A 54920-nucleotide genomic window follows, 5' to 3' on the forward strand; every position below is an offset into this window, starting at 1 on the left:
AGGCGCGCGGCGGCACCGGTCCCGGCCCGGAGGACGACCTCGACGACCCGTGGGGCCTGGGTGACCGGTTCTTCGACCGGATCGCCGACGACATCGAACTGCCGCTGCGCAAGCTGGTCCGCCTGCTCACCGGTCGGTGAGCAGGCGTGGGCCGGCGCACCGGGCCGGCCCGGGCGGGCGGGTACGCTGGCGGCATTGTGCTGAGCAGTGAGGTGGCGGGCCGCAACACCGCACGTTCTTCCCGGCCGGGTGGCAGTCGACTGCCCCGGCTGCGTCATCTGCCGGTGCCGTTGCTGGCGATGGCGGGTCTGCTGATCGTCGGTGCGGTGGTCGCCGCGCCGCTGCGCGGCCCGGTCGGCGTGGCCGGAGTGGCGGCCGGCGTCGGGCTGGTGGCGGTCAGCTACGTGCTGTCCAGTCTGGCCATCGCGTGGGCCGACCGGGTCAACCCGAGGCTCGTCCTGCCGGTTGGCCTGACCGTGTATGTGGTGAAATTCCTGTTTCTCGGGATGTTCCTGCTCGGCCTGAGTGCAACGGGATGGTTAGGGCTTGCGCCGATGGGCCTTGCGATCGTCGCCGCTGCGCTAACGTGGTCCGCGGCTCAGGCCGCCTGGACGTGGCACGCCAAGATCCCATACGTGGAGCCGGCTTCCGACCCCTCGGTCACGCCGACCACCAACCGCTGAGTAACCCCTGGTCCCATCACCGGGGGTCGATGCGGTGCGCCGCTGACCGGCTGATACCGTCATCCACATCATGACCAGCAAGCAGCCTGCCACCAAGCCCGAAGGCGCAGCCGCGGGCATGGAGACCGGCTGGATGGCCACGGGTCACCTGCTCAGCGGCGTCGCCGTCTGGGCAGTGATCGGTGGCCTCGTCGACTGGTGGCTCGGGATTCCCTCCCATATCGGCCTCGTGGTCGGCATGCTGGTCGGCGCAGCCGCGGCGATCTACCTGATCGTCAAACGACTTGGCAGCAGTTAGCGAAGGGTGGTTCGGTGGCTGGAGAGCCGGCGATCCTGGCCAGTGATTTCCCACCTGGCGTCAAGGACTTCGACTTCGAGGGTCTCGTTCCAGGGCTCGGCCAAGCCGTCACGAAGGTGACGATCCTGGCTTGGTTGGCAGCGGCGCTCATCATCGTGTTCTTCCTCGTGGCATATCGCAAGCCCAAGCTCGTGCCTACTAAGACACAGTGGATGGCCGAGTCGATGTACGGGTTCGTGCGCGACGGGGTTGCGACCGAGGTGATCGGTGCGAAGAAAGGGCTGCGCTTCGCGCCCTACCTGACGACGCTGTTCCTCTTCATCATCGTGATGAACTTCTTCGGGATCATTCCGTTCCTGCAGATCTCGCCGAACTCGCACATCTCGTTCCCGATGTTCCTGACGGCCATCACCTACGTGATGTTCCTGTACCTGGGCATCCGCAAGCACGGCTTCTTCGGGTACATCAAGCACACCCTGATCCTGCCGGGCGTGCCGTGGCCGATGCACATTCTGCTGGTGCCGATCGAGTTCGTGCAGAACTTCCTGACCCGGCCGGTCACCCTGGCGGTCCGGTTGTTCGCCAACATGTTCGCCGGTCACCTGCTCCTGCTGGTGTTCACGCTCGGCGGCGTCGCCCTGCTGAACGCCCAGACCGTGCTGTTCCGGCCGCTGTCCGTCATCTCCTGGGCAATGGCGATCATCATGACGTTCTTCGAGTTGATCGTCGCCGCCCTGCAGGCATACGTGTTCGTGATCCTGACCGCGAGCTACGTCGAGAGCTCGCTCGCGGACGAGCACTGATTCGCATGTGAGCTCCGCAGCGCCGCACCGGCGCCTCGTTCCACCCTGTACCACCGACAGATCACATCAAGCCTCCGCGTGAAGGTCACGCGGGTAGACCAGGAGGAATCCCCAGATGGACCTCGCAGCTGTCACCGGTAGCCTCAGCTCCATCGGCTACGGCCTCGCCGCGATCGGCCCGGGTATCGGTGTTGGCATCGTGTTCGCCGCCTACATCACCTCGACCGCTCGGCAGCCGGAGTCGGCGGGTCTGACCCGTACCTACATGTTCCTCGGCTTCGCGATCGTCGAGGCGCTCGCTCTGTTCGGCCTGGTGCTCGGCTTCATCTGGGCGGGCTGACGTCCAGACCGTCCGACAATCCCATCGGGAGTAAGCCATGAAACACCTCGCAGCAGAGGGCGGCGCTCAGATCCTGATGCCGGTCTGGTCCGAGATCATCGTCGGGCTGATCGCGTTCGCCGCAGTCTGCTTCGTCCTCATGAAGTTCGTGTTCCCGCGGATGGAAGAGACCTTCCGGGCCCGCGTGGACGCGATCGAGGGCGGACTGAAGCGGGCCGAGCAGGCCCAGGCCGAGGCCAACCAGCTCCTCGAGCAGTACCGCGAGCAGCTGGCCGAGGCCCGCACCGAGGCCGCCGGGATCCGTGACGAGGCGCGTGCCGACGCCGCGGCGATCCGGGACGAGATGCTGGCCAAGGCGAACGAGGAGCGCGACCGCGTGATCGCGGTCGGCAAGGAGCAGCTCGCCGCCGAGCGGCAGACGCTGATCCGCGAGCTTCGCTCCGACATCGGCTCGCTCGCAGTCGATCTGGCCGGCCGGATCGTCGGCGAGTCGCTCGCCGACGAGGCACAGCGGCGCGGCACCGTCGATCGGTTCCTGACCGAGATCGAGGCGGACGGCCGGGCCAGCACCGGCGCCGCGGGGCGTCGCTGATGGAGGCGGCGAGCCGTGAGGCGTTCGGCGCGGCGGCCGACCGGCTGAACACGTACGCCAAGCGGGCCAAGGCGGAGACGCTGGCCACGGTCGCCGACGAGCTGCTCGCGATCGCGAAGCTGCTGGCCGGCGAGCCGCGGCTGCGCCGGGCGCTGTCCGACCCCGCCCGGCCGGGCGACGACCGCGCCGGGCTGGCGAACTCGCTGCTGGGCAAGCAGCTGTCGGAAGGCACCCGGACCCTGTTCGGGGTGCTCGTCGCCGGCCGCTGGTCGAGCGCGAGCGCGCTGCTTGACGGCACCGAGCTGCTCGGCGTCGAGGCGTTGCTCGCCTCGGCGGAGCGGGACGGTGCGCTGGCCGAGGTGGAGGACGAGTTGTTCCGGTTCGGCCAGATCGTGGCCGGCCAGGAGCGCCTCGCCGCCGTGCTCGGTGACGTCACCGCCGACCTGGCGCAGCGCACCGAGCTGGTGTCGTCGCTGTTGTCCGGCAAGGTCTCCGCGGTCACCTTGCGGCTGGCCGAGCTGGCCCTGACCGGTTTCGGTGGACGCGGGTTCGAGTCGGCCCTGACCCGGCTGGTCGAGCTGGCCGCGGCCCGGCGGGACCACGAGATCGGGTACGTGACGGTCGCGGCGGAGCTGACCGATGGCGATCTCGATCGGCTGGCTGCCGCCCTGCGGCGGATATACGGTCGAGAGATCGCGCTGAAGGTGTCCGTCGACCCGAGGATTCTCGGTGGGATGAGCGTGCAGGTCGGTTCCGACCTGTACGACGGGACGATCCTTCGGCGCATCAACGAGACACGCACCGCGTTGACCCGGCGCTGACCGGGCCGCGTGGTGCAGAACACCGGCGGCCGGGAGGCCGCCGGCCGACGACAAATCCGGTGGCCCCGGCCACCGGCATCGGTGGCCCCCGGGTCACCACGTTTGGCGATGTATCACCCGCACAGCCGACCGAGTCCGGTGCCGAGCTTCGGAGCCGCGGCCGGACCCATCGATAGACCAAGGGACGAGGACTGGCAAAGATGGCCGAGCTGACCATCTCCTCGGAGGAGATCCGTGGCGCGCTCGAGCGCTACGTCTCCTCCTATACACCGGAGATCTCCCGCGAGGAAGTCGGTGTCGTCACCACTGCCGGTGATGGCATCGCCCAGGTCGAGGGTCTGCCCTCGACCATGGCCAACGAGCTGCTCGAGTTCGAGGACGGCACGCTGGGTCTGGCGCTGAACCTGGAGACGCGCGAGATCGGCGTGGTCGTGCTCGGCGAGTACGCCGGGATCGAGGAGGGCCAGACGGTCCGGCGCACCGGCCGGGTGCTGTCGGTGCCGGTCGGCGACGCGTTCCTCGGTCGCGTGGTGGACCCGCTGGGTCGCCCCATGGACGGCCTCGGCGACGTCGAGAACGAGGGCTTCCGCGAGCTGGAGCTGCAGGCTCCGAACGTGATGTCGCGGCAGCCGGTCGAGGAGCCGCTGCAGACCGGCATCAAGGCGATCGACGGCATGATCCCGGTCGGCCGGGGCCAGCGTGAGCTGATCATCGGCGACCGGCAGACCGGCAAGACCACGGTCGCCATCGACACGATCATCAACCAGCGCGCCAACTGGAAGACCGGCGACCCGCAGCAGCAGGTGCGCTGCATCTACGTCGCGATCGGCCAGAAGGCGTCCACGATCGCCACGGTCAAGGGCAAGCTGGAAGAGGCCGGCGCGCTGGAGTACACCACGATCGTGGCGGCCCCCGCATCCGACCCGGCCGGCTTCAAGTACATCGCGCCCTACACCGGGTCGAGCATCGGCCAGCACTGGATGTACAACGGCAAGCACGTGCTGATCGTGTTCGACGACCTGACCAAGCAGGCCGAGGCGTACCGCGCGGTGTCGCTGCTGCTGCGCCGCCCGCCGGGCCGCGAGGCCTACCCGGGCGACGTGTTCTACCTGCACTCCCGGCTGCTGGAGCGGTGCGCGAAGCTGTCCGACGACCTGGGCGCGGGTTCGATGACCGGGCTGCCGATCATCGAGACGAAGGCCGGCGACGTCTCCGCGTACATCCCGACCAATGTCATTTCGATCACCGACGGCCAGATCTACCTCGAGGCCGACCTGTTCAACGCGGGCACCAAGCCGGCGATCAACGTCGGTACCTCGGTGTCCCGGGTCGGCACGGCCGCGCAGCGCAAGGCGATCAAGAAGGTGTCCGGCCGGCTCAAGCTCGACCTGGCGCAGTACCGCGACCTGGAGGCGTTCGCCGCCTTCGCGTCCGATCTGGACCGCACCTCGCGGGCGCAGCTGGACCGCGGTGCCCGGCTGACCGAGCTGCTCAAGCAGGACGAGTCGAACCCCTTCCCGTACGAGGAGGAGGTCGTCTCGATCTGGACCGGCACCACTGGCAAGCTGGACAGCGTCCCGGTCTCCGACGTGGGCCGGTTCGAGCGCGAGTTCCTCGGCTACCTGCGGCACAACCACAAGGTCGTGCTGGACGAGATCGCGAGCACCGGTGCGATGTCCGACGACGCGGTGAGCACGCTGGAGTCCGCGGTCGCCAAGTTCACCCAGAACTTCCTCGCCGGTAGCGACGAGCTGAAGGTGAACGAGGCGCCCGCCGAGGCGCTGGCCGAGGGCGCCGAGGGCCAGGAGACGGTGCAGAAGTACGTGCCGTCGGTGGAGAAGAAGTAACCCATGGCCGCTCAGCTACGGGTACTCCGCCGCCGGATCCGGTCGGTCAAGTCGACCGGCAAGATCACCAAGGCGCAGGAGCTCATCGCCACGAGCCGCATCGCGAAGGCGCAGGAGCGCGTCGCCGCGGCCCAGCCGTACGCGCACGCCATCACCGGCGTGCTCACGGCACTGGCGTCCGGTGCCAACATCGAGCACCCGCTGCTGACCCCGCGTGAGCGGGTGCGGCGCGCCGGTGTCCTGGTCGTGACCAGCGACCGGGGCATGTGCGGTGGCTACAACGCCAACGTGATCCGCACCGCCGAGCAGTTGATCGCCCGGCTGCGGTCGGACGGCATCGAGCCGGTGCTGTACGTGATCGGCCGCAAGGGCGTCACCTACTACCGGTTCCGCAACCGGGACATCGCCGAGAGCTGGACCGGCTTCTCCGAGCAGCCGGCGTTCGACGATGCCCGGGAGGCCGGCCAGACGCTGATCGACGCGTTCAACGCCGGTGCCGACGACACCGACGGCGGCTTCGGCCCCGACGGCCTGCCCGGCATCGACGAGCTGTACGCGGTGTACACGCACCTGGCGTCGATGGTGTCGCAGGTGCCGACGGTGACCCGGGTCGCCCCGATGGAGATCGAGGAGACCGACAAGCCGTCCACCGGCATCCCCCCGGCGTACGAGTTCGAGCCGGATGCCGCCTCGCTGTTGGACTCGCTGCTGCCGAAGTACATCAACACCCGCATCTACGCGGCGCTGTTGGACTCCGCGGCGAGCGAGTCGGCGGCTCGGCGGGCGGCCATGAAGGCCGCCTCCGACAACGCGAACGACATCGCCCGGACCCTTACCCGTGAGATGAACGCGGCCCGGCAGGCCGCGATCACCCAGGAGATCAGCGAGATCGTCGGCGGCGTGGACGCGCTGGCCGCGTCAGGAAGTGAAGAGTAATGGCTATGACTACTCAGGCCGCGACTGCTGAAGATCACGCGACTGCCGTCGGCCGCGTCGCCCGGGTGATCGGCGCCGTGGTCGACGTCGAGTTCCCGCGCGAGGCGATGCCCGGCATCTACAACGCGCTCAAGGTCGACGTCGAGCTGTCGGCCGGCAAGCAGGAGATCACCCTGGAGGTCGCGCAGCACCTGGGCGACAACATGGTGCGGGCGATCTCGCTGAAGCCGACCGACGGCATGGTCCGGGGCGCCGAGGTGCGCGACACCGGCGACCCGATCTCGGTGCCGGTCGGCGAGGCGACCAAGGGCCACGTGTTCGACGTGACCGGCAACGTGTTGAACCTCAAGGACGGCGAGAAGTTCGAGCCGGCCGACCGGTGGGGCATCCACCGCGAGCCGCCGGCGTTCGCCGACCTGGAGCCGAAGACCGAGATGTTGGAGACCGGCATCAAGGTCATCGACCTGCTCACGCCGTACGTGCGTGGCGGCAAGATCGGCCTGTTCGGCGGTGCCGGCGTGGGCAAGACGGTGCTCATCCAGGAGATGATCTACCGCGTCGCCCAGAACTTCGGTGGTACCTCGGTGTTCGCCGGCGTCGGCGAGCGCACCCGTGAGGGCAACGACCTGATCGGTGAGATGACCGAGATGAACGTCTTCGACAAGACGGCGCTCGTCTTCGGCCAGATGGACGAGCCGCCGGGCACCCGGCTCCGGGTGGCGCTGTCCGCCCTGACCATGGCGGAGTACTTCCGGGACGTGCAGAACCAGGAAGTGCTGCTGTTCATCGACAACATCTTCCGGTTCACCCAGGCCGGTTCGGAGGTGTCCACCCTGCTGGGCCGGATGCCGTCCGCGGTGGGTTACCAGCCGACGCTGGCCGACGAGATGGGCGTGCTGCAGGAGCGCATCACCTCGGTCCGCGGCCACGCGATCACCTCGATGCAGGCGATCTACGTGCCGGCCGACGACTACACCGACCCGGCGCCGGCGACCACGTTCGCCCACCTGGACGCGACCACCAACCTGGAGCGGTCGATCTCCGACAAGGGCATCTACCCGGCGGTGGACCCGCTGGCGTCGACGTCCCGGCTGCTCGCCCCCTCGTTCGTGGGCGCCGAGCACTACCAGGTGGCGGAGACCGTCAAGCAGATCCTGCAGAAGTACAAGGATCTGCAGGACATCATCGCCATCCTCGGTATGGACGAGCTGTCCGAAGAGGACAAGGTGACGGTGCAGCGGGCGCGCCGGATCGAGCGGTTCCTGTCCCAGAACACCTTCATGGCGGAGAAGTTCACCGGCCTGGCCGGTTCGTTCGTTCCGCTGAAGGAGACCATCGAGGCGTTCAAGAAGCTCGCCGAGGGGGAGTACGACCACTTCCCCGAGCAGGCCTTCTTCATGTGCGGTGGCCTGGAGGACCTGGAGCGCAACGCGCACGAGCTCGCCAAGAACGAGTAGGTCGCAGCCGTACCACCCGGTTCGGGCCGGTGTCCCTCGTGGACACCGGCCCGAACTGCGTCGGCACCGCGTTCTTCGCTGCCGGGTTCTCCGCTGCCGGCACCGGCGGCTGAACCGGGCGAGCACGACACCGTGGGTGGTGGTGGAAAGTGCGGTGCGTCACTGTTTCCGTGTCTGGGGTGCGCGCGGCGTGCCAGCCGTCACGCATTAGACTTCTTCTTCAAATCCCCGTTGCGCCTAGGAGAAGCCGGTGGCCGACCCACTGCACGTCGAGCTCGTCGCGGTCGAGCAGAAAGTCTGGACCGGCGAGGCGAAGATGCTCATCGCCCGCACCACCGAGGGCGAGCTGGGCGTTCTGCCCGGCCATGCACCGTTGCTCGGTGAGCTGGCCGACCCGGGTACGGTCCGGATCCAGCGCGACGGCGAGGAAGAGCTGGTCTACACGGTCAACGGCGGATTCCTCTCCGTCACCGGCCGCGGCGTCACGGTGCTCGCCGAGACGGTCGAGCTGGGCGAGCCGGCCGAGGCCGGCGCGCACTAGCGAGAGCCGGGCACCGATGCGAGTCTTCGAGGCGATCGGCGTCGGTGTCCTGCTCGTGCTCGTCGCGCTCGGCCTGCTGTTCGTGCGCCGGGCACTGATCGCGCGCCGCGGCGGCACGATCGAGGTCAGCGTCCGGGTGACCGCGCGGATCCCGGGCCGCGGTTGGGCGCCGGGCTTCGGCCGGTTCGCCGGCGACCAGCTGCTGTGGTACCGGATGTTCAGCCTGGCGATGCGGCCGCGTGAGGTGCTCTCCCGGCGGACGCTGGCGATCCGGTCCCGCCGCCCACCGGGCGGCCCGGAACTGCTCGTCCTGCCGCCCGACGCGCTCGTGCTGTGTTGCGCGAACGACCGGGACGTCGTCGAGGTCGCGATGACCGAAGGCGCGCTGACCGGCTTCCTGTCCTGGCTCGAGGCCGCCCCGCCCGGGGCGGCCTCGCGTCGTTTCGGCCTCCCCGCCGACGACCAGGCCATCTGACGGCCGGGGTCGGCTGAGGACCAGGCCCGCTGACGGCCGGGCTCGGTGGGGACCGGGTGGAGTGAGGACCGAACCGGCGGGCCGCATCGGGCCTGTCTGCCCGTGCGACCCGCCGACGATGCGGAGCACCGCGACGAGCCAGGTCGTGGCTCAGTCGGCGACCAGCTCGACCTCGTAGCCGTCCTGGTCGGCCATCCAGGAGCGCCCCGCCGGCCACTGCTGGTACGGCGCGTAGCCCAGCTCGCCGAACAGCCAGCCCCAGGAGCGCGCCGCCCGGGCCAGATCCGGTACCCAGAGCTCGACGTGGTGCAGCGCGCCCCGGCTCACCGCTGGCCGCCCGGCACCCACTTCACGTCGCCGTCCGGGTTCGCCAGCCGGGCCAGGATGAACAGCAGGTCGCTCAGCCGGTTCAGGTACTTCGCTGCGAGCACGTTGGTCCGCTCGGGGTCGTGCTCCAGCAGCGCCCATGCTGAGCGCTCGGCTCGCCGCGCGACGGTACGGGCGTGGTGCAGCAACGCGGCGCCCGGGGTGCCGCCGGGCAGGATGAACGAGTCGAGCTTGGCGCAGCGCTCGTTGAACTCGTCACACCAGCCCTCCAGCCGCTCGACGTAGTCGCCGGTGACCCGCAGCTCCGGGTTCTTCGGCTCCGGGGTGATCGGGGTGGCGAGGTCGGCGCCGACATCGAACAGGTCGTTCTGGACTCGGGTGAGCACCCCGGTCAGCTCGTCGTCGAGCCGGCCGAGCGCGAGCGCGGTGCCCAGCACGGCGTTGGTCTCGTCACAGTCGGCGTACGCGGCGATGCGCGGGTCGGTCTTGGGCACCCGGCTGAAGTCGTTCAGCCCGGTCGTCCCGTCGTCGCCGGTTCGGGTGTAGATCCTGGTCAGATGTACCGCCATCGGACCACCCTATTCCTGCGTCCGGCGGCGGGTGGCGGCCGACTCCGGCACACCGCCCCGGGGCGCGAGCGGATCCGGTGCCGCGCCTACGATGACGCGCGTGGATGTCATCCGGGTCTACGGCGGTACGCGGCTGGCCGGCGAGGTGCCGGTGGCCGGCGCCAAGAACAGCGCACTCAAGCTGATGGCGGCGGCACTGCTCGCGCCGGGCCGTACCACCATCACGAACGCGCCGGGCATCACCGACATCTCGATCATGGCCGAGGTGTTGCGCCGGCTCGGCTGCCAGGTCGAGGTGGACGGCGGCGACATCACGATCGACACGCCGGAGGAGCTTTCGCCGGAGGCCGACTACAACCTGGTCCGCCGGTTGCGCGCGTCGATCTGCGTGCTCGGCCCCCTGCTGGCCCGCTGCCGCCACGCCCGCGTGGCGCACCCGGGCGGCGACGCCATCGGCTCCCGCGGCCTGGACATGCACGTCGCCGGGCTGTCCCGGATGGGCGCCGACATCGGCTCCGAGCACGGCTTCGTGGTGGCCCGGGCCGCCCAGCTGACCGGCGCGCAGATCTGGCTCGACTTCCCGAGCGTGGGCGCCACCGAGAACATCCTGATGGCGGCCGTACTGGCGCGCGGCACCACGGTGATCGACAACGCGGCGCGCGAGCCGGAGATCGTGGACCTCGCGGACATGCTCAACTCGATGGGCGCGCAGGTCTCCGGTGCCGGTACCGCCACCCTGGAGGTCACCGGCGTCGAGTCGATGCACCCCACCACGCACCGCACCGTCGGCGACCGGATCGTCGCCGGTACCTGGGCGTTCGGTGCGGTGATGACCCGCGGCGACGTGACCGTCCAGGGCGTACGGGCGGCGAACCTGAGCGTCGCGCTGGACAAGCTGACCGACGCCGGTGCCGCGATCGCGGAGCTGCCCGACACCGACGGCGTACCCGCGTTCCGCGTCACCATCGACCGCCGGCCGACCGCGGTCGACGTGGTCACGCTGCCGTACCCCGGGTTCGCCACCGACCTGCTGCCGATGGCGATCGGGCTCGGCGCGGTGTCCGGCGGCGTCTCGCTGATCACCGAGAACATCTTCGACGGCCGGTTCATGTTCGTGAACGAGATGTCCCGGCTCGGCGCCGACATCCGTACCGACGGCCACCACGCGGTGGTCCGCGGCCGGGAGCGGCTGTCCGGCGCCCCGGTGCGCGCCTCCGACATCCGGGCCGGTGCCGGGCTCGCCATCGCGGGCCTGTGCGCGGAGGGCACCACCGAGGTCAGCCACGTGCACCACATCGATCGCGGGTACCCGCACTTCGTCGAGCAGCTGCGCGCGCTGGGCGTCAAGGCGGAGCGCTGCACCGTACCCGACGACGACTTCGGCTACTGAGGCGCCCGCCCGAGGCGCCGAACGCGACGCCAGCCCCGCGGGGTCACCCCGCGCCCGGCCATCTGCGTGCCGAGGTCTAGCCGACCAGGCGGCGGGCCTTGTCGAGCTGGTCGACGAAGACCAGCACCCGTGCGCTGTTGCCGTCGGTCGAGATGGTGGACCGGATGCCGGCATCGGCCAGCACCTCGCGCACCAGCGTCGCCTGCCGCTGGTTCTCGGCGACCAGCACGGTCCGGAGCAGGCCGTACCCCTCGTCGAGCGATTCCGGGGCGTCCACCACCTGGTCCTGCGCGGCCGGCTCGATCGCCTCGTGCGTCCCGTCGGGCACCGACGGCGCGGCGACCGGGGGGCCGAGCGGGGTCGGTGCAGCCGGATCGTCGTCGTTCGGCGACACGTGGTAGCGACGCTCGGTCAGGTCGCTTCCATAGGTCCAGCGGAGCACGATCGCCAACCCGGCGATGAGGCCGAACGCAATCAGGATGCTGACTGGGGCAGGCACGTCCGTCAGTCTGCCACTGCCAAGCCAGCTTCGACATCGGTGCCCCGGCGACCGATATCCCCGCGTGTCCGGAACCGCCGATCATCGCCGCCGGCGAACACCAAGACCAGCGGGCCGGGCAGATCCCGGACCGGTCCGGTTGCCCGCGGGGCGGCTCGGTGACGGGGTCGGGCGGTCAGACCACGCCGACTCGTCGGGCCAGCGCGCGCAGCTGCTGCCCGCCGGCCTCCCGGCGGGCCCGGCGCAGGATGTCGCCGACCGTCTCCCGCACCGCCGTGGACGCTCGGATGCGTTGCGGCGCCAGCCGTTCGGCCACGCAGAACGCCTCCACCGCGCGGTCGTCGGTGCCGCCCTGCGCATACCCGCGGCCGAGGTCGGCGAAGAACGAGGCGCGCCGGGACGCCGAGTCGACGACCTCCGGCCGGATCTGCCGGGCGATCTCGTCGACCCGGCCGCCCTCGCCCAGCTCGACGGCGATCGCCACCCGCCAGAACCCGATGTTGGTGGGCCCGAAGCACAGCCCCGCGAACTCGCCCTCGCCGGTACGCGTGGCGACCGCGTCGGCCTCGGCCAGGTGGGCGTGGGTGTCGTCGGCGCGTTCGGTCACCGCGGCGGCGAACGCCGCGGACAGGTGCAGCATCCCGTACACCTGGGCGGTGTCGGCGTCGGCGAGGTGTGGTTGTAGCCGGTCGGCGGCCTCGCCGGCGAGCCGGCCGGTGAGTGCCTTGGTCTCCGGCGGCAGCGAGTGCAGCCGGGTGAACGCGGCGAGGCCGAGGTAGGCCGGCTCGGCCAGTTCGGTGGCGGCCCGCCCGCACGCCTCCGCGGCGGTCATCGCGAGGTCGCGGTGGCCCAGGTACTTCAGCGTGTAGGTGGCGCAGTAGGTGGCCCGCACCATCAGCCGCAGCGCGTCGCGGCGCTGCGCCGCGGTACCGGTGCGGCACCGGGCGCCCAGGTCGCGCAGCAGGTCGGGCAGCAGCGGCCCGAGCTTGTCGTACCGCGCGGCGGCGCGCAGCGGTTGCAGCGCGTCGGTGTCGCGGCGCAGCGCGGCGAGGTCTCGGCCGGCGGTGTGCTCGTCGTCGAGCGCGAGCAGCACCAGCGCCGACCGTACGGCGGGGACGGTGGCGAGTGCCGCGGCGTGCTCGGGGAACAGCGGAGCACCGGGCTGGTCGGTCAGGTCGGCGGTGGACACCTGCAGCGCGGTGGCGACGGCGGTCAGCTGGGAACGCCGGTCGAGGATGCGCTTGCCGTTCTCCACCTCCGACAACAGCCCGACGGAGATGCCGGCCAGCCCGGCAAGCGTCTTGAGCGGCATGCCGCGGTAGCGCCGCCAGGTGCGAATGCGTTCCCCGACAATCGGCCGGTCATCGGGGAGGTACGACTCCCGAGCCATGAATTTCACGGTATAGACGGTTTGCCGGAGGCGATAGACCTGCCAGAGGGTGATTTGTATCTGACACTCAGCGAGGTGATCTCCGCGCGACTGGCGGCGAACCCATCGATCCACGTGATCGCGTCATTCGGAGCAGCAGGGCATCGGCCGGTGGAATCCGCGCGCAGTAGGCGGCTTGGACAGAGTTCACTCTGCTGAACTTTTCCGGCTGCTCGGAAAGTAGCCTTGTGATTGCGTTCAGTTGCATTCCCGTCGACGCCCGATGGGCCGGAGCGCCGGCTCATCGGGCGGGCGAGACGGGCAGCCGGACACGTGCTGTCAACACCCTTCGAAGCAGAGGCCACCAGTCCTGCCGGGAGACGGTCATGGACCCGCAATCAGCAAACCCACTTCTCTCCGACGTCGCGACCCGGCTGCTCCGGTCGCACCACCCCGACGAGGCGAACCCGGACCGGTGCGCGCATCCGCGCTGCCGCCGGCCGTACCCGTGCGAGACCGCGCGAGTGGCCACCGAGGCGACGAGACAGGCAGGACGGGTACGGCGGCCCCGGCCGGTGTCGCCGGCCGTCGGCCCCGCGGCCGCGGTGACGGCGCGATGACCATGGCGACCACCGGTGTGACCCCCCGCATCGGCGACCTGGTCCGACTGGACGCCGCGGCGAGCTCGCAGTTCGAGCGGCCCCTCTGGTTCCGGGTGATCGGCGTGCGACCGTCCCCGACGGTGCCCGGCTGGGCCTACCTGGACGGCTGGGAGCTGGCCGAGGGCCTGGAGATCACCGAGGTGACGGTGTTCGTCCGGGTCGCCGGGCTGACCGTCCGGCGAGACGACTAGGTGTGTGAGGGCTGAACGTTGGCCACGCCTTCTCGCAATCGGGATGCTGGTGGCCGGCCGCCGGCCTCGAGTGTGGTCGATTGCGCTCGTCGGAGCGGTTTGCGCGGACGCAAGTCATCGTCGAGTACTGCCCAGTTCCGATTTCTCGGTCACGGTGCAAAGGGTTTGCGACCGCTCCGACGCTGCTGCTGACGCGTCATCGGATGCGCCGCAACGGAGGTAGGGGCTCGCCAGGGCGGGCATGATCGCGACGATCGCCAGGACTGCCAGGCCGATGCCGAGGACGACGGGGGCACGCAGACCGTACTGCGGGATGAGCGCTGAGCCGACGGCCGAGCCGATGATGACTCCGAGAGTGATGAACGAGCCGTGGATGCTGTTCACCAGCGGCGCGGTGCTCCCGCTGCGCTGGATGCGCACCGCCATCGCGGGATTCATGGTGACCCCGACGAGGCCGATGCCGAGGATGAACGCCACCGCCAACGGGGGCGCATCGGTGGAGAGCGCGAACCCGGTCAGGAAGAGCGCGTTCAGGCCGGTGCCGACCAGGAGCGTCGAGACGGTGTGCCGGTCGGCCAGGCGTCCTACGATGACGTTGCCCACCAGCGTGGCTGCTCCGTAGACGAGGAGGAGCACGGGCACGACGCCCTCGGGGAACCCGGTGATCTCGGTGAGGATCGGGGTGAAGAAGCTGAACGCCGAGAACGTCGCGCCGATGATCAGCGTGCTGGAGGCGAGGGCGAGCAGGAACTGCGGTCGGCGGAGCACCGCGAGGTCCGAACCGGGCGTCGCGGAGGGTTCAACGCCATCGCTCGCCTTCGTGGCGGCCGGGTTGCGCACCATGGTGTGGGTCAGGGCGGCAGCGAGCACGGTGATCGCGGAGATCGCCCAGAACGCGGACTGCCAGCCGAATCTGCTGCCGACGAAGGTCGCGAGGGGCAGCCCGAGGAGGGTGCCCAGCATCAGCCCGTTCATCACGACTGCGACCCCGCGTCCACGCACGTGCTCGTCGACGAGTTGGACGCCCATCGAGACCGCGATGCCGAAGAACGCCTGCGAGGCGGCTCCGCTGATGATCCGGGCGAGGATCATCATCGGATACCCGGTCGCGAGCGCGGCGATGACGTTGCCGACGAGGAAGATCGCGAAGACGATCATGAGCGCGGCTTTCGGCGGGACCTTGAGCAGGGCGAAGGTGAGCGGTGGGCCTCCGACGGACATTGCGACGGCGAAGATCGTCACGAGGTAGCCGATCTGCGGGATCCCGGTGCCGAGACCCTCTGCGAGCTGGGGCATGAGGCCTGCGACGGTGAACTCGCTGGTCACCATCGCGAACACCCCGGCGGCGAGCACGTACACCGCGGGCGGGACGGCCTTCTTCGTGGCGGGTGCTGTTGCTGCGCTCAAGTGAGAGCCTTTCTGTACTTGATTATCCAAAACGTGGCCGCGAAGAAACGCCGCCGGGCAGCGGCGCTCTCAGTTCAGGAGGGATTTCATTCCGGCCAGGGCGATCCGGCGGAGCGTCTCGGTGTCGACGCCGGTCTGTGCGGTCACGCGCAGTCCGGAGATGACGGTGCTGACGAGCACGGCCCCGTCGTCGGCGTCGATGCCTTCGGCGATCGAGCCGTCGATCTGACCGGCCCGGATCGCTCCGGACAGGAGGGAGAGCCTCTCGCGGAGGTCGCGGTCGAGGATCCGGGCGACGCGCTCGTCCCGGTCGCGCAGATCTGGACTCATGAAGCTCTGCACGACCATGCAGCCGGCTGCGTGGCCTCGGCTCGACGCCTGCAGCTCCTCGTCAACGACGACGTCGATCAGGGCTCGCAGCCTCTCCGCGCCGGGGAGCGCGTCGTCAGCGAGGATCGACGCCTGGCGCGCTCCGGTCGTCACGACATAGCGCTCCAGAGCGCGCACGAACAGTTCGTCCTTGGAGACGAAGGTGTTGTACAGGCTGCTGCGGCGCACGCCCGCCGCCGCGCAGAGTTGCTCGGTCGAGGTCTCGGCGAATCCGTGCACCCGGAATTCACGCGCTGCCGCGTCGAGCACCGCCGCCTCGTCGAACATGCGTGGTCGCGCCATGCGGGAGACTCTACGCTGTTTTGGATCCCAGAATCCATAACGTCCACCTCGAAGTTCGAGACGCCGCGTGGACCGTCACGAACCTCCTGCCCGCAACAACCAGGTACCGGTCAGGGCGGCACGGCCATCCGCCGCCACCCGGTCCGCACCCCTGGGTAGAGTTCGCTACTGAACGGTAGCTTTGCTCCGAGGAAGGGGACGGACATGGCGGGACGGCTCGCGGTGGTCGGCGCCGGGCTGATGGGCTCGGGCATCGCTCAGGTGGCGGCCCAGGCCGGTTGGCGGGTCAGCATGCGCGACGTCGACGACGCGGCGCTGGCGCGCGGGATGGCCGGCATCGAGAGGTCGCTGAACAAGTTCGTCGAGAAGCAGAAGGTCAGCGAGCCGGACGCGGCGACCGCGCTCGGCCGGATCGCCACCACCACCGACCTCGGCGTGGTGTCCGAGGCCGACATCGTCGTCGAGGCGGTGTTCGAGCAGGTCGAGATCAAGCAGCGGGTCTTCATGGAGCTGGACCGGCTCGCCGCGGACGGCGCGGTGCTCGCCACCAACACCTCCGCCATCCCGATCACCACGATCGCCTCGGTGACCAAGCGGCCCGAGTACGTGGTCGGCACCCACTTCTTCTCGCCGGTGCCGATGATGGCGCTGGTCGAGCTGGTTCGCGGGTACCAGACGAGCGACGAGACGATGGCCCGCGCGACCGCGTTCGCCGAGGAGATCGGCAAGACCGTGGTGACCGTCAACCGGGACATCGCCGGCTTCGTGACCACCCGGCTGATCTGCGCGCTGGCGATGGAGGCGGCCCGGCTGGTGGAGAACGGTGTGATCAGCGCGGCCGATCTGGACACCGCCTGCAAGCTCGGCTTCGGGCACGCGATGGGTCCGCTGGCCACCACCGACCTGACCGGCGTCGACGTGCTGGTGCACGCCACCGAGAACATCTACGCCGACAGCAAGGATCCGAAGTTCGCCCCGCCCGAGTCGCTGCTGCGGATGGTCGCCGCCGGGCACCTGGGCCGCAAGTCGCGGCAGGGCTTCTACTCGTACGAGTAAGCGGCCGGGTTTGCCGCCGTCGCCCCCGGGTACGCCTGACCGCAGCGACCCGGGGAGGCGCGATGGCCGCGACGACACGTCACCCGTTGACCGAGTACCAGCGCCGCCGGCGCTTCGACCGGACCGCCGAACCGTCCGGACGATCCGGCGGCTCGCGCGATCCGGCGGCCGGCGACGGGCTGTTCGTCATTCAGCACCACGCCGCGTCGACCGACCACTACGACTTCCGGCTGGAGGTCGACGGGGTACTGAAGTCCTGGGCGGTGCCGAAGGGCCCGTCCACCGATCCGCGGGACCGGCGGCTCGCCGTACCGACCGAGGACCATCCGCTCGACTACGCCGACTTCGAGGGCACCATCCCGGCCGGCGAGTACGGCGGCGGCACCGTACTGGTGTGGGACACCGGCGGTTACACCAACACGACGCGGCGCGGCGGGACCGCCGTGTCGATGGCCGACGGGCTGGTGCGCGGGCACGTCACGTTCCGCCTGGACGGCACGAAGCTGACCGGCGGGTACGCGCTGACCCGGTTCCGCGGCGGCGACCACGAGGCGTGGCTCCTGGTCAAGCAGGACGGGGAGGGCGCCGACGCGCGCCGCAACCCGGTGTCGACCCAGACCGAGTCGGTGCGCTCCGGCCGTGACCTGGACCAGATCGCGGCGGAGGCCCGGTGACCGTGCAGGTGGGTCGCCGCCGGGTGCCGCTGACGCACCCGGACAAGATCCTGTTCCCACCGGCGGACGGGTCGTCCGGATCCGGGATCGACAAGGCCGGTCTGGCCGACTACCTCCGGCTGGTGGCCGACCGGATGCTGCCGCACGTGCGGGAGCATCCGCTTGCGCTGCAACGGTTCCCGGACGGCACCGGCGGGTCCGGCTTCTTCGCCAAGAAGGTACCCGAGTCGGCCCCGGACTGGGTGCACACCGTCACCGTGGACCGGGTCACCGGCGGCAGCGTGACGATGCTGTGCGCCGACGATGTCGCCACCCTGGTCTACCTCGCCGATCTGGCCGCGCTGGCGCTGCATCCGTGGCCGAGCCGGGCGGCGGCACCGCGCCGCCCGGTCAGGCTGATCTTCGATCTGGACCCGCCCGGCGCGGACGACTTCGCGGTGGTCCGCCGGGCCGCGCTCGCCCTGCACGACCTGCTGGCCGAGCTGGAACTGTCCGGCTACCCGATGACGACCGGTTCCCGTGGCGTGCACGTGGTGGTCCCGCTGGCCGCCCGGCAGGACGTCGACGAGGTACGCGCGGTCGCCGGCGCCATCGCCGATCGCCTGGCGGCGCGGTATCCGGACGAGTTGACCACCCAGGTACGCAAGGAGCAGCGGCACGGCCGGCTGTTCGTGGACACGCTGCGCAACGCGTACGCGCAGCATGCGATCGCGCCGTACTCGCCGCGGCCGCTGCCCGGCGCTCCGGTGGCCACCCCGCTGTCCTGGGACGAGCTCGCCGACGAGACGCTCACCAGCGCCCAACGGTACCGGATCCCGGACCTGGCCGACCGTCTGTCCACCGTGGATGATCCGTGGGCCGGGCTGGGCCGGCACGCGCGCGACCTCGACCCGGTTCGCCGCCGGCTGGGGGAGGACTAGCCAAGGGGTACGACTCAGGGCGGAGATGGATATCGCCGCGGCGGAGGAGGTTGTCAGGGTGTCGCCCCTGGCATAGTTCAGGGTGTTCCCCGGTCCCGCCGCGGCCGGCAGGGCCGTACCGTCGGTGGTACCGCTGGGGGAGCGGGGAGGCGTCGGACCCGGCCCGGGCCGGTTTCGTCATGGGGGTGGCGAGCCGGCGCGCGGCCGGGTCCGGGGACCGTTGGGGGGATGGTCGTGGCGGGTGAGCGCGCATTGCACTGCACGAAGGAGCAGTGCGACACCAGCGAGCGGGTGGCCACACCGGAGTCACGTAGCGACAACGGGCCGAACGGTTCGGCGGAGACGCCGATCGTGGTGCACGTCTCCGGCCGGTTCGATACCCACACCGCCGCCGCCATTCGGGAACGCCTGCACGCCGCGGTACGCCACGGTGACGGTCTGCTGCTGATCGACATGTCCACTGTGGACACCTTCGACGCCACCGGGTTGGGTGTGCTGGTCGGTACCCACCGGCTGGCCGAGCAGGCCGGCCGGCGGCTCGCGCTGCGCGGTACCCCGGCCCGGCTGACCAGGCTGCTGCACCTGACCCGGCTGGACCGCTTCCTGCCGACCGTCCCGGTACCGTCGGCCACCGCCTCGCCGATGAGCGCCTGGCGCCCGGACGGTTCCCACTTCACCGCCGCCTGAGCAACGCGCGCTCTCGGAGCCGGCGCGAGTCCTTGATCGGCGCGCGGATGGTGCATTATTTACGACGCGTTCTCGAACGTCTGTCGGAAAATGCCGAGCGGGATTCCCGAATGGAATGACGGATAGTGGTCGCCGCCGGAATCCCACGCGGGACCGCGGTGACCGTCAGTGAAACGGATCGTCAAACGGCGCCGGTGTGCGGGCGCAGCCGCTTCGCCGCGGCGTCGAACGCAACCCGCAGGCGGTCCGGGTCCTGCGCGCAGACCGCGTCGTGGAAACCGGCCTCCAGCTGATCGGCGATCGCGATCAGCGCGGGATGCAGGGCGACCGCATTCATCCGGCTGACCGCCTTCATCGCCGGGATCCACGCTTCGACTTCGGTGCCTGAGCTGGGTAGCTCGCACATGATCAGCTGCATGTATGCCTCGCGAGCAGCCTCGGTCAAACTCAGGCCCTGCATGTCGTCCATCGGCGTCCTCGTGCGTGTGTTCCGATGTGCGGATCGCGACGTGTATGCGCGATGTGCGTATCGCCGCGTGGCAAAGCGGTGGGGCAAGTCAAGCACAATTACCCAGCCAGGGGAATACCGTCCGAATTCGCATACTGCGATCGCCGGCTCCGGCCGCGCTCGGTGAATGTCATCCTAGGGGCACCAAGATGGGAATTTCCTGACAGCGTCGTTCGGTCAATGCCCGAGGAGGACGAACAGCCCGATCGTGACGAGGACACCGGTACCGAATACCGCGCCGAACGCGCGCGCGGTCATCGGCTGGCCGTACCGGGACAGCCAGCTCAACCCGGCCGGTACGCCGGCGAGGGTGCCGAGCGCGAAGGCGACGTCGGCGATCACCCGCGCCGCGGCACGTTCGCCGACCGGCATACCGGGCGCGGCGACCAGCAGCGCGGTGCCGATACCGGCGCAGACCACGGCGCCCGCCACGCCGGCGATCAGCATCGCCACCCAGATCGGTACCGGTGGCCGCAGCGGCAGTTCGCCCAGCCGTGCGGCGGTCACGGTGCGCTCGGCCCGGTCGAGCAGCTCGGTGGCCGTGATCGCCGGCTGCGCGGTCACCGCCCGCGGCGCCGGCGCGGGCCCGAGGTCACGGCGCCGGACGGGCAGCGCGGCGAGCTCCCGCCAGATCCGCCGGACCCGCCGGTCGACCGCCTCGACCGCCTCGGCCGCCGCGGCGACCGCGGACCGGGCCGCGCGCACCCGGCCTGCCGACTCCTCCAGCCGGTCGGTGATCTGCCGTCGCCCGGTGACCAGTGCCTGGTCGGTCCGGTCCTGGCCGGCGACCTGGTCGTGCAGCGGCAGCGCGAGCGCCGCGACCGCCAGCCGGTAGCGCTCCCGCGGCGACCCGGTGCCGGCGACCGGCCGGGCGTCGGCCAGCTGGCTCATCGCTGCTCCTCGGTGCGGTACGGGATGACCACCCGTGGGCGGCGGTCCACGGCACGGTCGAAGAACAGCGCCCGGCGCTCCCGCGGGTACCAGTGCGGGCCGCCGGGTTCGGTGGACAGCGGCGCCAGCTCGGCGCCCTGCACGTCGAGCGCGAGCCACGCACCGAACGCGTCGAACCGGGCGCCGAGGCCGCCCAGGTCGTCGCGCAGCCGCGGTACCGAGCGCCACCAGCCGAGCAGGTGGGTACGCAGCTCGGGGCCGCGACCGAGAATGTCCTTGAGGTCGTCGCGGGCGCTGCGCCGGGTGGCCGGGTCCTTGCGCTCCAGCCGGGTCGCCGCCGCGTCGACCGCGTACGCCAGCAGCACGTGCGGCCGGGCCGGCTGGTCGCCGCCGTCGCGCAGCGCCCGCGCCGTCGCCGCGAACAGCCCGCACACCCCGTCCCGGTCGTACCAGTCGACGTCGTGGCCGCCCGCGCCCAGCTCGTCGTGCAGCCGCTTCGCCGCCTCGACCGCGTCGTCGTCCAGGCAGACCAGGCTGAACCGCACCGCGCCCGGCCGGTACTGCGCCGCCAGCGAGACGGCCGCGGTGGCGAGCACGTCGCAGGCCTCCACCGCGCGGGCGCCGAGCACCGCGAGGTTGCGGCCGGGGGAGCGGGACAGCCGCACGCCGGCGGAGCGGCCGGTCACGTCTATGGTGTGCCCGACCAGCGCCACCGGGGTACGGCTGGGTTCCGGTCCCGGTACCAGCGCGGCCAGGTCGGCCGCCTCGGACAGCAGCGGCACCCGGCCGCCGTCGAACAGCACCGGCGGTGCGGCGTCCGGATCGCGCCGCTGCCAGAGCCGCTGTTGCAGCACGTCCAGGGTGCCGCGGCGGCCGGCGTCGGGGATGTGCGCGACCCGGTTCGCCGGCTCGGCGCCGGAGTCCGGGTTGATCACCGCGTGGTGCCGGGGCACCGTGTCGGCGGCGAGGTTGCCCTCGGCGAGGATCCGGCGCGCCTTCGGCAGCGCGATGCGCAGGGTGAACTGGGCGACCATCGAGGCGCGGCCCCACAGCGCGTCGATGCCGGACAGGTCCTGGCTGGCGAGGATCAGGTGGATGCCCTGCGACCGGCCGCGCCGGGCCAGATCCTCCAGCAGCCGGGCGGCTTCCAGCGCGACCGCGTCCCGGCCGTCCAGCAACACCTGGAACTCGTCGATCACCGCGACGATGCGCGGCCACTGCCCGGCCGGGTCCTCGGCGCGAAGCTCGGCGAGCTTGGTCGCCTCGTACGCCTTGGCCGCCTCGGCCCGCTCGCGCAGCTGCTGGTGCAGGAACGCGAGCAGCGCCAGGCCGTACTCGCGGTCGGTGTTGACGTTGACCCCGACCAGCCGGACGTGCGGCAGCCAGCTCGGGTCGCGCCGGCCGGGCGCGAACCGGGCGAACGACACGCCCTCCTTGAAGTCCAGCAGGTAGAGCGCGAGCTCGTCGGGGGAGTAGCGCGCGGCGAGCGACCCGATCAGCGCGTACAGCAGGTTCGTCTTGCCGGTACCGGACGGGCCGCCGACGAGCGCGTGCGGCGGCGAGTCGCCGAGCTCGACCTCGACCAGACGCCCGTCCGGCCCGGCGCCGACCGGCGCGGCCAGCCGGTCGGCCGACGACTCGGTCCACTCCTTGGCGGGCAGCAGGTCGGCGAACACGGCCGGGTCGGGCCCGGCCAGTACCTTGGCCGCGATCGCCCGGCTGGTGCCGGTGGCCAGCTCGATCGACGGCGGTGGGTCGAGCTGTACCAGGAACTGGTTGCCCGTCAGGGAGGTCCAGGCCCGGTCTCCCCAGAGCACGATCCGGTCGAGCTGCGGGTGCCGGCACCACTCGCCGGCCGGCCCGATGCCGGCGATCAGCAGGTGCACCCCGCAGGCCGGCCCGGTGCGGACCAGCCGGTCGAGCTGGGCCTGCTGCGCGTTGGTCAGTTCGGCGCCGTCGCCTTCGCCGAGCAGTACGGCGATCCGCCAGGGTTCCGGCCGGCGACCGGTCGCCGCGTGCAGCTCGCGCAGCGCCGCGTAGTCGCCGGCGAGCACCGTCTCGTTGATCCGGCGTACCTGCTCGACCAGCCCGTCCAGCACGTCGCCGAGCCCGCCGGGGCCGACGAACGTGAGCAGCCCGGCCTGCGCCAGCGGGGCGAACGCGGCCAGGCTGCCGCCGAGCCGTTCCGGGTCGTACACGGTCAGCTGCACCGAACCGGGCACGGTCGAGCCGAGGATCCGCAGCAGCAGCGAGCCGACGAACCGGTGTACCCGCTCGGTCGGCCGGTGGGTGACCGGCGTGGTCGGTTCCGGTGCCGGCGCCCGGACGGCCAGCTCGGCCCGCTCGTGGCCGGGGTCCTCGATCAGCAGGTGCGCCTCGTCCAGCACGGCGACCAGCGCCGGCAGCGGCGGCTCGGAGCCGGCGACCACGTCGCGGGCCAGCAGCCGGCCGATCCGGTACAGCCCGGGCGGCTGGGCGCGGGCCGGCAGCGTCGGCGCCCAGTGCGGCCAGTCCAGGCCGGCGGCGCCGGGCGCCTGCTCGATCGCGAGCGCGGTGAGCTGGTCGGCGGCGGCGCGCAGCCGGTGCAGCGACTGCCGGTCGACCTCGCCACGGCGGGTAGCGTGCGCGGCCAGCAGTCGCTGTCCGCAACGTTGCGCCTCGCGCTCGGCCCTGGCATGCTCGTCGCGCATCGCGTCCGCCGCCGCCTGCGCCGCGGCGAGATCGGCGCGCGCCGAGCCCCGGGCGTACGAGAGGGTCTGCCGGAGCTGCTCGATCAGCTCGCGGCGGCTACCGGCCATCGCGGCGCAGCGTCTCGTCGGGGCGCTGGGGCGCCGTGGCGGTCAGTTCGGGCAGCCGGTCCTCGGTGCCGCCGAGCGCCCGCAGCAGCTCGCCGACCAGGACCGGCCAGCCGACGACGGCGTCGACCGGGTGCCGCTGGCTTGCGGCGCGCCGGGCGCCGAACGGGTCGCACAGCTGCCCGACCAGCTCGGCCGGCAGCTCCGGCGGCAGCGCGGGCAGCAGGTCGCGGATCCGGCCGGTACCGCGGGTGGTGAGCGTCGCGGCGTCGTCGGGGCACAGCGGGTGGCCGACCAGCTCGGTACCGAGCCGGCGGGCGGCCCGGTCGGCCGGCGCGGCGAGCGCCATCCCGGTGGCCGGGTGGGTGGCGAGCAGCGCGTCGCGGTAGGCGTCCCGGCCGCCGCGGGCCGCGCTGCTGAGCCGGCGCAGCGCCTCGGCCGGCTCCTCCGGCGTGGCGTGGTCGTCCCGATCCCCGTCGGAGCGGACCGTCTCGGGCCGCTGCTCGTCGGCCGGCCGCCCGGTGAGCTCGTCGACCCGCCGCTGCCACCAGGACCGCAGCGCGAGGATCGGCTGCGTGGCGAGGTCGGCGCCGCCCGGCGCGACGACGGCGCGGGCCGGCGCCGGGGCGGCGTCCGGGGCCGCGACGCCGGCGACCCCGATCCCGGTCAGGTACCCGTCGAGTTCGGTGAGCACCGACCGGGTCGCCGCGATCGCGCTGTCCAGGTGGCTGCCGGCGAGGGTGAGCTGGCCGAGCCACTCGGCGTGGCCGGACTCGCGCATGACGTACCCGCAGCGTTCGGTGGCGTCGCGCAACGCGCCGGCGGCGTGGGTCAGTTCGGGCAGCGGCAGTTGCTGCCCGATCTCGCGCAGCCGGGCACCGAGCGACTCGACGAGGGACGGCACGGCGCTACAGGCTGGCGAGGTAGGTCTGGGCCTGCTCCACCGCGCCGATCGTGGTGGCCAGGCAGTTGTCCAGGTCGTCACGGGCGGCGACCAGGGCGGCCTGCGCGGTCTGCACCGCCTCGGCGCCGGAGCCCTCGACCGCGAGGGCGAGGTTCTGCTGGGCGGCGTCCAGCTTCTCGTTGGCGAGCTGGACCGCCTGCTGGCCGTCCTGTACCTCGGCCACGGCGGCGTGGATCGCCGACTTGACCTCGGCCACGTTGATCGTCACGTAGACCCTCCTCACGGGCGCTGGTACGACAGGCAGGTCCTGGGAGGCCTGCACAGGAAGGACCTCTCAGGGGATGCCCGGTCGGGTAACAGGACTGCCGCGACTCCTCTGCGCGCTCGGGCGCATCAATCATGTCAAGAACGACAAAAGGACACCAGGAAAACCACAACATTTCGTGCCTGTGTCGTAACTGACAGTCGCATATCCGGCGAGCGCTGTCCACTTTTCGGCCTCTCTCGCGCCACCTCTCCTCCTTTGCGACAAGTATGTGCCGGCATCCCGCGGCGACGGAAGGTGCGATACGCGACACCGCGGCTTGTTCCTGTCCGGTAAGGTGGTCGCCTCGCCGCCGGGCCGTGCACCGGACGAAACATTCGTCCAAGACGCGCCGGCGCCGCCGCGACCATGCTCGACCCGTACCGACCAGGTGAGGGGTGGGCGATGACGGTCGTGGGCGAGGCGCCGACGGTGCGGGTGACCGGCGGTCGGGTGGTCGGGCGGATCGACCGGGGAGTCGCCGCGTTTCTCGGCATCCCGTACGCCGCACCGCCGTTCGGCGCCCGTCGGCTGCTGCCGCCCGCACCACCGGTGCCGTGGGCGGGCGTGCGCGACGCCGGCCGGTACGGGCCGACCTGCCCCAAGACGCCGGGCACGCCGCTGTTCCCGGAGACCGTGATCGACGGCGAAGGCTGCCTCAACCTCAACGTCTGGACCCCCGATCCGCAGGCCACCGGGCTGCCGGTACTGGTGTGGATCCACGGCGGCGCGTTCACCACCGGCGCCGGCTCGCTGCCCGGCTACCGGGGCAGCTCGTTCGCCCGGGACGGCGTGGTGTGCGTGACGATCAACTACCGGCTCGGCGCCGAGGGGTTCCTCTACCTCGGCAACGGGGTCGCGAACCTGGGGCTGCGCGACCAGCTCGCCGCGCTGGCGTGGGTGCGCGACAACATCGCCGCGTTCGGCGGGGATCCGGACCGGGTCAGCGTCGCCGGCCAGTCCGCCGGCGCGGTCAGCGTCGCCACCCTGCTCGCCATGCCGCGCTCGGCCGGCCTGTTCGGCCAGGCGATCGCGCAGAGCGGGTCGGCCGCCCGGACCCTGACCCCGGACGCCGCCACCGACGTCGCGGCCCGGTTGGCCGACGCGCTGGGCGTCCCACCGACGCGGGCCGCCTTCCGCGAGGTACCGGCCGACGCGCTCGCCCGGGCGTCGACCGCGCTGGTGGCGGCGAGCCAGGTACCGCACGATCCGACCAGCTGGGACGTGCTGCCCTTCGCCCCGGTGGTCGACGGCGACACGCTGCCCGCGCACCCGTTCGACGCGGTACGCGGCGGGGCCGGTCGCGGGGTGCGGCTGCTCACCGGCTGGAACCGGGACGACACCCGGATCGGGTTGGTACCCACCGGGATGATCGACGCGGTCGACGAGACCATGCTGGCCGGAGTCGTGGCCGCGCTCGGCGGACCCGACGGTACGGTCCAGCGCTACCGGTCGGCCCGGCCCGGGGCGGGCAGCGGCGAGCTGCTGGCCGCCGTGACCACCGACCGGTCGCTGCGACTGCCGATCACCCGGGGCGTGGAGGTACGGCTGGCCGGCGGCGCGGGCGGGAACTGGTTGTACCGCTTCGACCACGGCTCCACGAGCTTCGACGGCCGGCTCGGTGCCGCGCACGCGGTGGAACTCCCGTACGTGTTCGACCTGCTGGACGACGAGTCGGCCCGGCCGCTGATCGGCGCCGATCCCTCGGCCGCCGTGGCGCGGACGGTGCACGGCGCCTGGGTCCGGTTCGTCACCGACGGCGATCCGGGTTGGCCCCGCTATGACCTGGCCAGCCGCAACACCGCGCTGCTCGACGCGGCGATCACCGTCGTCGCCGACCCCGACGGCGCGGAACGCGCCGGCTGGCCGGACTGACAAGGCAACAGGATGCCGTCCCTCGCCGGGGGCTGCGCGGCCGGGCCGATACTGGAGCAGGATGCCCGGCTCCGGTGCGAACGGCGGCCGGAGGCCGAACGGGTGGTGCCGCAGCCGGTGGCCGACGGACCGGCCGGGTCGGGGGACGACCGGCGTGCCGCGGCCGGATCGTGGCGGGGTGGCCCTGGATGCGCCCGACCGACGCGAGCCGGAAGCGGGCCGGCGGCCAGGTGACTGCGACGCGGAAGTGGGCCGGCGCTGAGGTGACTGCGACGCGGAAGTGGGACGGCCTCCGGGTGGCGGCGACGCGGAAGCGGACGGCCGGGTGGGTGCGAGGCGGACGTGGGCCGGCGGCCGGACGGGTGCGAGGAGGTGTCGGGTGAGCGCGGGAGGAGACCGGTGCAAGGTCGCGGTGCCGGGCTGGCAGATCGAGACGTACGCCCGGCCCGGCGTCGCGATGGCCGGCTACGGCGACGAGGCGAACGAGTTCGGCGACATCGCGCTGATCCCGCACCCGACGCTGACCGTACTGTTCGACCTCGGCGAGCGGCCGTTCGTGGTCGAGGACGCCGGCGGCGCCCGGCAGCGGGACCGCGTCGTGGCCGGTCTGGCTCCGGTCCGAGCCCGTGGCCGCGGGCTCGCCGGCCGCTCCGAGTGCCTCCAACTGCGGCTCTCCCCGCTGCTGGGGTACCCGCTGCTCGGCGCCGCCGCCGACCTGCGCGGCGCGGTCGTCGCCCTGGACGACCTGTGGGGCCGCGAGGCGGTACGCATCCAGGAGCGGTTGCGGGCCGCCCGCACGTGGCCGGACCGGTTCGCGGTCGTCGCCGCCGCGCTGGCCCGCCGGCACCGCGACGCGGTTCGTACGGTCGACCCCGAGGTCGCGCACTGCTGGCGCCGGCTGACCGCCACCGGCGGCCGGGTGCGAGTCGACCGGCTCGCCGCCGAGGTCGGCTGGAGCCGTACCCGGCTGTGGTCCCGGTTCGGCGCGCAGGTCGGCATCACCCCGAAGCGGGCCGGGCGGCTGATCCGGTTCGACCGCGCGGTGCACCGCCTCGCCGCCGGCCACCCCGCGGCATCGGTCGCGATCGACTGCGGTTACGTCGACCAGTCGCACCTGCACCGGGAGGTGACCTCGTTCGCCGGCGCCACTCCGACCGAGGTCGCGGCGTCCCCGTTCCTCGCCCTCGACCACGTTGCCTGGCCCACCCGCCGGTAACACTGAGCCGTCGCCGTGCGCGTGCGCACCCGGCGGTGCCGTCCCCGGCCACCGCCGGCGTTCCCCGGGCTACCGCTGGCGTTCCCCGGCTACGTCGCCGCCCCCGCCACGAACTCTTCCCCTACCGCACCGCCTCCTCGCTTCCGGCTTGCGGCGTGGGGGCTGCGGGCTGCGGTGTAGTAGCGTGCGCCACGTTGGAGGTGAGGTCGAGTGCCGTTCGACTTCGGCCTGTCTCGTCCGGCGACGCTCGCACCCTCGAACGTGGTGGCCGAGCCTTCACATGGCGGTGGCCGCCCGAAGGGATGCAACAGCTTCCCCGGCGACACCAGAGTCCTCCTTGCAGACGGCAGCACCAAACCTATCGCGAAAATTCACATCGGTGACCGTGTCACCAACGCGAAACCAGACGCTCACGGCACGCAGAAGCACCGCGTTGACGGCGTCATCCGCACCACCACCGACCACGACTTCGTCCAGATCACCCTCAAGGATGGCAGCGGCCGGCAGAAGATCACCGCGACCGCCCATCACCGATTCTGGGACCACACCACCCACCGCTGGACCGAAGCCACCAACCTGAAAACAGGCGACCGACTCCAAACCACCCACCGCACCAGCCGCATCACCGCGCTCACCCGCTACACCAAACCCCAGATCACCTACAACCTCACCATCCGCAGCCCCCACACCTACTATGTACTCGCTGGAAATACGCCAGTTCTTGTGCATAATGCAGGTGGCGAACTTGGGCCGGGCGAAGTATTCCTTTGGCGTGGTGTCAAGGGAATGGAGCGTGATGATCTCCTGAAGAACTGTGTCTTCAAGAGCACCCAGGGAGTCAAGTATTTCTCTTTCACGGAAAGGGGGTCGGCGGAATATGCTAGAAGGGCGTACGCCGCCTATCCGAAAGAGGGTAGAAATACAATGGTGCGCACCAAAGTCAACCTGGCAGATCTTCCTGAATCTGCAAGAATGGCATACACGGCAGATGTCGTGGACGGTGGCGTCGCCCTTCAGGACGACGTGCTTCCGAAGCTGAGTAGGCCACAGTTGATGCCTTCTATGGGCTGTGGGTGATGGTGATGGAATACGTTATCGCCTCATCATCGGAAAGCGTTGTTCAGATGTGTCGGGAAATGTTGGGATTCCTCGCCGGCGTTAGTTTTCGGATGGGTTCGATTCCTGAAACAGGCTTTGACTGTGATGCCGCGATCCTAAACTCCCCCCTTGGTCACGAGCGTTACGGGGGTACGCCTCAGATTGGGCACGTTCAGACTCTGATCAACCGTCGTGATGACGGAGCTCCCGCAGTTATCCTGGCGGCGGCTCCAATCAGGGCTGACGTGGCTGCCGCAGAGCCCAGCGACGCTGAGATCGAGAGTCATGTGCAAGGCGTCATCGAATCTTGCATCTCTGCCTTCAGATCGAAATTCCCGAATCGCGGAGAAGAGGCCCGCATTCTACTGCATCTAGAAGGTGCTGGAATTGATCGTCGGGACATCAAAGTCCCGTTGAGGGGTGTTCTGAGATTTCTTGAAGATTCCTAGCGTATCGGGTCCATTATTCACCGCTGTGGTATCGGTGGAACTCGCACCAGTGAGCCTTTTTCATCCTGCTGCGAGTTCGTGGTCTTGAAGGACGTGGATGGCTTTGGCGAGTCGGCCGGCGCGGTGGGGGCTGGAGCGTAGCTTGCGCAGGATGCGCCAGGTTTTGAGCTGGGCGTTGGCGCGTTCGCCGGGGCCACGCAGCCTCGCGTGCGCCCGGTTGGCAGCTTTCTGAGACTCGGGTTTACCCTTGCCCTTGTACGGAGTGATCACCGGCTCGCCGATCCCGTGATAGCCCTTGTCGCCCAGGGCGATCAGCCCGGCCTGGCGTAGCGCGGCGAGAATGTTCCAGATGCGGGCGGCGGCGGTGTCGTGCACGCTGCCGGGCAACGCACCCGACACCCACAGGATGGCCCCGTCGGGTGCCGAGATCACCTGCAGGTTCATCCCGTGCATCCGGTGCTTGCCGGAGTAGAACGGCCGGTCGGCGGCCACCCGATCGATCGGGACCAGGGTTCCGTCGATGATCACGTAGGCCATGCCGGCCCGCCTCGCGGTCTTCAGCGCCGCCTGCAGCTTCGGTGCCCGGTCGGCCAGCAGCTCCACCGTCTCGTTGACGTAGCGCCAGCAGGTGGCTGTGGACACCTCGAAACCCGCCCCGACCTGCGTGAACGGTTCACCTTTGCGCAGATACACCAGCACCAGCAGCGCCTGTTGCCCCGCATCCAGCGCCCGCCACCGCGAGCCGAGTTGCCGACGATGGCGGCGGATGAGTCCAGACACGAAGGTCAGGGTCTGAGATGACAACGGCAGCGCGGCACGGTAAAACAACATGAAGAAGCCCTTGCTGACGACAGCAGATCTTGGTCGATCGCCGTCATAGCAAGGGCTTCGCTACATCCCCGACCGCGACACGCCCCTCTCGGTCACGAACCCGTCTCGATCCCCAGCGGCCCAACACATCCCCACCACGATGAAAAGGGCTCAGTGGAGTCGTCGAGTCTCTCGGTGCGGGTGGGTTGGAATTCGAGGACGCCGAGACGGCAGGTTCTGAATTTTGCTCAATCTCCTGGCCTGGATCCAGTGAGCCGGCAAGTATGCGTGAAGCGGTCAACTACCAGTGCCTTTCGGGACTCCGTCGGTGCTGGACATCAACAGCGCCCAGAAGGATCCGTGCCCGTGCACGCCGGCCGCGGGGGAGATGAACACTTCGGAGCCTGCTGGGGGAGTCTTGGCGGTGCGGTGGACCGTGGACCGGGTCATCGGCCGGAGCCTCCGTTTCCGGTCGGGGCACTCATTGCTGCTCGCCAGCGACGGGGGCCTGCTCTGTGTGCTACCGGCTACCGTACGCGCCCTATACCTACCTGTCCATGGTGCCCTACACCTGTCTCAGCGATGATGCAGGTCAGCACGCCTGTCTAGCGTTGGATCATGACCCTGGATCCCGACATCAGTACGCCGCTCTGGCGGCAGTTAGTCGATGTGCTGGTTGCTCGGATCGAGGATGGGACGTACCGCAAGGGCGGCCGGCTTCCGTCCGAAGTCAGTCTGCAGCAGGAGTTCGGGGTTGCCCGCGGCACGGTACGGCACGCCTTGCAGCATCTCGTCGCCGAAGGCATCGCCGAGACGACCAATGGCAAGGGAACCTACGTCAGGCCGTAGACACCTGCTCGGCCGTGTGATGCTCCCGAGGGCCGAAGGCGATTGGCCTTCCGCGCAACGCCGTACGACGGATCAGTGGCGGTGCGAGTATGCGGCGCCGAGCACGAACGCCAGTACCAGGGTGAACAGCCAGCCGAGCGCGATCGAGACGGTCACGGCTGCCGCCGGATGAGCAGGGTGGCGGTGCGCGCGAAGAAGACCCGTACCGGCGCCTGGTCGTCGTCGGCGGGGACGACTCGCAGGTAGACGGCGCCCTCGACGAGCGCCGGAAGTACCGACACGACCCTCGCCCACCAGCAGCCGTGGCCGTGGATGCCCGCGGTCGGGCAGATGAACACGTGATCGCCGGGTTGCGGTTGGTCCGCGCCGCGGCCCGTTTCGCGCGCATTCGTGGTCACGGCCGGCACCGCCGCTCCACCCGTACGCCGCCGTCGATGACGTACTCGCGGCGGATCTCGCGCGGCGACTCCGGATAGAAGCCGACCAGGTACGAGTGACCCGGCAGCCAGGCGTCGTCCACCCGGATCACCTGGTACCAGCGCGATCGGTAGGTGAACTGGTCGCCCGCCCGGTTGGTCAACCACACCCGCTCGCCCGGCGTCGGCGTCGCCCCCAACACCAGCTCGTACCCGGGACGTACCGGATCCACCCCACTCGACATGACTGCCTCCCGTGATTCTTGCCTGACGCTCCGTGCCGGGTGATATGAGTGAGAAGCTATCATGCTATTCGTTATGTATGGCAAGAGCGATATCGCAAACACCAGGGGTCGCTAAGGATGGCAACGCAGGCGTGGAACGATGAGGACGTGGCAGATCGGTTCAGCCCGACCGTGCGCAAGCGCGTACTGGGGCTCCAGCTCGCGCGACTGCGTCGTGCTGCCGGGCTGACCAGCGAGAAGGCTGCCGACGAGCTGGGTGTGGGCCAGGGCCATCTGTCGCAGATGGAGCACGCGCATCGGAGCGTGAACAAGGCTCAGCTGCTTGCGCTGCTCTCCATCTACAAGGTCGATGAGAGCAAGCGCGCCGAGCTGATGCTGTTGCACCAGACGCTCAAGCAGCCAGCCTGGTGGCAGGGCATGGGTGTACCGGCCGGCTCATACGTCGACCTTGAGGCGGCTGCAGCGCGCATCCGTAGCTTCGATCATGGCGTCATCTCCGGTCTGTTGCAGACGCCGGAGTACTCCGCGGAAATCATTCGCCGGACCGATCCAGACGCGGATGAAGCCGTTGTGTCGCAGCGTGTTTCAGTTCGGTCTCAGCGCTCTGAGCTGCTGGCTGACGGGCTGAAATTGTGGACCGTCGTTGACGAAGGGGCGCTCCGTCGCATCGTTGCTGACCGTGGCGTGATGGCCGCTCAGGTCGAGCACCTGGCGGATCGCGCCGAGCAACTGCCCGAGGTACAGGTGCAGGTCCTCACGTTCGATGCTGGTGCCCACGTCAGCATGGAGGGTGGCTTCGCCGTACTGGAGTACGAGGACCATCCGACTCTGGCCTACACGGAGAAGTGGGGGCAGGGTAATTGGCTTGAGCGGGGCAGCGAGGTCGATCAAGCATCACTTCGCTGGGACCGGCTGTCGGCAGAAGCGCTGAAGCCGGCCGACAGCATCAAGCTCCTCAGAAAGCTAGCGAAGGAACTGCGCGATGGGTGAGATCAGCTGGCGGAAGTCGACGCGGTCCGGTGGCGGGGCCGGGAACAACTGCGTCGAGGTGGGTACCGGCGCCGGGCCGGTGTTGGTGCGGGACACGAAAGATCGTGACGGCGGGACGTTGAGCGTGTCGCCGCGGGCGTTCCGGGCGTTCGTCGCCGCGGTGAAGACGCGGTACTGACGCCCCGAAGTCCGGCCGCACCCGGCTGGGTAGGGTGGTGCGGTGCGTCTGCTCATTGCGGTTTGTCAGGTCGACTACATCGGGCGGCTGACCGCCCACCTGCCGATGGCGCCGCGGCTGATCCTCGTGAAGGCGGACGGTTCGGTGTCGGTGCACGCCGACGACCGGGCGTACAAGCCGCTCAACTGGATGAGCCCGCCGTGCCGGCTGACCGAGGAGCCCGGCCTGTGGCGCGTCATCAACAAGGCCGGTGAGGAGCTGCGCATCACCATCGACGAGGTGCTGCACGACTCCGAGCACACCCTCGGCAAGGATCCCGGGCTGCAGAAGGACGGCGTCGAGGCGCACCTGCAGGAGCTGCTGGCCGAGCACCCGGACACCTTCGGCGCCGGCTTCACCCTGGTACGCCGGGAGTACCCGACGGCGATCGGCCCGGTCGACCTGATGTGCCGGGACGCGTCCGGTGCGTCGGTGGCGGTGGAGATCAAGCGGCGCGGCGAGATCGACGGCGTCGAGCAGCTGACCCGCTACCTGGAACTGCTCAACCGCGACCCGCTGCTCGCCCCGGTCGCCGGCATCTTCGCCGCGCAGGAGATCAAGCCGCAGGCCAAGGTGCTCGCCACCGACCGCGGCATCCGCTGCGTCACCGTCGACTACCACAAGCTGCGCGGCATCGGCTCCGACGAACTCACCCTCTTCTGACGGCTCGATCGTCGCGAGCCATTCCGGCGCCCCCTCCGGCGTGTTGATCAAGGGATCGCGATCTTGATCAAGGGATCGTGCCACCGCGACCTGGGACGACGTGTCCCGATCCCTTGATCAACCCTCGGATCCCTTGATCAACTCTCCCCTCCCTTGATCAACGGGGGTGGCGCGGCAAGGGGCTGGCGGGACGGACCGGGGCCGGCGGGTGGTTGCCGGGGTGGCTCATGATCTGACGGTGGTGACGACATCGAAGGGGCCGCGATCAGACCGGCGTACTGCCGATCTAGCGGTCGTGCGGCGTTGTGACCTGCCGCGATTGTGGGACATGCCGGGGTTGGTGTCCGGCGGGGCCGCGGCCGGCCGGCGGCTGACCGGTACGGCGGAAGGCGACGCGTGGCGGTTGGTGCGCCGCGCGGCCGGCACCCTCGGCGTCGGCCTGCACGGCGCGGCCGGCGGCGCGGCCGGCGGTGCGGCCGGCGGTGCGGCGCACGGCACGGCGGGCGGTGCGGCGCACGGTGCGGCACACCGTGCGGGCGGCGCCGGTCGTACGGTGCACGGTGCGGCCGGGGACCCGCGGTACCCGTCGCCGCGGGAGCTGCGCAAGGTGCTGTCGTTCGTGCTGGATCTGGTGCTGCACCTCGCGATCGGGGTGGGCGTCGCGGCGGCGTTGCTCCAGCTCGGGCAGCCGGCCGTGGTCTGCGCGGTCGCCGGACTGGTCGGGTTCGTGGTCGCGTCGGCGGTGCACCGGATCGCGGTGCAACGGCTGACCTCGGCGACGCTGGGCAAGGCGATCACCGGGCTGCGGATCATCCGGGACGACACCGGCGGGCCGGCGACGACCGGGCTGCTGGTCATGCAGTGGCTGTTCGGCGTGATCCTGATCGTGGCCGGCCTGTCCAGCTGACGCCGAGCCGAGTCGACGGCTGACCCTCCGACGTGGCGATCAGGGGTGGACGAGGCCGTCGATGAGGCGGTCCAGGTTGCGGTCGAAGACCTCGTCGGCGTCGGTCGGCTGGGCCGGGGTCGACATCGCCCGGGCCAGGTGCGGGTAGTCGCCGCTGGCGAGCACGCCGGCGAGGTAGCTGGCCTGGTCGGCGCGCCAGCGTTCGATGAAGTCGCCGCCGTCGGTGCCGGCGCCGGCCGTCTCGGCGTAGGTGTACGCGAAGCCGTTGAGCAGCGGCACGATCTCCATCCCGGCCGCCGGCGTCACCCCGGCACGCTCCAGTATGGACAGTGCGAAGTCCAGGTACCGCAAGCCGTTCGGGCCCAGCGACGGCAGTCGGCGCAGCGCCGCGGACAGCCACGGGTGCCGCTTCGCGGTCTGGTACTGGCTGCGCACGGTGGCGCGCAGGTCGGCCCGCCAGTCGTCGGTCGGTTCGGGCAGCGCCAGCTCGCCGGCCACCTCGTCGATCATCAGGTCGTACAGCTGGTGCTTGCCCGGCACGTAGTTGTACAGCGACATCGTGCCGGCGCCGATCCGGCCGGCGATGCGGCGCATCGACACCGCGTCCAGCCCGTCCGCGTCGGCGATGGCGACGGCGGCGCGGGCGATGTCGCCGCGGGTGTGGGTCGGCCGCGGGCCGCGCGCGCCCCGCTCGGGCCGCAGCCAGATCACCGCCGGATGTTCGGACGACACCGCCCACCACCTCCTCGGCGACAGCCTAGGAGACCCGCCATAGCAACGTACAGAGTACGTAGTATTCTGGGGGCAGAAACAACGTACGACGTACCTAGTGGAGGGCGGCATGAACGACGACGCCACCGTCGTGGCCCGCGGGCTGCGCAAGCGCTACGGCGACACCGAGGCGCTGCGCGGGCTCGACCTGCGCGTACCGGCGGGGACAGTGACCGGCCTGCTCGGCGTCAACGGCGCCGGCAAGACCACCGCGGTCAAGATCCTCACCACCCTGACCAGGCCGGACGCCGGCGAGGCGACGATCGCCGGGTACGACGTGGTGCGCGCGCCCGAGCAGGTGCGCCGGCGGATCGGGCTCACCGGCCAGCACGCCGCGGTCGATGACAAACTGACCGGCCGGGAGAACCTCGCGATCTTCGGCCGGCTGTACCGGCTCAGCGGCCGCGCCGCGCGCACCCGCGCCGACGAGCTGCTCGCCGAACTCGACCTCGCCGACGCGGCCGACCGGGTCGTCTCCGGCTGGTCCGGCGGCATGCGGCGGCGCCTGGACCTCGCCGCCAGCCTGATCGTGCGGCCACCCGTACTGTTCCTCGACGAGCCGACCACCGGGCTGGATCCGCGCAGCCGCAACGCGATCTGGGAGCGCGTCGCCGACCTCGTCGCCGCCGGCACCACCGTGCTGCTGACCACGCAGTACCTGGAGGAGGCGGACCGGCTCGCCGACCGGGTGGTGGTGCTCGCCGCCGGGCGCGCCCTGGCCGAGGACAGCCCGGAGGCGCTCAAGCACGGGCTCGGCAGCACCGTCGAGGTCGTCGTCGCCGCCCCGTCCGCGCTCCCCGCGGCGACCCGGGTGCTGGCCGGGCTCACCGGCGCCGAACCCGACGTCGAGCCGGACACGCTGCGGCTCACCGCGCGCGCCGGTACGCCGCTCGGGCTGCCCGCCGTCGTGCGCGAGCTCGACGCCGCCGGCGTGCCGGTGGTGGACGCGAGCGTGCACAAGCCGACCCTCGACGACGTCTTCCTGCACCTCACCGCGCCGGAAGCGAGCCTCGCATGACCGCCGACCCGCCCTCGCACGGGCAACAGACGCACCCGTCGGCCCGGTCGACGGGCACCGTCGAAGGGAGCCGCGCGAGCGCGCCGCGGTTCCTCCCGCATGCGCCTGTCCTCGAAGGGAGTCCGACATGAGCCAGCTCAGCGGTACCGACAGCGGCCCCGCCCGGTTGAGCTGGGCGGTGCGCGACGGGATGACCATCGTCCGGCGCAACGTGCTCTACCTGCGGCACGCGCCCGGCCTGGTGATCCTGATGGTCGCCGCGCCGATCGTGCTCACCCTGCTGTTCGGGTACGTGTTCGGCAGCGCCATCCAGCTGCCCGGCGGCGGCGACTACCGGGAGTTCCTGGTGCCCGGGCTGTTCGCGATGGTCGCCGCGAACGGGGTCATCGGCGCCGCGTCCGTGGTCGCCACCGACGCCGGACGCGGCGTGATGGACCGGTTCCGGTCGTTGCCCGCCTCCCGCCTCGCCGTACCGTTCGGGCACGCCGGCGCCGACTCCATCGGCGGCGCGATCGGGTTCGCCGGCATGGCACTCTGCGGCCTCGCCGTCGGCTGGCGGATCCGCGGCGGGGTGCTCGATGCGGTCACCGGCTTTGCCCTGCTGCTGCTCTTCCGGTACGCGGTGAGCTGGGTCGGCGTGTTCCTCGGCCTGTCGGTACGCAACGAGGCGGCCGCCGGGCAGCTGTCCATGCTGGTGATGCCGATCGGCATGCTCGCCAACACGTTCGTGCCCACCGACGGGATGCCGGCCTGGCTGCGCACCGTGGCCGACTGGAACCCGGTCAGCGCCGTCGCCGCCGCCAGCCGGGATCTGTTCGGCAACCCGACCGTGGCCGCACACGGCGCCTGGCCGATGGAGCACCCGGTCCTCGCCACGCTGGGCTGGTCCGCCCTGCTGCTCGCGGTCTTCGTCCCGCTCTCGGTCCGCCGCTACCGCACCGCCCGCTGACCCCAGCGGGCCGACCGCGAGGCCCGGGACCACCCCGCGGCGGATGCCCGCGGTCGGAGGTCAGCCGCGACCGGTGCCCGCGGCCCGGGTCCGGCCGCGCCGACGTGTCCGCGCTCGGGGCCGGCCGCGGCGGAGGCCTGCGATCGGGGGTCAGCCGCGGCCGTGCAGGAGGCGGACGAGCTTGGGGATCAGGGCGTCGGTGCGCGGGCCGCGACGGAACGACATGATCGGCATCGGGGTGCGGAACCGGCGGCGCGCGATCGCCTTCGGCCGGGCGAACTCGCGCAGCCCGTCGGCGCCGTGGATGCGGCCGAAACCGGAGTCGCCGACGCCGCCGAACGGCAGCGCCGGCAGCCCGACGAAGCTCATCCCGCCGTTGATCGAGGTCATCCCGGACCGCAGCCGGGTCGCCACGTCCATCCCGGAACGGCGGGAGAACACCGCCGAACCCAGCCCGTACGGGGTGGCGTTGGCGCGGCGGACCGCCTCGTCCAGGTCCGGTACCCGGGTGACCGTCAGGGTCGGCCCGAACGTCTCCTCGCGCACCGCGGCCGAGTCCTCCGGCACGTCGAGCAGGATCGTGGGATGCACGTACGGCGGGTCGACGGCGTCGTTGCCGCCGAGCACCGCGGTGCCGCCCCGTTCGAGCGCGTCGGCGATGTGCCGGCGGATCACGCCGAGCTGGCCGGGCATGGTGATCGGGCCGATGTCCGCCCCGTCGTCCGAACCGACCCGCAGTGCCTTCGCCTTGGCCACCAGCTTGTCGACGAACGCGTCCGCGACCGCCTCGTGCACGTACACCCGCTCGATGCCGATGCAGGTCTGGCCGGCGTTGCTCATCCCGGCCCAGCAGGCGGCGTCGGCCGCGTCGTCGAGGTCGGCGTCGGCGGCGACGATCATCGCGTCCTTGCCGCCGCACTCCACCAGTACCGGGGTCAGCGTCTCGCTGCAGGCCGCCATGACCTTCTTGCCGGTACCGGTGGAGCCGGTGAACGCGAGCTTGTCGACACCGGCCGCGCACAGCGCCGCCCCGGTGTCGCCGAGCCCGTGCACCACCTGGAACACCGGCTCGTCGCCGACCACCTCGGCGAACGAGTCGACCAGCCACTGCCCGACCGCCGGGGTGTACTCGCTGGGTTTGAACACGACCGCGTTGCCGGCGGCGAGTGCGTAGGCGATGGAGCCCATCGGGGTGAAGACCGGGTAGTTCCACGGGCCGATCACGCCGACCACGCCGAACGGCTGGTAGGTCACCAGGGCGCCCTGGTCGGGCAGCAGGATGTTGCCGCCGACCCGGCGCGGGCCGAGCACCCGGCGGGCGTGCCGGGCCGCCCACGCGACGTGGTCGATCGCCGCGGTGATCTCGATGACCGCGTCGGCGACCGGCTTGCCGCCCTCGTCGTGCACCACCCGGGCCAGCTCCGGCATCCGGCGGGCCAGAGCGGCGCGCCACCGGCCGAGTCGCTCGGCCCGGCCGCCGAAGCCCAGCCCGGCCCACCAGCGGGCCGCCTCGCCGGCCCGCCGCACCGCGGCCCGGACGTCGGCGTCGTCGGCCACCGGGAACTCGCCCACAACCGCACCGGTCGCCGGGTGGGTGGACCGTAGCCGCCCGCCCACCACCACCGGCAGCCCCGGCGTCTCGGTATCCGCTGACTTGTGCACCTCGGCGGTCATGCGGCGAGTGTAGGCCGAAACCGTACCGGGCGGTAACCGTCCCGCGGCCCGCCCGCCCGCCGTCGATCGGGCCCCGCCGCGCCGGCGGACGATGGCCGGCCCGTCGTGGCCCGGCGCCCAGCGCAGAGGCGACGCCGATCGGCCCGCCCGGGCGTCGGGCAGCCAGCCGGGCGCCGTGGCACGGCGGCGGTTCAGGCGCCGAGTGCGGGCGGGAAGACGGCCAGGACGTCGCGGCCCGGCGCCGGGGGAGAGTGCCGGTTCAGGCGCCGAGGACGCCGATGGCCGGTGTGTCGTGGCAGGGCGCCGGCGCAGCGGTGCCGGGTTCAGGCGCCCAGTGCGAGCTGGAAGACGGCCAGGACGTCGTGGCGCAGCGCCGGCGGCGCGGCGGCGCAGATGCGCCGGGTGTCGGCGTGCGCGCTGCGGATCGACCCGCCGCGCCGGACCAGCCGCAGGTAACCCGCCGGGCTGCGGACCACCGCGTCGCCGCACCCGGCCGGTACGGCGGCGTCGGTCGCGGGGCTGCCCACGGTTCCGGCGGCGAGCCGGACGAGGCCCCGCACGTACCGGGAGTCGTGCAGGGCCCCGCGGTAGGCGACCAGCAGCGCGGTGTCGAAGTACTCCGGGCCGAACCTGTCCCGCCAGTCGGGGTCGAGCTCGACGTCGACCACCCGGTCGTCGGCCCCGAGCGTGACCCGGATCGTGCCGGACGGGTCGGCGCAGCGAAAGTACGACGGCGGCCGCTCGCCGAACGCGCGCACCTCGGAGATCGCCCACGCGCGCAGGTCGCGCCGGGCACCGTCGCGCCGTGGACGCGCCCGGACGTTGTTCACGGCCATGCTTCTGGTCCTCCTGCTGCGCTCGGCGCCGGTCCGCTGAACGGTACTCAGCGTCGGCAACCGGACGCACGGGACGAGCAGGCCGTGTCCGGTCGATCATGTGGTATCGCGACAGCCCGCTCGGCGGTGGCGAGCCGGGCCGCCAGCGGCAGCACCGCGCGCCCGAGCGGATCGGCGAGTGCTGCCGCCAGCGGCAGCACCGCGAGCCCGAGCGGGTCGGCGAGCGCCGCCGCCAGCGTCCTGCCGGCCCGGGGTCGGTCGGCGAGGCCGACGATCATGCCGGGACGAGCCGGTGCGCGCGCAGGCGGTCGTAGTAGGGGCGGTGGTGCGCGGCGAACTCGGCGAGCTGCGGCGTGTCGTGCACCGTGTGCGGGTACCGGGTGGCGGTCGCCGACAGACCGGTGGAGGCGGCCACGTCCGCGTGCCACTGCGCGGTGCGCCGCCATTCGCTGCGCTCGCCGGCGGGCCAGCGCAGCGCCTCGGGCCGGAAACTCAGCCCGACCGCGGCACAGTACGCGGCCATCGTCGCGTCCGGGTGCGCGGCGAGATCGGCCGCGTCGACCACCACCGGCGCGCTGTCGGCGTGCGCGGCGGCCGCGTCGTACAGCTCGGCCAGGTGCTCCAGCCCGATGTCGGCGCGGCACATGCCCGGGTCGATCGCGTAGAACGACGCGGCGATCTCGGCCGGGTCGCGGATCAGGAACGTGTGCCGCACCTGCGCGAGGAAGCGGTCGTCGGCGAGCACGGCCGGGTACCGGTTGTCGGTGGTGTCCTTGAAGAACACCCGGTCGGTGGCCGACGCCGTCCGCAGCGCCGCGATCAGCTCGGCGTGGCTGCGTACCGGTCCGGCCGGCCCGTCGGTCTCGCCGTGGTCGGCGACGTTGCAGAACGGTTCGTGCAGCGCGAGCAGGTCGCCGCGCTCGACCATGGCCCGGAAGAACGCGGTGGACCTGGACCGCGGCGCGCTCCACAACGCGATGATCATCGTGCCTGTCTACCGAACCCCGGCCCGAGCCGCAACGCGGCACCGGCCGGGTCAGCTCAGCTGGTCGGCGACGATGCGGCGGGCGACGGACTCGGGGGAGGGGAGCTCGCCGCGCTCGGCCAGGCCGCGGTAGCGGGCCCGGTCGGGGAACCAGGCGTCGTCGCTGGCCCGGATCAGCGCCTGCATCTCGGTGTCCATCACGCCCGGGTTGACGCTCGCCACCCGCACCCGGTCGTCGTCGGCGTACTGCTGGGCGAGTGCGGCGAAGTACATCTCGCCGCCGGCCTTGGTGGCGCAGTAGGTGGCCCAGCCGTCGATCACCCGGTGCGCCGCGCCGGACGAGACGAACAGCACCGTGGTCGGCCGGTTGCCGGCGGCGGCCAGTACCGCGCCCGTCAGCAGCATCGGGGCGAGCAGGTTGACGTGCACGCTCGCCGCGGTACGGGCCGTGTCCAGGGTGCCGATCGCGCCGATCGGCTCCACCGACCCGGCGTTGTGGATCAGGACGACCGGCTCGTCGGCGGGCCCGGCGGACAGGAAGCCGGGCAGGTCCGGCAGGTCCAGGTCGGGCCCGGACAGGTCGGCCGGGCAGAGCCGGACCCGCGCCGGGTCCGCGGCCTGCTGCTCGGCGGTGAAGCGCCGGCCGATCGCGAACAGCCGGTCACCCCGCCCGTACAGTTCGTCGAACAGTGCCCGGCCCAGCCCGCGAGACACCCCGGTCAGTACGGTGGCGGTCATGGTCGGTGCCTTCCTTCGGGGCCGGTACGACCAGCCGATGCTACGAAACGGCGGCCGGCAGCGTGGCCGGGACGCCGCGAACACAGGAGGTCATGGGTGGCTGACGAGATCGGTACCGTCGGGGTGGTCGGGCTGGGCACGATGGGTGCCGGCATCGTCGAGGTGTTCGCCCGCAGCGGGCTGCCGGTGACCGCGCTGGAGATCGACGACGCGGCGCTGGCCCGCGGCCGCGACACCCTGCGCGCCTCCACCGACCGGGCGGTACGCAAGGGCAAGCTCACCGCCGAGCAGGCGGCGGGAATCCTGGACCGGATCACGTTCACCACCGACTACGCCGCGCTGTCCGGTGCCGACCTGGTCGTCGAGGCCGCGCCGGAGCGGATGGCGATCAAGCGCGCGGTGTTCACCGAGCTGGACCGCATCTGCCCGCCGCACGCCATCCTCGCCACCAACACCAGCTCGCTGTCGGTCACCGAGATCGCCCACCACACCACCCGCCCGCACCGCGTCGTCGGGATGCACTTCTTCAACCCGGCGCCGGTGATGAAGCTGGTCGAGGTGATCTCCACGGTCGTCGCCGACCAGGACGCGGTGGACACCGTGGTGGCGCTGTGTCAGCGGCTGCGCAAGACCCCGGTCGCGGTCGGCGACCGGCCCGGCTTCGTCGCCAACTACCTGCTGCTCGGCTACCTCAACCAGGCGGCCTGGATGGTCTCCGACGGCTACGTCTCGGCCGCCGACCTGGACACCGCGATGCACGACGGCGCCGGCCTGCCGATGGGCCCGCTGACCCTGATGGACCTGATCGGCCTCGACACCATCGTGGAGATCCTCGACGTGATCCACGCGTACGGCGGGGCCAGCCGCCGGCACGCCTGCGCCCCGCTGCTGCGCCAGCTCGTCTCCGCCGGCCGGTACGGGCGCAAGTCCGGGCACGGCTTCTACCCGTACGCCAAGGCCGGTTCGGGGGCAGTGGCGGCAACCGCGGCGGCCGGGACGCGTACCGACGCGCCGCCGGTCACCGTGCCGGCGACCGTTGCGGTACTGGCCGATCCGGCCGCCGCCGCGGCGCTGGCCGGCGCCGGCGTCACGGTCCGCGAACTGTCCGATGTGGACAAGACCGCGCTGGCCGGGGTCGAGGTGGTCGTGGTCGGCGCCGGTGCCGACGCCGCGACCTACGCGGCGCTCGGGGCGGCGACCGACGCGGTGCTCGCGGTCGACTCGGCCACCGAGGCGCTCGCCGCCGCCGGCGCGGCGAGCGGCCGGCCCGGCTCGGTCGTCGGCCTGCACCTGGTCGGCGAGCTCGTCGAGATCGCCCGTACCGTCGGCACCGACGACGCCGCGGTCTCGGCGGCGCGCGGGCTGGCCGAGGCGCTCGGGCGGCGCGCGATCGTGGTCGACGAGCGGGCCGGGTTGGTCGTCGAGGCGCTGCTGGTGCCCTACCTCAACGACGCGATCGGCATGCTCGCCAGCGGGTACGCCGACGCCGACGGCATCGACCACGCCATGACGCTGGGCTGCGGGTACCCGGAGGGGCCGATCGCCGCGATCGACCGGCTCGGCCCGGCCGCGGTGCTCGCCGCCGCGCGGGCACTGTACGCGGAGTCCGGTGAGCCGAGTCGCGCGCCGTCCCCACTGCTCGCCCAGCTGGTCGCCGCCGGCCGCGGCGCCCGCGGCTGACCGCCGACCGGCCGGAGCGCCCGCGGTTGACCGCCGGCCGGCCGGGGCGCCCGCGGTTGACCGCCGGCCGGGCGGGAACGCTGCACCGGCCGGCGGGTGGACCGACCGGTGCGCGGGCCGTGGCGCGGGTGCCCGCGCCGGGACGGTGCCGTCCTATGCTGGTGGGCATGCCGGAGGGTGCCGAGGCCGAGGGGCCTTCGATGGATGACGTGGCGGGCTCGATCGCAGCCCGCAGGGCGCTGGGACCGGACGCCGAGGAGGCGGTCATCCGGGCGTTCCTGGAGCGCACCGGGCAGGAGATCGACCGCCGGGTGGACGAGCGGCTGGCCCGCACCCAGCCCGTGCCGCCGCCGATGCCAGCACCAGCGCCGCCCCCGCCGCAGCGCCAGCCCAGCGGCGTCGACCACACCCCGTTCGTCCTGGCGATCGTCTCGATCGGCGCGGGCATCCCGCTGACCGGCATCGCCACCCAGCTGCAAGGCTCGACCCTGATCGGCATCGTGATCATCTGGGCCGGCCTGGTCCTGATCAACGTCGTGTACGGCATGCGCCGCCACTAGACCTCGGGGCCCCGTGGTGCCACCCGCCGACCGGCCGTCGGGTGGCCCGGGCGGTGGGCTCAAATACGCTTGACGGCGTGAGTCCGCGACGCAACCGACGCCATCCGGCGGTGACGCCGGTCGATATCGACCGGTCCCGGCACGGAGTCGACACCCTGGAGAACTGGCCGGACGGGCAGTGGCGGGTGCGCGCGGTCAGCGGCAGCAGCGGCAAGACGTACCGCTGTCCCGGCTGCGACCAGGAGATCCGTGCCGGGGCCGGCCACCTGGTCTGCTGGCCCGAGGGGCGGATCGACGACCGGAGGCACTGGCACACCGCCTGCTGGCGGGCCCGGCTGCGGCGCGGCCCGGTGATCCAGCGCTCCCGCAACGCCCCGCGGTACGGCTGACCGGCGGATCGCGCCACCAGGTCAACAGAACACGGCCGGCACCGCGTCAACCATCCGACGGCAGGACCGGTGGATGGAGGTCGCGGTGGAGTTCGAGGAGTACGTGCGGGCCCGTGGTGCGGCGCTGGTTCGATTCGCGCACCTGCTGACCGGGGACCGGCGGCTCGCCGAGGATCTCACCCAGGAGGCGCTGGCCCGGGCGTACGTCCGGTGGCGACACATCGTGCGCAACGACGCACCGGACGAGTACGTTCGGCGGTGCGTGATCAACGCGCGGGCGTCCTGGTGGCGACGGCGGTCGAACCGGGAGAGACCGGCGGAGGTCGAGACCGGCGGCGGCGGGTACGAGTCGGTCGCCGGGCCGGAAGCCCGGGCCGCGGAGCGGGACGCGCTGTGGCGCGAGATCATCCGGCTGCCCCGGCAGCAGCGCGCCGTGGTGGTGCTGCGCTACTACGAGGACCTCGACGACGCGCGCATCGCGAAGATCCTCAACTGTTCGGCCGTCACCGTACGCACCCATGCCATGCGGGCGCTGGCTGCCCTGCGTTCCGCGGTCGCGGAGCCGGACCGTGCGCTCGCCCGAGACAGGAGGGCGTCGTGACCGACGACCTGGAAGACCGGATCACCCGCACACTCACCGAGGCCGCCGAGACCGGGCCGGGCCTGGACCTGCTGCCCACCGTCACCGACCGGGGTCGGCGCCTGCGCCGGCGGCGTCGCGTGGCGTTCGGCGCCACGACCGCGGCGGTCGTGGCGGTCGTGGCGGTGGCCGGCGCGCCGACCGTCCTCGACCGGCCGAGCGACCACCGGGCGATGCCCGGTGGCGCACCGTCGGCCACGGCCTCGGTCGGGGCGTCGCCGAGCGAGGCACCGAGCGGCCGGATCCTCGCCCCGCCGGCGGCGACCGGGCAGAAGACCGTCCAGGCCGATCCGTCCGTACTGGCCAGCGATCCGATGCTGATCCACCTGGGCCTGACCTGGACCCCGCCCGCGACCCATTCGATGACCTGGCAGAGCGATCGCATCAACACCGGCGTGGAGACCGTCCGGGTGGACGCGGGCGGGCTGCAGCTCGCGGTGACCGCGGCACACAGCCGGAAAGCCGTCGGCAACCTGCGGGCCGCGGACCGGTCCGGCACGACCACGATCGGCGGCCACCAGGCGACGCTGTACCGCGAGCCCGGCCAGTGGTCGGTGGTGTGGCAGCCGCGGCCCGGCGTGTGGATCGACGCCACCGGCCGCAGCCGGGCGGAAGCCGTCCGGATCGCCGCCGGGGTGCGGCTCGACGCGGTGTACCAGTGCTCGTTGCCGGCCCGGTTGGGCAGTGCCCCGGCCGGCGCCGCGCTGCGCAGCTGCGAGATCGGCGTCGACTGGTACGACGGTGCGCCGCACTACGCCGCGAAGCTGTACGTGCATGCCGCGGAGCGGACCATCGACGTCTCGTTCTCCGACATGCACTCGCAGATGCCCGCCGACGAGGCCGACGGCACCTGCACGATCCAGGGCCGGTCGGGCATCGTGCTGCGCCGCAACGGCTTCACCACGATGCGGGTCACCGGGCTGCACGGTTTCAACACCGTCGAGGTCGGGGGCAACGCCCCCGACGGCCCGCTGCTCGCAGTGGCGAACGGCCTGCACGTCACCGGCGTACCGGACCGGCCGGAGACGTGGTCGACCAGGCCCTTCACCGGCGGCTGACCGGTCGGTACGACCTGCGCCACCGTCGCCCGGCGCAGCAGCCGGCCGGGCGACGGCGCGTGACAGACTGGGGGATCGTGAGTGCTGTGATCCGGGCCAATTCGATCCTGCCGGCCACCCGGACCGACATCGAGCTGACCACCGCCGACGGCGTGACGCTGGTCGGCGAGCTCGCCACCCCGGTCGACCGGCCGCCGGTGGCGACGCTGATCTGCCTGCATCCGCTGCCCACCCACGGCGGCATGATGGACTCCCACCTGTACCGCAAGGCGGCTTGGCGGCTGCCCGCGCTGGCCGGCGTCGCGGTGCTGCGGTTCAACACCCGGGGCACCAGCAGCCTGCGCGGCACCTCCGGCGGCAGCTTCGACAACGGAGTGGCGGAGCGGTACGACGTGGCCGCCGCGATCGAGTACGCGGAGTTTCACGATCTGCCGGAACTGTGGCTGGTGGGCTGGTCGTTCGGCACCGATCTGGCCCTGATGTACGGATGTGACCCGGCCGTGCGCGGGCTGATCCTGCTGTCCCCGCCGCTGCGGTACGCGAAGCCCGAGCACCTGGCCGCCTGGGCGGCGTCCGGCCGGCCGGTGACCGCGCTGGTGCCGGAGTTCGACGACTACCTGCGGCCGGCCGAGGCCAGGCGGCGGTTCGCCGCGATCCCGCAGGCCGAGGTGGTCGGCGTGCCCGGCGGCAAGCACCTGTGGGTGGGTCACTCGGAGCTGATCCTGGACGAGATCGTGCGCCGGGTCGCGCCCGAGTCCGCGCCGCTGCCCCGCTCCTTCGACGGCCCGATGGAGTTCGGCGACGCCTCCGCGTACGCGAACCGCACCGTCGCCGCGTTCGCCGGCAAGCCGCTGCCCGACCCGACCCCGGGCGACGCCGCGCCCGGCGAGTGACCCCGCCGGTGAGGCGGCACCGGCCGGCCGCCGCCGAGGCCGGCCCGCCGGAACCGGTGGACCGGCCACCCGGCCCCTGCGCTGCACGAAGCGGACCGGTACCGGCAGGATAGGACGATGCGGATCGGACATACCGAGGCCGGCCACGGCGTACCGCTCGTCCTGCTGCACGCGTTTCCCCTGAACGCGGCGATGTGGGCGGCGCAACGCGACGGGCTGGCCGCCCACGCCCGAGTCATCACCCCCGACCAGCGCGGCTTCGGCGACAGCACCGAGCTGGGCCGGGCCGACCCGGACCTGGACGTGGTGGTCGACGATCTTCGCGAGCTGCTCGATGCGCTGTCCCTGGAGACCGTGGTGCTCGGCGGCATCTCGATGGGCGGCTACGTGGCGCTGGCGTTCCTGCGCCGGTACCCGGAGCGGCTGGCCGGCCTGCTGCTTGCCGACACCAAGGCGACCGCGGACACCGACGAGGCGGCGGCGAACCGGCGGCGCATCGCCGATGCGGTCGAACGGGCCGGCTCCAGCGAGCCGCTACGCCGCGAGGTGGTGCCGAACCTGATCGGCGGGACCACCCGCTGGCAGCGCCCCGACGTGTACGAGCGGGTCGCCGCCACCGCGGTCGCGGCGCCACCGGCGGCGGTGGCGTGGGCCGAGCGCGCGATGGCGGTACGCCGCGACGCCACCGACCTGCTCGCCGGCGTCACGGTGCCGACGCTGGTGGTGGTCGGGGAGGACGACGCGCTGGCCGGACCGGCCGAGGCAGCCCGGATGGCCGACGCGATCCCGGGCGCCCGGCTGCGCCGGATTCCCGGCGCCGGCCACCTCACCCCGGTCGAGGCGCCGGAACGCTTCAACACCGGCGTCCGCGCCCTCCTCGCCCGCATCGGCTGACCAGCCGGCCGCGTTGCCGGGACGCCGTGCGGACCCGGGCCACCATTCGGGTGCCCTCCGCCGCCCTGCCGTGTTCTGTCAGGGCACCGGGGTAGCACTGGGGTATGGACATCGCGGACAGCACGACCCTGGTCACCGGGGCTGCCGTAGGAACCGGCCGGGCCATCGCACTCGCCCTGGCCCGGCGGGGCGCCACCGTGGTCGCCGCCGACATCGACGACCCGGGCGGTCGCGAGACCCAGCGACTCGGTGGCAGCGCGGTGCGTTACGTCCACCTCGACGTCGCGGACGGCGACGGGCTCGGCAAGCTGGTCGGAGACGTCGCCCCGACGATCCTGGTCAACAACGCGGGTGGCGGCGCGCGGGCACCGTGGCGTTACCCCGATGCCGCCTCGGAGCTGTGGGAGCTGACCCTGACGGTCAACCTGGTGGCCGCCATGCGCGCCACCCAGGCGGCGTTGCCCGGCATGCGTGCCGCCGGCGCCGGTGCGGTGGTGAACCTCGCCTCGTCGGCGGCGTGGGGGCCGGACGCGCACCGCTGGCCGGAGTACGCCGTGGCCAAGGCGGGGCTGCTGCGCTTCACGACCGCGATGCGTGACTTCGATCCGCGGGTGCGGATCAACTGCCTCGCCCCGGACTGGATCGCCACCGAGCGGTTGACGGCGGCCGAACTCGCCACCGAGCCGCCGCCGATACCGCTGGCGCGGATCACCGAACAGGTCGAGCGGCTCGTCGTGGATGACACGCTGTCCGGGCGGGTGGTCGTGCTCGACCGCGGTCGAGCACCGGTACTGCTCGCCTGAGGCCGCCCGGCGGTGCTGATATGTCTACTGTGGACGGTCGGTGGCGATCAGGTCGCGGTACCAGTGGTACGAGGACTTCGGGGTGCGGCGCTGAGTCGGATAGTCGACGTGCACCAGGCCGAACCGCTGCCCGTAACCGGCGGCCCACTCGAAGTTGTCCAGCAGCGACCAGACGAAGTAGCCGCGGACGTCGACCCCGGCGTCGCGGGCCGCGGCGAGCGCGGCCACGTGGCCGGTCAGGTACTCGACCCGCTCTGGGTCGGCCACCGTGCCGTCGGCGGCCGGCTCGTCCGGGTAGCTCGCGCCGTTCTCGGTCACGTACAGCGGGGGCAGCCGGGTGCCGTACCGCTCCGTCAGCCCGGTGAGCAGGTCGGTCAGGCCGGGCGGTACCGACGGCCAGCCGAACCCGGTGCGCGGCACGGAGTCGTCGAACGGGGCGAACCCGAACGGCAGCGGCGGTAGCGAGTCGGTCAACTCCGGCGGAAGCTCCGCGGCCAGCGCGTCCGGCGCGCAGATCCGGGTCGGCTGGTAGTAGTTGACGCCGTAGAAGTCCAGCGGAGCGGCGATCGTGGCGAGCGCCGCGGTGTCGGCGGCCAGCTCGTCCAGCGACGCGAAGCCGGCCGGCGCGCTCGGGTAGCGGCCGAGCAGCACCGGGTCGGCGAACAGCCGGTTGTGCAGCACGTCGTACGCGTCGGCCGCGGCGCGATCGGCGGGCCCCGGCTCGGCGCCCGGCGTCGCCCCGGCCGGTACCACCGGGGTGTGGTTGTTCGCGATGCCGATCCGGCCGGCCACGCCCGCGGCGCGCAGCGCGGCGACCGCCAGACCGTGCCCGTACAGCTGGTGGTGGGCGGTGGGCAGCGCGTCGAGCAGCAGCTGCCGGCCCGGCGCGTGCACGCCGACCCCGTAGCCGAGCATGGTCATCATCGCCGGTTCGTTCAGCGTCACCCAGTACGCCACCCGGTCGCCGAGCCGGTCCGCGACCAGCGCGGCGTAGTCGGCGAACCGGCGCGCGGTGTCGCGCGTGGTCCAGCCGCCGGCGTCCTCGACCGGCTGCGGCGTGTCCCAGTGGTACAGGGTGAGCATCGGGGCGATGTCGTGCGCGCGCAGCTCGTCCACAAGCCGGTCGTAGAAGTCCAGGCCGGCGGCGTTGACCGGGCCGCTGCCGGTTGGCTGCACCCGCGGCCACGCGACCGAGAACCGGTAGGCGCCGACGCCGAGGTCGGCCATCAGCGCCACGTCGTCGCGGTACCGGTGGTAGTGGTCGCAGGCGGTCTCCCCGGTCTCGCCGTTGGCGATCCGGTTCGGCTCGGCGCAGAAGGTGTCCCAGATCGACCGGCCGCGGCCGTCGGCGTCCACCGCGCCCTCGATCTGGTAGGCGGACGTGGACACGCCCCAGACGAAGTCGGTCGGAAACTGCCCTGCCATGACATCCTCCCTCGGCCCGCCGATGTGAGAATTCCTCACACTCTAGCGCCGGGCGCCCGGCCCGCGCCGTACCCGACGCAGGCACCCGGTCCCTTCGGATGCCCGCCGCGCCGCCCGGCATGCCTCGACGGCGCGGACCATCGGGCCCGGCGGCCCGATCGCATGACACGATGAGGAGGTCGGTGAGGCGAGGGATGTGGCAATGCGGGACAACGCGGACACGGCCGGCGCGGCGCCGCCGCAGACCACCGTGATGTGGGCACCGGAGCTGCTGCGCTACGACTTCGGCGACCACCCGCTGAACCCGGTCCGGGTCGAGCTGACCATGGCACTGGCGCGCGAGCTCGGCGTGCTGGACCGCCCCGGTGTCCGGCTGCTCGCGCCGACCCCCGCCGACGACGCCACGCTGCGGCTGGTGCACACCGACGACTACCTCGCCGCGGTACGGGCGGCGTCCGTCGACCCGGCCGTCACCGGGCACGGCCTCAACACCGCCGACGATCCGGTGTTCCCCCAGATGCACGAGGCGAGCGCGCTGATCGTGGGCGCCAGCGTGGCCGCCGCGCAGGCGGTCTGGTCCGGCCCCACCCGGCGCGCGGTCAACATCGCCGGCGGGCTGCACCACGCGATGCCCGACCACGCCAGCGGCTTCTGCGTCTACAACGACCCGGCGATCGCGATCCGCACCCTGCTGGACGCCGGCGCCGAGTCCATCGCGTACGTGGACGTCGACGTGCACCACGGCGACGGCGTGCAGCACGTGTTCTACGACGACCCCCGGGTACTGACGATCAGCCTGCACGAGAGCCCGTACGCGCTGTTCCCCGGCACCGGTTTCCCCACCGAGACCGGCGGGGAACGCGCCCCCGGCAGCGCGGTCAACGTCGCCCTGCCCCCCGGTACCGGCGACGGCGGCTGGCTGCGCGCCTTCCACGCCGTGGTGCCCGGCGCGGTCCGGGCGTTCAAGCCGCAGCTGCTCGTCACCCAGTGCGGCGCCGACGCGCACCGGGCCGATCCGCTGGCCGACCTGCGACTGTCGGTGGACTGCCAGCGCACCGCCTACCTGGCGCTGGAGCAGCTGGCCGAGACCGTCTGCGGCGGCCGCTGGCTCGCGTTCGGCGGAGGCGGGTACGCGCTGGTCGAGGCGGTACCGCGGGCCTGGACGCACCTGCTCGCGATCCTCACCGGCACCCCGATCGAGCCGGACACCCCGACCCCGGCGACCTGGCGCGCGCTGGCCGAGGCCCGCTGCCCGCAGGGACACCCGCCGGCCACCATGAGCGACTTCCCGGGCGCCGCGGCGGCGACCGTACCGCACCGCCCGTGGGATCCGGGGGAGCCGGCCGACGCGGTCGACCGGGCCGTGCTCGCCACCCGGCGCGCGGTGTTCCCGCTGCTCGGCCTCGACCCGTACGACCCGAGGGACTGAGCCGCGATGGTCGCCGACGACCACCCGGCCCACCGCCCGGCCGACGACCACCCGGTCGATCGCCCGGCCGACGAGACCGCCGACGGTTACCCGGCCGACCGTGCGGCCGACGTCGTGCTCGCCGACGGCGGCACCGTGCACCTGCGGCCGATCCGCCCCGAGGATGCGCCGCGCATCGTCGCGATGCACTCCCGGTTCTCCGAACGCACCCGGTACCTGCGCTACTTCTCGCCGTACCCGCGGATCCCGGAACGCGACCTGCGCCGGTTCACCACCGTCGACCACCACGACCGGGAGGCGTTCGTCGCCGAGCTCGGCGGCGAGCTGATCGCGGTCGGCCGGTACGAGCGGATCGACGCCGACGAGGCCGAGGTGGCCTTCGTGGTCGAGGACGCCCACCAGGGTCGGGGACTCGGCTCGGTCCTGCTCGAGCACCTGACCGCGGCGGCCGGGCAGGAGCACATCGCACGGTTCGTCGCCGAGGTGCTCCCGGAGAACGGCACCATGCTGCGCGTCTTCTCCGACGCCGGGTACACGGTGGACCGCAGCTACGCCGACGGCGTGGTGCACCTGACGTTCGAGGTCGCGCCGACCGAACGGTCCGTCGAGGTGGCCCGCGACCGCGAGCAGCGCACCGAGGCGGCCGCGATCCGCCGGCTGCTGACCCCGCGCAGCGTCGCCGTGGTCGGCGCCTCCACCCGGCCGGGCACGATCGGGCACACGCTGCTGCGCAACCTGACCGCGGGCAGCTACACCGGCACGATCGTGCCGATCCACCCGACCGCCAAGACGGTCCGCGGGCTGCGCGCGTACCCGTCGGTGGCGGCCGCGCCGGAGCCCATCGACCTGGCGCTGGTCGCGGTACCGGCCGAGGCGGTCGGCGCGGTCGTCGCCGACTGCGCCCACGCCGGGGTGTACGCGCTGGTCATCGTCTCGGCCGGGTTCGGCGAGCAGGGCGCCGAGGGCCTCGCCCGGCAGCGCGAGGTGGTCACCGCCGCGCGCGCCAACGGGATGCGCATCGTCGGCCCCAACTGCCTCGGCATCGCCAACACCGACCCCGACCTGCGGCTCAACGCGACACTCGCGCCGGCGCTGCCGGACCGCGGCCGGGCCGGGTTCTTCTGCCAGTCCGGCGCGCTCGGGGTGGCGCTGCTGGCCGAGGCGCACCGTCGCCGGCTCGGCCTGTCGAGCTTCGTGTCCGCCGGCAACCGGGCCGACGTGTCCGGCAACGACCTGCTGCAGTACTGGCTGGACGACCCGGGCACCGACCTGGTGCTGCTGTACCTGGAGACGTTCGGCAACCCGCGCAAGTTCGCCCGGCTGGCCCGCCGGCTGGCCCGGCGCAAACCGGTGGTGGCGGTCGCCGGCCGGTCCCGGCCGCCGGCGCTGGCCGGGGTCGGCCCGGCACCGGACGAACGCTCGGTCGAGGCGCTGTTCGCCCGCTCCGGCGTGATCCGGGTCGACACCGTGCCGGAACTGTTCGACGTCGGGCTGCTGCTCGCCCACCAGCCGCTGCCCGGCGGCCGCCGGGTCGGCGTGGTCGGCAACTCCACCGCGCTGGGCGTGCTCGCGGTCGAGGCGCTCACCGCCGCCGACCTGACCGTACCGGCGGGCTATCCGGTCGACGTGGGTCCGTCCGCCACCGCGAACCAGTTCGCCACCGCGCTGCGCCGCGCCGTCGCCGACGAGACGATCGACGCGCTCGTCGCGGTGTTCGTGCCACCGCTCGCGGTGCCCTCGGCCGCCTACGCCGAGGTACTGGTCGCCGAGACCGCCGGTGGCAGCAAGCCGGTCGTCGCCACCTTCGTCGCCGGCGATGTCGCCGCCACCGCGGGCCGCGCCACCGCGGGCGAGCCGGCCCAGGCCAAGCTCGTCCGCCCCGGGCCGGACGGCGGCCCCGGCCCCGGCACCGTCCCGGCGTACGACTCGGTCGAGGAGGCGGTGCGCGCGCTGGCCCGGGTCGCCCGGTACGCGCAGTGGCGTCGCCAGCCCGCCGGTCGGGTGCCGGTGCTGCCCGATACCGACCCGGCCGCCGCCCGCCGGCTGATCGCCACCGCGCTCGCCGAGTACCCGGCCGGGGTCGCGCTTCCCGACGACGCCGCCGCACCGATCCTCGCCCGGTACGGCATCGCCGTGGAGCCCTCCATCCGCGCCACCGACGGCGCCGGCGCCATCGCCGCCGCCGACCGGCTCGGCTACCCGGTCGCGCTGAAGGTGGCGGAGGGTCCGCTGCGGCACCGGCTCGATCTCGGCGGGGTGCGGCTGGAGCTGTCCGACGCCGGCGACGTGCGCCGCGCGTACGCCGACATGGCCACCCGCTTCGGCACCGGGATCGCGGTGATGGTGCAGCGGATGCGCCCGCCGGGCGTGGCCTGCGTGGTGGATCTGGTGGAGGACCCGGCGTTCGGGCCGGTCGTCGGGTTCGGCCTGGCCGGCGTCGCCACCGACCTGTTCGGCGACCACGCCTGGCGGGCCGCGCCGCTGTCCAGCTCGGACGCCGAGGCGCTGGTACGGGCGCCGCTCGCGGCCCCGCTGCTGTTCGGCCGGCCGGTGTCCCCGGACGACCCGTTGCCCGCGCGGGGCACCGACGCCGATCTCGGCGCGCTCACCGACCTGCTGGTCCGGCTCGGCCTGCTCGCCGACGAGCAGCCCGAGGTACGCGCGGTGCAGCTCAACCCGGTGCTCGCCGGTGCCGACGGGGTGGCCACCCTGCATGCCACCGTGCACGTCGGCCCGCCCGGCTCCCGCCCCGACACCGGCCCCCGCCGGCTGCGCTGAACGCCGGTCGGTCGACCTGCGCCCGCCGGTGCTGCACTGTCCGGGACCGCCGTACCCGTCCGGAGGCGCGGACGTCTGGCCGGGGGAGCGCGCCGCGACGCCCGGCTCCAAGGAGGGCGCCGCTACGCCCGGTCGACCCAGGCCAGCGGAGCGGGCCGCTTCGCCCGTCCGGCAACAGACCAGCGGAGAGCGCCGCTACGCCCGGCCGACGCAGGCCAGCGGAACGGGCCGCTACGCCTGGCCGACGAGCAAGCAGAACGGGTGGCCGGCCGGATCGGCGAGCACGTACAGCGGTTCGTCCGGGTCGTCGCTGCGGTCGTACCGCAACGTCGCCCCGAGCGCCTCGGCCCGGCGCCGCTGCCGTTCCAGTTCCGCCACGCTGGACACCCGGAAGTCGTGGTGCAGCTGTTTCGGCACCGCGTCGGACGGCCACGTCGCCGGCGCCAGCGCGTCGACCTTGTTGATCGCCAGCACCCGGCCACCCGCGGAGTCGACCAGCACCAACCAGTCCGCGTCGTCGGCGCCGTCGGCGGGCAGCTCGTCGCCCGGTCGGTACCGCAGGCCGAGGAACCGGCGGTAGAACTCGGCGAGGCCCCGGCAGTCGGTGGTGTCGATCGCGGTGTGCATGAGGATCGGGAACGTCGACATGCCACCACGATCGCAGCCGGGGCGAGAAACGGCGATGCCCCGGGCCGGAGATGGTCCGGGGCATCGTGGTGGTGCGGGTCAGGACACGTACTCGCGGAGCAGCTCGGCGGTGCCCGGCTCGCGCAGCTTGATCAGGGTGTGCTTCTCGATCTGGCGGATCCGCTCGCGGGACAGGCCGAACTCGTGACCCACCTCGTCGAGGGTGCGCTGCCGGCCGTCGTCGAGCCCGTAGCGCAGCCGGATGACGGTGCGCTCCCGGTCGGTCAGGGCGCCGATCACCCGCTCCATCGTGTGCCGCAGCAGGCTGTAGGAGACGGTGTCGTCGTCGGTGACGTCCTCGGTGCGGCAGAGGAAGTCGCCCAGGGTGGACTCGCCGTCCTCGCCGACCGTCTGGTCCAG

Annotated in this window: 61 protein-coding genes (2 of these 61 running past the window's edge); 38 read left to right on the forward strand and 23 right to left on the reverse strand. The window is 72.2% G+C overall.

Annotated features, from left to right (window positions below):
* From Asera_RS19460 to Asera_RS19515, 12 genes are all read left to right on the forward strand, one after another.
* A protein-coding gene (locus Asera_RS19460; RefSeq protein ID WP_280529738.1) for an arsenate reductase/protein-tyrosine-phosphatase family protein crosses the window boundary here: on the forward strand, positions 1–140 show its end. The gene continues 487 nt to the left of window position 1, outside the view; 140 of the gene's 627 nt are visible here — the last part of the coding sequence; its start codon lies beyond the left edge, outside the window; its stop codon occupies positions 138–140.
* Positions 141–197: 57 nt separating this feature from the next.
* A complete protein-coding gene (locus tag Asera_RS19465) occupies positions 198–683 on the forward strand; it encodes a hypothetical protein (protein ID WP_244843947.1) in 486 nt (161 codons plus the stop codon).
* Between the two features lie 70 nt (positions 684–753).
* The gene (locus Asera_RS19470) at positions 754–981 is read left to right on the forward strand and encodes an AtpZ/AtpI family protein (RefSeq protein ID WP_030448060.1); all 228 of its coding nucleotides are present in this window, start codon (positions 754–756) and stop codon (positions 979–981) included.
* 14 nt (positions 982–995) lie between these two features.
* A complete protein-coding gene (gene atpB / locus Asera_RS19475) occupies positions 996–1784 on the forward strand; it encodes a F0F1 ATP synthase subunit A (protein ID WP_030448061.1) in 789 nt (262 codons plus the stop codon).
* Between the two features lie 115 nt (positions 1785–1899).
* Positions 1900–2124, forward strand: a complete 225-nt coding sequence (gene atpE, locus Asera_RS19480) for an ATP synthase F0 subunit C (RefSeq protein ID WP_030448062.1) — start codon at positions 1900–1902, stop codon at positions 2122–2124.
* 37 nt (positions 2125–2161) lie between these two features.
* On the forward strand, positions 2162–2716 hold the full coding sequence (locus Asera_RS19485) for a F0F1 ATP synthase subunit B (protein WP_030448063.1): 555 nt from the start codon (positions 2162–2164) through the stop codon (positions 2714–2716).
* Entirely contained in the window at positions 2713–3537 is an 825-nt protein-coding gene (locus Asera_RS19490; protein ID WP_157035023.1) for a F0F1 ATP synthase subunit delta, read from the forward strand. Before Asera_RS19485 ends, Asera_RS19490 begins: the two co-directional genes overlap by 4 nt.
* Positions 3538–3737: 200 nt before the next feature.
* Positions 3738–5384, forward strand: coding sequence for a F0F1 ATP synthase subunit alpha (atpA, locus tag Asera_RS19495; RefSeq protein WP_030448065.1), 1647 nt, complete (start codon positions 3738–3740; stop codon positions 5382–5384).
* A gap of 3 nt (positions 5385–5387) precedes the next feature.
* On the forward strand, positions 5388–6320 hold the full coding sequence (locus Asera_RS19500) for a F0F1 ATP synthase subunit gamma (RefSeq protein ID WP_030448066.1): 933 nt from the start codon (positions 5388–5390) through the stop codon (positions 6318–6320).
* A gap of 5 nt (positions 6321–6325) precedes the next feature.
* Entirely contained in the window at positions 6326–7777 is a 1452-nt protein-coding gene (gene atpD / locus Asera_RS19505) for a F0F1 ATP synthase subunit beta (RefSeq protein WP_030448067.1), read from the forward strand.
* A gap of 250 nt (positions 7778–8027) precedes the next feature.
* Complete coding sequence (locus Asera_RS19510) at positions 8028–8318, forward strand: F0F1 ATP synthase subunit epsilon (RefSeq protein WP_030448068.1); 291 nt, start codon at positions 8028–8030, stop codon at positions 8316–8318.
* Positions 8319–8334: 16 nt separating this feature from the next.
* Positions 8335–8793: a DUF2550 domain-containing protein gene (locus Asera_RS19515; protein WP_030448069.1), complete on the forward strand. Its 459-nt coding sequence runs from the start codon at positions 8335–8337 to the stop codon at positions 8791–8793.
* A 150-nt stretch (positions 8794–8943) separates the two neighbouring features.
* Here the strand turns inward: Asera_RS19515 and Asera_RS19520 are convergent, their stop codons facing one another.
* Positions 8944–9141 (reverse strand): VOC family protein, encoded by a 198-nt coding sequence (locus Asera_RS19520; protein WP_342344424.1) that lies wholly within the window; start codon positions 9139–9141, stop codon positions 8944–8946.
* Positions 9117–9689, reverse strand: a complete 573-nt coding sequence (locus tag Asera_RS19525; protein ID WP_030448070.1) for a cob(I)yrinic acid a,c-diamide adenosyltransferase — start codon at positions 9687–9689, stop codon at positions 9117–9119. Before Asera_RS19525 ends, Asera_RS19520 begins: the two co-directional genes overlap by 25 nt.
* A 91-nt stretch (positions 9690–9780) precedes the next feature.
* Here Asera_RS19525 and murA point away from each other — a divergent pair, with 91 nt between their 5' ends.
* Complete coding sequence (murA, locus tag Asera_RS19530) at positions 9781–11079, forward strand: UDP-N-acetylglucosamine 1-carboxyvinyltransferase (RefSeq protein ID WP_030448071.1); 1299 nt, start codon at positions 9781–9783, stop codon at positions 11077–11079.
* A gap of 76 nt (positions 11080–11155) precedes the next feature.
* Here the strand turns inward: murA and Asera_RS19535 are convergent, their stop codons facing one another.
* Both Asera_RS19535 and Asera_RS19540 read right to left on the reverse strand, forming a co-directional pair.
* On the reverse strand, positions 11156–11578 hold the full coding sequence (locus Asera_RS19535; protein WP_030448072.1) for a hypothetical protein: 423 nt from the start codon (positions 11576–11578) through the stop codon (positions 11156–11158).
* A 175-nt stretch (positions 11579–11753) separates the two neighbouring features.
* Positions 11754–12968, reverse strand: coding sequence for a helix-turn-helix domain-containing protein (locus Asera_RS19540; protein ID WP_030448073.1), 1215 nt, complete (start codon positions 12966–12968; stop codon positions 11754–11756).
* Positions 12969–13563: 595 nt separating this feature from the next.
* Here Asera_RS19540 and Asera_RS19545 point away from each other — a divergent pair.
* Positions 13564–13800 carry a hypothetical protein gene (locus tag Asera_RS19545; protein ID WP_084132252.1) on the forward strand — a complete coding sequence of 79 codons (237 nt, stop codon included), beginning with the start codon at positions 13564–13566 and terminating at the stop codon, positions 13798–13800.
* Positions 13801–13914: 114 nt separating this feature from the next.
* Here Asera_RS19545 and Asera_RS19550 read toward each other — a convergent pair whose 3' ends face one another.
* Positions 13915–15207: an MFS transporter gene (locus Asera_RS19550; protein WP_211255682.1), complete on the reverse strand. Its 1293-nt coding sequence runs from the start codon at positions 15205–15207 to the stop codon at positions 13915–13917.
* A 69-nt stretch (positions 15208–15276) separates the two neighbouring features.
* Positions 15277–15879 (reverse strand): TetR/AcrR family transcriptional regulator, encoded by a 603-nt coding sequence (locus tag Asera_RS19555; RefSeq protein WP_030448076.1) that lies wholly within the window; start codon positions 15877–15879, stop codon positions 15277–15279.
* Positions 15880–16083: 204 nt separating this feature from the next.
* On the opposite strand from Asera_RS19555, the gene Asera_RS19560 reads away from it, so the two are divergent.
* From Asera_RS19560 to Asera_RS19575, 4 genes are all read left to right on the forward strand, one after another.
* Positions 16084–16935: a 3-hydroxyacyl-CoA dehydrogenase family protein gene (locus Asera_RS19560; protein ID WP_030448077.1), complete on the forward strand. Its 852-nt coding sequence runs from the start codon at positions 16084–16086 to the stop codon at positions 16933–16935.
* 62 nt (positions 16936–16997) lie between these two features.
* Positions 16998–17609: a DNA polymerase ligase N-terminal domain-containing protein gene (locus tag Asera_RS19565; RefSeq protein WP_030448078.1), complete on the forward strand. Its 612-nt coding sequence runs from the start codon at positions 16998–17000 to the stop codon at positions 17607–17609.
* Positions 17606–18529 carry a non-homologous end-joining DNA ligase gene (gene ligD, locus Asera_RS19570; protein ID WP_084132254.1) on the forward strand — a complete coding sequence of 308 codons (924 nt, stop codon included), beginning with the start codon at positions 17606–17608 and terminating at the stop codon, positions 18527–18529. Before Asera_RS19565 ends, ligD begins: the two co-directional genes overlap by 4 nt.
* A gap of 228 nt (positions 18530–18757) precedes the next feature.
* Positions 18758–19216 carry an STAS domain-containing protein gene (locus Asera_RS19575; RefSeq protein WP_084132256.1) on the forward strand — a complete coding sequence of 153 codons (459 nt, stop codon included), beginning with the start codon at positions 18758–18760 and terminating at the stop codon, positions 19214–19216.
* A gap of 181 nt (positions 19217–19397) precedes the next feature.
* Here the strand turns inward: Asera_RS19575 and Asera_RS19580 are convergent, their stop codons facing one another.
* From Asera_RS19580 to Asera_RS19600, 5 genes are all read right to left on the reverse strand, one after another.
* Positions 19398–19685, reverse strand: a complete 288-nt coding sequence (locus tag Asera_RS19580; RefSeq protein ID WP_030448081.1) for a hypothetical protein — start codon at positions 19683–19685, stop codon at positions 19398–19400.
* 216 nt (positions 19686–19901) lie between these two features.
* Positions 19902–20615 carry a hypothetical protein gene (locus Asera_RS19585; RefSeq protein WP_030448082.1) on the reverse strand — a complete coding sequence of 238 codons (714 nt, stop codon included), beginning with the start codon at positions 20613–20615 and terminating at the stop codon, positions 19902–19904.
* A complete protein-coding gene (locus Asera_RS19590) occupies positions 20612–23413 on the reverse strand; it encodes an FtsK/SpoIIIE domain-containing protein (RefSeq protein WP_030448083.1) in 2802 nt (933 codons plus the stop codon). Before Asera_RS19590 ends, Asera_RS19585 begins: the two co-directional genes overlap by 4 nt.
* Positions 23403–24314, reverse strand: coding sequence for a hypothetical protein (locus tag Asera_RS19595; protein WP_030448084.1), 912 nt, complete (start codon positions 24312–24314; stop codon positions 23403–23405). Before Asera_RS19595 ends, Asera_RS19590 begins: the two co-directional genes overlap by 11 nt.
* Before the next feature lie 4 nt (positions 24315–24318).
* Positions 24319–24582, reverse strand: coding sequence for a hypothetical protein (locus tag Asera_RS19600; protein WP_225918396.1), 264 nt, complete (start codon positions 24580–24582; stop codon positions 24319–24321).
* 441 nt (positions 24583–25023) lie between these two features.
* On the opposite strand from Asera_RS19600, the gene Asera_RS19605 reads away from it, so the two are divergent.
* The 3 genes from Asera_RS19605 to Asera_RS19615 all read left to right on the forward strand — a co-directional run bounded on the left by Asera_RS19605 (position 25024) and on the right by Asera_RS19615 (position 28786).
* Positions 25024–26493, forward strand: coding sequence for a carboxylesterase/lipase family protein (locus Asera_RS19605; RefSeq protein ID WP_030448086.1), 1470 nt, complete (start codon positions 25024–25026; stop codon positions 26491–26493).
* 379 nt (positions 26494–26872) lie between these two features.
* Positions 26873–27709 carry a helix-turn-helix domain-containing protein gene (locus Asera_RS19610; protein ID WP_244843948.1) on the forward strand — a complete coding sequence of 279 codons (837 nt, stop codon included), beginning with the start codon at positions 26873–26875 and terminating at the stop codon, positions 27707–27709.
* A 210-nt stretch (positions 27710–27919) separates the two neighbouring features.
* The gene (locus Asera_RS19615; RefSeq protein ID WP_084132258.1) at positions 27920–28786 is read left to right on the forward strand and encodes a Hint domain-containing protein; all 867 of its coding nucleotides are present in this window, start codon (positions 27920–27922) and stop codon (positions 28784–28786) included.
* A gap of 530 nt (positions 28787–29316) precedes the next feature.
* Here Asera_RS19615 and Asera_RS19620 read toward each other — a convergent pair.
* On the reverse strand, positions 29317–30087 hold the full coding sequence (locus Asera_RS19620; protein WP_030450047.1) for an IS5/IS1182 family transposase: 771 nt from the start codon (positions 30085–30087) through the stop codon (positions 29317–29319).
* A gap of 597 nt (positions 30088–30684) precedes the next feature.
* Here Asera_RS19620 and Asera_RS19625 point away from each other — a divergent pair.
* Positions 30685–30915, forward strand: coding sequence for a GntR family transcriptional regulator (locus tag Asera_RS19625; RefSeq protein ID WP_030444772.1), 231 nt, complete (start codon positions 30685–30687; stop codon positions 30913–30915).
* Between the two features lie 152 nt (positions 30916–31067).
* Here Asera_RS19625 and Asera_RS19630 read toward each other — a convergent pair whose 3' ends face one another.
* The gene (locus Asera_RS19630; RefSeq protein WP_157034637.1) at positions 31068–31313 is read right to left on the reverse strand and encodes a hypothetical protein; all 246 of its coding nucleotides are present in this window, start codon (positions 31311–31313) and stop codon (positions 31068–31070) included.
* On the reverse strand, positions 31310–31576 hold the full coding sequence (locus Asera_RS19635) for a hypothetical protein (protein ID WP_157034636.1): 267 nt from the start codon (positions 31574–31576) through the stop codon (positions 31310–31312). The genes Asera_RS19630 and Asera_RS19635 overlap by 4 nt, the downstream gene beginning before the upstream one ends.
* Positions 31577–31693: 117 nt before the next feature.
* Here Asera_RS19635 and Asera_RS19640 point away from each other — a divergent pair, with 117 nt between their 5' ends.
* The 4 genes from Asera_RS19640 to Asera_RS19655 all read left to right on the forward strand — a co-directional run bounded on the left by Asera_RS19640 (position 31694) and on the right by Asera_RS19655 (position 34353).
* Entirely contained in the window at positions 31694–32566 is an 873-nt protein-coding gene (locus Asera_RS19640; RefSeq protein WP_030444769.1) for a helix-turn-helix domain-containing protein, read from the forward strand.
* Positions 32559–32744 carry a DUF397 domain-containing protein gene (locus Asera_RS19645; protein WP_030444768.1) on the forward strand — a complete coding sequence of 62 codons (186 nt, stop codon included), beginning with the start codon at positions 32559–32561 and terminating at the stop codon, positions 32742–32744. The genes Asera_RS19640 and Asera_RS19645 overlap by 8 nt, the downstream gene beginning before the upstream one ends.
* Before the next feature lie 42 nt (positions 32745–32786).
* Positions 32787–33446: an endonuclease NucS gene (gene nucS / locus Asera_RS19650; protein WP_030444767.1), complete on the forward strand. Its 660-nt coding sequence runs from the start codon at positions 32787–32789 to the stop codon at positions 33444–33446.
* A 328-nt stretch (positions 33447–33774) separates the two neighbouring features.
* On the forward strand, positions 33775–34353 hold the full coding sequence (locus Asera_RS19655; protein WP_051801751.1) for an RDD family protein: 579 nt from the start codon (positions 33775–33777) through the stop codon (positions 34351–34353).
* Between the two features lie 39 nt (positions 34354–34392).
* Here Asera_RS19655 and Asera_RS19660 read toward each other — a convergent pair whose 3' ends face one another.
* Positions 34393–35085: a TetR/AcrR family transcriptional regulator gene (locus Asera_RS19660; RefSeq protein ID WP_030444765.1), complete on the reverse strand. Its 693-nt coding sequence runs from the start codon at positions 35083–35085 to the stop codon at positions 34393–34395.
* A 109-nt stretch (positions 35086–35194) separates the two neighbouring features.
* Between Asera_RS19660 and Asera_RS19665 the strand changes: the two genes are divergently transcribed.
* A complete protein-coding gene (locus Asera_RS19665) occupies positions 35195–36142 on the forward strand; it encodes a daunorubicin resistance protein DrrA family ABC transporter ATP-binding protein (RefSeq protein ID WP_030444764.1) in 948 nt (315 codons plus the stop codon).
* A gap of 127 nt (positions 36143–36269) precedes the next feature.
* The gene (locus Asera_RS19670) at positions 36270–37091 is read left to right on the forward strand and encodes an ABC transporter permease (protein WP_030444763.1); all 822 of its coding nucleotides are present in this window, start codon (positions 36270–36272) and stop codon (positions 37089–37091) included.
* 150 nt (positions 37092–37241) lie between these two features.
* Here the strand turns inward: Asera_RS19670 and Asera_RS19675 are convergent, their stop codons facing one another.
* From Asera_RS19675 to Asera_RS19695, 5 genes are all read right to left on the reverse strand, one after another.
* Positions 37242–38765: an aldehyde dehydrogenase family protein gene (locus tag Asera_RS19675; RefSeq protein WP_030444762.1), complete on the reverse strand. Its 1524-nt coding sequence runs from the start codon at positions 38763–38765 to the stop codon at positions 37242–37244.
* A 323-nt stretch (positions 38766–39088) separates the two neighbouring features.
* Positions 39089–39601 (reverse strand): hypothetical protein, encoded by a 513-nt coding sequence (locus Asera_RS19680; RefSeq protein WP_030444761.1) that lies wholly within the window; start codon positions 39599–39601, stop codon positions 39089–39091.
* Between the two features lie 47 nt (positions 39602–39648).
* Positions 39649–39879, reverse strand: a complete 231-nt coding sequence (locus Asera_RS19685; RefSeq protein ID WP_030444760.1) for a hypothetical protein — start codon at positions 39877–39879, stop codon at positions 39649–39651.
* The gene (locus Asera_RS19690) at positions 39876–40586 is read right to left on the reverse strand and encodes a sulfotransferase-like domain-containing protein (RefSeq protein WP_030444759.1); all 711 of its coding nucleotides are present in this window, start codon (positions 40584–40586) and stop codon (positions 39876–39878) included. Before Asera_RS19690 ends, Asera_RS19685 begins: the two co-directional genes overlap by 4 nt.
* A 51-nt stretch (positions 40587–40637) precedes the next feature.
* Positions 40638–41324 (reverse strand): SDR family NAD(P)-dependent oxidoreductase, encoded by a 687-nt coding sequence (locus Asera_RS19695; protein ID WP_030444758.1) that lies wholly within the window; start codon positions 41322–41324, stop codon positions 40638–40640.
* A 96-nt stretch (positions 41325–41420) separates the two neighbouring features.
* Here Asera_RS19695 and Asera_RS19700 point away from each other — a divergent pair, with 96 nt between their 5' ends.
* From Asera_RS19700 to Asera_RS19735, 8 genes are all read left to right on the forward strand, one after another.
* Complete coding sequence (locus Asera_RS19700) at positions 41421–43004, forward strand: 3-hydroxyacyl-CoA dehydrogenase family protein (RefSeq protein ID WP_030444757.1); 1584 nt, start codon at positions 41421–41423, stop codon at positions 43002–43004.
* Between the two features lie 200 nt (positions 43005–43204).
* Positions 43205–43564, forward strand: a complete 360-nt coding sequence (locus Asera_RS19705) for a hypothetical protein (protein WP_157034635.1) — start codon at positions 43205–43207, stop codon at positions 43562–43564.
* A 77-nt stretch (positions 43565–43641) separates the two neighbouring features.
* Positions 43642–43953: a hypothetical protein gene (locus Asera_RS19710; protein WP_051801749.1), complete on the forward strand. Its 312-nt coding sequence runs from the start codon at positions 43642–43644 to the stop codon at positions 43951–43953.
* A 73-nt stretch (positions 43954–44026) separates the two neighbouring features.
* Positions 44027–44554 (forward strand): SigE family RNA polymerase sigma factor, encoded by a 528-nt coding sequence (locus Asera_RS19715; RefSeq protein ID WP_030444754.1) that lies wholly within the window; start codon positions 44027–44029, stop codon positions 44552–44554.
* Complete coding sequence (locus Asera_RS19720; protein ID WP_030444753.1) at positions 44551–45651, forward strand: hypothetical protein; 1101 nt, start codon at positions 44551–44553, stop codon at positions 45649–45651. Before Asera_RS19715 ends, Asera_RS19720 begins: the two co-directional genes overlap by 4 nt.
* Positions 45652–45728: 77 nt before the next feature.
* Complete coding sequence (locus Asera_RS19725) at positions 45729–46544, forward strand: alpha/beta hydrolase (RefSeq protein WP_030444752.1); 816 nt, start codon at positions 45729–45731, stop codon at positions 46542–46544.
* A gap of 117 nt (positions 46545–46661) precedes the next feature.
* Positions 46662–47438, forward strand: coding sequence for an alpha/beta fold hydrolase (locus Asera_RS19730; RefSeq protein WP_030444751.1), 777 nt, complete (start codon positions 46662–46664; stop codon positions 47436–47438).
* 104 nt (positions 47439–47542) lie between these two features.
* Positions 47543–48241, forward strand: a complete 699-nt coding sequence (locus Asera_RS19735; RefSeq protein WP_051801747.1) for an SDR family NAD(P)-dependent oxidoreductase — start codon at positions 47543–47545, stop codon at positions 48239–48241.
* A 24-nt stretch (positions 48242–48265) separates the two neighbouring features.
* Here Asera_RS19735 and Asera_RS19740 read toward each other — a convergent pair whose 3' ends face one another.
* The gene (locus Asera_RS19740; RefSeq protein ID WP_030444749.1) at positions 48266–49666 is read right to left on the reverse strand and encodes a GH1 family beta-glucosidase; all 1401 of its coding nucleotides are present in this window, start codon (positions 49664–49666) and stop codon (positions 48266–48268) included.
* 202 nt (positions 49667–49868) lie between these two features.
* Between Asera_RS19740 and Asera_RS19745 the strand changes: the two genes are divergently transcribed.
* Together Asera_RS19745 and Asera_RS19750 are read left to right on the forward strand one after the other, a co-directional pair.
* The gene (locus Asera_RS19745; RefSeq protein WP_051801746.1) at positions 49869–51095 is read left to right on the forward strand and encodes an acetoin utilization protein AcuC; all 1227 of its coding nucleotides are present in this window, start codon (positions 49869–49871) and stop codon (positions 51093–51095) included.
* Positions 51096–51101: 6 nt separating this feature from the next.
* Positions 51102–53873 carry a bifunctional acetate--CoA ligase family protein/GNAT family N-acetyltransferase gene (locus tag Asera_RS19750; protein ID WP_084130949.1) on the forward strand — a complete coding sequence of 924 codons (2772 nt, stop codon included), beginning with the start codon at positions 51102–51104 and terminating at the stop codon, positions 53871–53873.
* A 231-nt stretch (positions 53874–54104) separates the two neighbouring features.
* Here the strand turns inward: Asera_RS19750 and Asera_RS19755 are convergent, their stop codons facing one another.
* Together Asera_RS19755 and sigB are read right to left on the reverse strand one after the other, a co-directional pair.
* Entirely contained in the window at positions 54105–54521 is a 417-nt protein-coding gene (locus tag Asera_RS19755; protein ID WP_030444746.1) for a VOC family protein, read from the reverse strand.
* A 78-nt stretch (positions 54522–54599) separates the two neighbouring features.
* Positions 54600–54920, reverse strand: the end of a protein-coding gene (gene sigB, locus Asera_RS19760) for an RNA polymerase sigma factor SigB (RefSeq protein ID WP_051801783.1). Its footprint extends 651 nt past the window's final position; 321 of the gene's 972 nt are visible here — the last part of the coding sequence; its start codon lies off the right edge, out of view; its stop codon occupies positions 54600–54602.

Origin of the sequence: Actinocatenispora sera, assembly GCF_018324685.1 — a bacterium.
Lineage (GTDB): Bacteria > Actinomycetota > Actinomycetes > Mycobacteriales > Micromonosporaceae > Actinocatenispora > Actinocatenispora sera.

Excerpts from the sequence above, each read along its gene's own strand:
- Asera_RS19670 (WP_030444763.1), top strand. The coding sequence starts at position 36,270 with ATGAGCCAGCTCAGCGGTACCGACAGCGGCCCCGCCCGGTTGAGCTGG.
- Asera_RS19525 (WP_030448070.1), bottom strand. The coding sequence starts at position 9,689 with ATGGCGGTACATCTGACCAGGATCTACACCCGAACCGGCGACGACGGG.
- Asera_RS19555 (WP_030448076.1), bottom strand. The coding sequence starts at position 15,879 with ATGGCGCGACCACGCATGTTCGACGAGGCGGCGGTGCTCGACGCGGCA.
- murA (WP_030448071.1), top strand. The coding sequence starts at position 9,781 with ATGACGCGCGTGGATGTCATCCGGGTCTACGGCGGTACGCGGCTGGCC.
- Asera_RS19645 (WP_030444768.1), top strand. The coding sequence starts at position 32,559 with ATGGGTGAGATCAGCTGGCGGAAGTCGACGCGGTCCGGTGGCGGGGCC.
- Asera_RS19590 (WP_030448083.1), bottom strand. The coding sequence starts at position 23,413 with ATGGCCGGTAGCCGCCGCGAGCTGATCGAGCAGCTCCGGCAGACCCTC.
- Asera_RS19745 (WP_051801746.1), top strand. The coding sequence starts at position 49,869 with ATGCGGGACAACGCGGACACGGCCGGCGCGGCGCCGCCGCAGACCACC.
- Asera_RS19665 (WP_030444764.1), top strand. The coding sequence starts at position 35,195 with ATGAACGACGACGCCACCGTCGTGGCCCGCGGGCTGCGCAAGCGCTAC.
- Asera_RS19560 (WP_030448077.1), top strand. The coding sequence starts at position 16,084 with ATGGCGGGACGGCTCGCGGTGGTCGGCGCCGGGCTGATGGGCTCGGGC.
- Asera_RS19575 (WP_084132256.1), top strand. The coding sequence starts at position 18,758 with ATGGTCGTGGCGGGTGAGCGCGCATTGCACTGCACGAAGGAGCAGTGC.
- Asera_RS19730 (WP_030444751.1), top strand. The coding sequence starts at position 46,662 with ATGCGGATCGGACATACCGAGGCCGGCCACGGCGTACCGCTCGTCCTG.
- Asera_RS19470 (WP_030448060.1), top strand. The coding sequence starts at position 754 with ATGACCAGCAAGCAGCCTGCCACCAAGCCCGAAGGCGCAGCCGCGGGC.
- Asera_RS19740 (WP_030444749.1), bottom strand. The coding sequence starts at position 49,666 with ATGGCAGGGCAGTTTCCGACCGACTTCGTCTGGGGCGTGTCCACGTCC.
- Asera_RS19620 (WP_030450047.1), bottom strand. The coding sequence starts at position 30,087 with ATGTTGTTTTACCGTGCCGCGCTGCCGTTGTCATCTCAGACCCTGACC.
- Asera_RS19485 (WP_030448063.1), top strand. The coding sequence starts at position 2,162 with ATGAAACACCTCGCAGCAGAGGGCGGCGCTCAGATCCTGATGCCGGTC.
- Asera_RS19655 (WP_051801751.1), top strand. The coding sequence starts at position 33,775 with ATGCCGGGGTTGGTGTCCGGCGGGGCCGCGGCCGGCCGGCGGCTGACC.
- Asera_RS19675 (WP_030444762.1), bottom strand. The coding sequence starts at position 38,765 with ATGACCGCCGAGGTGCACAAGTCAGCGGATACCGAGACGCCGGGGCTG.
- Asera_RS19515 (WP_030448069.1), top strand. The coding sequence starts at position 8,335 with ATGCGAGTCTTCGAGGCGATCGGCGTCGGTGTCCTGCTCGTGCTCGTC.
- Asera_RS19545 (WP_084132252.1), top strand. The coding sequence starts at position 13,564 with ATGACCATGGCGACCACCGGTGTGACCCCCCGCATCGGCGACCTGGTC.
- Asera_RS19500 (WP_030448066.1), top strand. The coding sequence starts at position 5,388 with ATGGCCGCTCAGCTACGGGTACTCCGCCGCCGGATCCGGTCGGTCAAG.
- Asera_RS19625 (WP_030444772.1), top strand. The coding sequence starts at position 30,685 with ATGACCCTGGATCCCGACATCAGTACGCCGCTCTGGCGGCAGTTAGTC.
- Asera_RS19605 (WP_030448086.1), top strand. The coding sequence starts at position 25,024 with ATGACGGTCGTGGGCGAGGCGCCGACGGTGCGGGTGACCGGCGGTCGG.
- Asera_RS19540 (WP_030448073.1), bottom strand. The coding sequence starts at position 12,968 with ATGGCTCGGGAGTCGTACCTCCCCGATGACCGGCCGATTGTCGGGGAA.
- Asera_RS19755 (WP_030444746.1), bottom strand. The coding sequence starts at position 54,521 with ATGTCGACGTTCCCGATCCTCATGCACACCGCGATCGACACCACCGAC.
- Asera_RS19580 (WP_030448081.1), bottom strand. The coding sequence starts at position 19,685 with ATGGACGACATGCAGGGCCTGAGTTTGACCGAGGCTGCTCGCGAGGCA.
- atpA (WP_030448065.1), top strand. The coding sequence starts at position 3,738 with ATGGCCGAGCTGACCATCTCCTCGGAGGAGATCCGTGGCGCGCTCGAG.
- Asera_RS19640 (WP_030444769.1), top strand. The coding sequence starts at position 31,694 with ATGGCAACGCAGGCGTGGAACGATGAGGACGTGGCAGATCGGTTCAGC.
- Asera_RS19680 (WP_030444761.1), bottom strand. The coding sequence starts at position 39,601 with ATGGCCGTGAACAACGTCCGGGCGCGTCCACGGCGCGACGGTGCCCGG.
- Asera_RS19695 (WP_030444758.1), bottom strand. The coding sequence starts at position 41,324 with ATGACCGCCACCGTACTGACCGGGGTGTCTCGCGGGCTGGGCCGGGCA.
- Asera_RS19585 (WP_030448082.1), bottom strand. The coding sequence starts at position 20,615 with ATGAGCCAGCTGGCCGACGCCCGGCCGGTCGCCGGCACCGGGTCGCCG.
- Asera_RS19705 (WP_157034635.1), top strand. The coding sequence starts at position 43,205 with ATGGATGACGTGGCGGGCTCGATCGCAGCCCGCAGGGCGCTGGGACCG.
- atpE (WP_030448062.1), top strand. The coding sequence starts at position 1,900 with ATGGACCTCGCAGCTGTCACCGGTAGCCTCAGCTCCATCGGCTACGGC.
- atpD (WP_030448067.1), top strand. The coding sequence starts at position 6,326 with ATGACTACTCAGGCCGCGACTGCTGAAGATCACGCGACTGCCGTCGGC.
- Asera_RS19735 (WP_051801747.1), top strand. The coding sequence starts at position 47,543 with ATGGACATCGCGGACAGCACGACCCTGGTCACCGGGGCTGCCGTAGGA.
- Asera_RS19750 (WP_084130949.1), top strand. The coding sequence starts at position 51,102 with ATGGTCGCCGACGACCACCCGGCCCACCGCCCGGCCGACGACCACCCG.
- Asera_RS19635 (WP_157034636.1), bottom strand. The coding sequence starts at position 31,576 with ATGTCGAGTGGGGTGGATCCGGTACGTCCCGGGTACGAGCTGGTGTTG.
- Asera_RS19685 (WP_030444760.1), bottom strand. The coding sequence starts at position 39,879 with ATGATCGTCGGCCTCGCCGACCGACCCCGGGCCGGCAGGACGCTGGCG.
- Asera_RS19565 (WP_030448078.1), top strand. The coding sequence starts at position 16,998 with ATGGCCGCGACGACACGTCACCCGTTGACCGAGTACCAGCGCCGCCGG.
- Asera_RS19715 (WP_030444754.1), top strand. The coding sequence starts at position 44,027 with ATGGAGGTCGCGGTGGAGTTCGAGGAGTACGTGCGGGCCCGTGGTGCG.
- Asera_RS19690 (WP_030444759.1), bottom strand. The coding sequence starts at position 40,586 with ATGATCATCGCGTTGTGGAGCGCGCCGCGGTCCAGGTCCACCGCGTTC.